This is a genomic window from Variovorax sp. Root411, assembly GCF_001425205.1.
Lineage (GTDB): Bacteria > Pseudomonadota > Gammaproteobacteria > Burkholderiales > Burkholderiaceae_C > Variovorax.
Genome location: NZ_LMDW01000018.1, coordinates 55558 through 111314 on the forward strand (window position 1 = coordinate 55558; position 55757 = coordinate 111314).

Consider the following 55757-nt stretch of genomic DNA (forward strand, 5'->3'; position numbering starts at 1 on the left):
ACAGGGCGTCGGGTGCTCCCCGCAGCGAAATAAAGGAGGAGCGAAGCGGGGGACATTCGCGGAGGGGAGTACCCGGCGGCCTGTGCACGCACCCCGAATGCACTCGAAGCGAACGCAAGCGCCCTGAAACACAACACGCGATGGATCACTGAGATGGAAGCGCTCCTGAACCCTTCTTCAAGCCAGGCGCCAGACAAGAGCCTGCTGCGCACCTGGGGCCCGCTCGCACTGATCCTGGTGCTGATCGCGCTGCCGTTCCTGCCGCTGCCCGACTTCTGGATCATCCAGCTCAACTACATCGGCATCTACACGCTGCCCGTGCTCGGCCTCGTGCTGCTCACCGGCGTCGGCGGCCTCACCTCCTTCGGGCAGGCGGCCTTCGTGGGCATCGGCGCGTACACCACCGCCTACCTCACGGTGAACACCGGCCTGTCGCCATGGGTCACGCTGTTCATCGGCCTGGCGCTCACCGGCCTCAGCGCCGCGTTCATCGGCGCGATCACGCTGCGCATGTCGGGCCACTACCTGCCGCTGGCGACCATCGCGTGGGCGCTGTCGCTGTACTACCTCATGGGCAACCTCGATGCGCTCGGCAAGTACGACGGCATCCTGGGCGTGAAGGGGCTGTCGCTGTTCGGTTTCGAGTTCGGCCAGCAGCGGCTGTTCTACGGCGTCGTCTGGGCTTTCGCGATCCTCGCTGCGTTCGCGGTGATCCGCCTGCTCGATTCGCGCAGCGGCCGCGCCATCCGTTCGCTGGCCGGCGGCTCGCAGATGGCCGAGGCCATGGGCGTGAACACGCTGCGCTTCAAGATCGGCATCTTCGTGCTGGCGGCCATGCTCGCATCGATCTCGGGCTGGCTGTTCGCGCACTTCCAGCGCACGGTGAACCCCTCGCCCTTCGGCCTGAAAATGGGCATCGAATACCTGTTCATGGCGGTGCTCGGCGGCGCGGCCCACGTGTGGGGCGCCATCGCAGGTGCCGGCGTGGTCAAGCTGCTCGAAGACCAATTGCAGGTGCTGCTGCCCAAGCTCATCGGCACGGCCGGCAGCTACGAGTTGATCGTGTTCGGCATCATGATCGTGCTGGTGCTCAAGTACCTGCCCAGCGGGCTGTGGGCCTTCGTCGACCGGCGCCTGCCGCGTCCGCGCCGCAGCGTCGACTGGCAGGATGCGAAGGACCTGCCCGCGCGCGCCAAGCCGGCTGCCGGCGAGGTGGTGCTCGACGTGCAGGCCATCCGCAAGACCTTCGGCGGGCTGGTGGCGGTGAACGACATCAGCTTCCAGACGCGTGCCGGCCAGATCGTCGGCCTCATCGGGCCGAACGGCGCGGGCAAGTCGACCACCTTCAACCTCGTGACCGGCGTGCTCGGGCTTTCGGGCGGCGCGGTGCGCTTCCGTGGCGAGGCTATCGGCGGGCTGGGCGCGCGACAGATCGCGCAGCGCGGCGTGTCGCGCACCTTCCAGCACGTGAAGATGGTGGCCGACATGACGGTGCTCGAGAACGTGGCGCTGGGCGCCCACCTGCGCGGCCACAAAGGTGCCGTCGCCGCCATGCTGCGCATCGACCGCACGGAAGAGCGCGCGCTGTTCCGCGAGGCCGAGCGCCAGCTGCAGCGCGTAGGCATGGGCGACTACCTGCACGAGATCGCAGGCAACCTCGCCATGGGCCAGCAGCGCCTGCTGGAGATTGCGCGCGCACTGTGCGCCGACCCGGCCCTGCTGCTGCTCGACGAGCCCGCGGCCGGCCTGCGCCACAAGGAAAAGGAAGCGCTGGGCAAGGTGCTGCGGCAGCTGCGCAGCGAAGGCATGAGCATCCTGCTGGTCGAGCACGACATGGGGCTGGTGATGGACATCTGCGACCACATCGTGGTGATGGAATTCGGCACGCACCTGATGGAGGGCACGCCCGCCGAAGTGCAGAACAGCGACAAGGTGCGCGCGGCTTACCTCGGAACGGAGCATTGAGATGACCACAACCCCCCTGCTCCACATCCGCGACCTGCACGCCGGCTACGGCCGTGCCGAAGTGCTGCACGGCATCGACCTGAAAGCCGGCCAGGGCAGCGTCGTCACCGTGATCGGCCCGAACGGGGCCGGCAAATCCACGCTGCTCAATGCGCTGATGGGCGTGCTGCCTTCGAAGGGCATCATCGAGTTCAAGGGCCAGCCCATCTCCACGATGACGCTCGAAGAGCGCGTGATGCTCGGCATCGCACTCGTGCCCGAGAAGCGCGAGCTGTTCGGCACCATGCCGGTGGAAGACAACCTCGTGCTCGGCGGTTTTCGCCAGGTGCGGCTGCGCAACAAGCAGTGGCGCGACCGCATCGACGAGGTCTACACGCTGTTCCCGCGCCTGAAGGAGCGCCGCGCGCAGCTGGCCGGCACGCTGTCGGGCGGCGAGCGGCAGATGCTGGCGGTGGGCCGCGCGCTGATGTCGCGCCCCACGCTGCTGATGCTCGACGAACCCAGCCTGGGCCTTGCGCCGCTGGTCGTGCAGGAGATCTTCCGCACGGTCGATGCGCTGCGCGCCACGGGCGTCACCATCCTGCTGGTCGAGCAGAACGCGCGCGCCGCGCTCGAAGTGGCCGACCACGGCTATGTGCTCGAGATGGGCAGCGTGAGCCTCGAAGGCGAAGCGAAGAAGCTGGCGGTCGATTCGCGCGTGATCGACACCTACCTGGGCGCGGCAAAAAAAGCCGCCTGAAGACAGCGTCGCGGCCTGCGCGGCAAGGAGAAGACATGAACCGACAGCGCCACATCCCCCTCGGCCTGTGCGCGACCGCGCTCGGGGTTGCTGCATTGCTTGCGGCCTGCGCGGGGCAATCCCGTGCACCGCATGCGCCGCTGGCCGCCGCGCGTCCTGGCACGCTGCAGGCCTGCACCGACCTCGCCGCGCGCGCTGCGCTGCCGGGCACGGTCTACAGCTCGGCCACCGAAGTGCCTGCGGGCACCGTCACGATCGGCGGCGTGGCAATGGCCGCACCCGCGCACTGCCTCGTGCAGGGCCGCATGAACGAACGCACCAGCCCCGTCGACAACCAGCGCTACGCCGTCGGCTTCGAGATGCGGCTGCCGGTGGCATGGAACGGCCGCTTCTTCTACCAGGCCAACGGCGGGCTCGACGGCGTGGTGGTGCCCGCGCTCGGTGGCATCGGCGGTGGCGCTCCGCGCAGCAGCGCGCTGCAGATGGGCTTCGCCGTCATCAGTTCCGATGCCGGCCATGCCGGTTCGATGGGCCCGCGCTTCGGGCTCGACCCGCAGGCACGGCTCGACTACGGCTACAACGCCGTCGCGCAGCTCACGCCGATGGCGAAGAACCTGATCGCCAAGGCCTACGGCCGCGGGCCCGACCGCTCCTACTTCGGCGGCTGCTCCAACGGCGGCCGGCATGCGATGGTGGCCGCGGTGCGTTCGGCGCAGCAGTACGACGGCATCCTCGCGGGCGACCCTGGCTTCAACCTGCCGAAGGCGGCGGTGGCACAGCTCTACGGTGCGCAGCAATACGCAGCCGTGGCCAGCGCGAAGACGCCGGCTGGCCAGCCCGACCTGCAGAGTGCCTTCACACCGGCCGAGATGAAGCTGGTGGCCGACAAGGTGCTGCAGCGCTGCGATGCACTCGATGGATTGGCGGACGGCATCGTGTCGAACGTGCGGGCCTGCCAGGCGCGCTTCGACATCCAGGCGGCCGTGCCCACCTGCGCCGCGGGCACGCGTGACGGCATGTGCCTCAGCGCGCCGCAGAAGAACGCACTCGCCAACGTGTTCGTCAAGGGTGCGCGCAACAGCGCAGGCCAGTCGCTCTACAGCAGCTTCCCGTTCGATGCGGGCGTGAGCGGCAGCAACTGGCGCGAGTGGAAGTTCGCAAGTCCGCCGACGCGCGACGCAGGTGCCGTGGGCTTCATCTTCACCACGCCGCCGCTGGCCGACCGGCCGCAGGGCCTGCCCTTCGCGCTGGGCTTCGACATGGACCGCGACGCTCCGCGCATCACGGCCACCGACGGCGTGTTCCACGAGTCGGCGCTCTCGTTCATGACGCCGCCGGACGCGGCCAACCTGGGCGCGCTGCGCGACAAGGGCGGCCGCATGATCGTCTACCACGGCACCAGCGACCCGGTGTTCTCGTCCGACGACACCGCCGCCTGGTACGAGCGCGTGCAGGCCGCGAACGGCGGCGATGCATCTGCGTTCGCGCGCTACTTCCCCGTGCCCGGCATGAACCACTGCGCAGGCGGCCCTGCGACCGACCAGTTCGACATGCTGAGCGCGCTGGTCGATTGGGTTGAGCAGGGCAAGGCGCCCGCGTCGGTCACCGCCGCCGCCCGCGGTGCGGGCACGCCGGTGCCCAACGCCGAAGTGCCGGCCAACTGGTCGGCGCAGCGCACGCGGCCGCTGTGCCCCTATCCACAGGTCGCCACCTACACCGGTGGCGACACGGAGCGCGCGAGCAGTTTCGCCTGCAAGCCCCCTGCCCCATAGATTTCCGCTCCCCGATGGACTATCAACCCCGCCCCGAAGACGTCCGTTTTCTGCTCAATGCCGTGCTCGATGCGCCCGCGCGCCTGGCCGCGCTCGCGCCCTTTGCAGAAATCGACGAGGCGCTGCAGTCGCAGGTGCTCGAAGAAGCGGGCCGCTTCGTCGGCGAAGTGGTCGCGCCCATCAACCGTGGCGGCGACGAAATCGGATGCCGCTTTGCCGATGGCGAAGTGACCTGCCCGCCCGGTTTTCGCGAGGCGTACCAGGCCTTCGTCGACGGTGGCTGGCCTGCCCTCTCGGCCGCGACGGAAGATGGCGGCCAGGGCCTGCCGGCGGTGCTCGAAGCCGTGCTCTACGAATGGCTGGCCGCCGCCAACCACGGCCTGACGATGGCGCCCGGCCTGCTGCACGGCGCGTATGCCTGCCTCAAGCACCATGGCAGCGACGAACTGAAGCAACGCTACCTGCAGAAGATCGCCACCGGCGAATGGCTCGCCACGATGTGCCTCACCGAGGCGCACGCAGGCAGCGACCTGGGCCAGGTGCGCACGCGCGCCCTGCCGCAGGCCGACGGCAGTCTGCGGGTGAATGGCGGCAAGATCTTCATCTCCGGCGGCGAACACGACCTGACGCCGAACATCGTGCACCTTGTGCTGTGCCGCTTGCCCGATGCGCCGGCCGGCCCCAAGGGCCTATCGCTGGTGCTCGTGCCCAAGCTGTTGCCCGATGGCTCACGCAATGCGGTGCACTGCGAGCGCATCGAGGAAAAGATGGGTCTGCATGGCAGCCCCACCTGCACGATGCGCTTCGACGATGCCGCCGGTTGGCTGGTCGGTGAGCCCGGCCATGGTTTGGCCGCGATGTTCGTGATGATGAATTCCGCGCGCCTGCACGTCGCGCTGCAGGGCATCGGCCTGCTCGATGCCGCGTGGCAGAAGGCCGATGCCTATGCCGCCGAACGCCGCCAGATGCGCGCGCCCGGCCCCGTGCCCGCCAGCCGCGGCGCCGAGCCGGCCGACCTGATTGCCGAGCACCCCGCCGTGCGCCGCATCCTCGACACGCAGCGCGCCTGGATCGACGGCGCGCGCACCCTCGCCTACCGCAGCGCGCTGATGCTCGACGTGGCCGCGCACGACGCCGATCCCAAGGCCCGCGAACAAGCGCAGCGCTGGTGCTCGCTCGTCACGCCGGTGCTCAAGGCCGCGTGCACGCAGCAAGCCTTCCACGGCGCAAGCGAATGCCTGCAGGTGTTCGGCGGCCACGGCTACGTGCGCGAATGGGGCATCGAGCAGGTGGTGCGCGATGCGCGCGTGACCATGATCTACGAGGGCACCAACGAGATCCAGGCCATCGACCTGCTGGTGCGCAAGGTGCTGCCCGACGGCGGCACCGGCATGTCGGCCGTGCTGCTCGAACTTCGCGACACGCTCGACGCTTCGCGCGAGGCCGATGCCGACGCGCAGCGCCGGCTGGTGCAGCTGCGCTACCTGTGCACCACGGTGGCGATTGCAGCGCAAGCCAACGCCGTGCTGCCGTACGAAATAGCCGACGACTACCTGCGCGTGACGATGCTCGCGTTGATGGCGTGGGCCTGGGCCCGCATCGAGGCCGCCGCCCCGCAGGACGCCGCACGGGCGCGCACGGCCGACGCCTTCCGCCGCTGGGTGCTGCCCGAGTTCGAGATGCGGCTGGGCATCGTCAAGCGGGCCTGCGAGACGGTCGCACTGGCCCATGCCGCGCAGCCGCCTGGTGTCGCACGGTAGGCATCCTGGATTCGCGCAGGCAGTTACGCTCTTGTCCATGGCTTCCTCCTCGAAATCCGTTTCCGCGAAAGGCGAGCAGGCCGCGGCGCGGCAAGTCAAGTCGGATCGGCTCGATGCCCGCATGCTCGAAACGCTGGTCGGCTACAACGCACGCCGGGCGTGGCTGATCGTGAGCGCCTTCTTCGCGGAGCGCATGGCGCCCTATGGCCTCAAGCAGATCGACTTCTCGGTGCTCTCGCTGCTGGCGCACAACCCGGGCGCCACGTCGCGGCAGCTGTGCAACACGCTGGACATCCTGCCGCCGAACCTCGTGAGCCTGGTGGCCACGCTGGACAGCCGGGGCCTCATCGAACGCCGTCCCCACCCGCACGACGGCCGCGCCGTCGGCCTGCACCTCACAGCCGCCGGCGAAACGCTGATCCGCGAGGCCGAACAGACCGTGGTGCAACTGGAAGCCGACGCCAGCGCCAGGCTCACCGCCCGCGAGCGCGAGACGCTGATCAGGCTGCTGCAGAAGATCTATCTCTAGGCTTCAGGGGGCTCGGGGGCTTCAGAGACCTCGCCCGACCATATCGATCACTTGCTGGCCGAGCGCATGGGCCGCCTCGGCATCCATGCCGCGCAGCGGCCCGTCGATGAGGAGCAGCGCCAGCCCGTGCACGGCGCTCCACGCGAGGTACTCGGCATTCGGGCGCCGCGCCGGGTCGAGCACGCCCGCGTCCGCCAGCCGGTCGATGGCCTTGCCCAGGAGCTGGAATGGGTCCAGCCCGCTCGCGCCGGCTTTTCCGGCGCCGAGTTCGCCGTTGCCCTCGTCGGAAATCACGAAGGCCGTGCGGAACAAGCCGGGCTCGGCCAGCGCAAAGCGCAGATAGGCGGTGCCGATGGCGCGCAGCTGCGCGCGCGCGAAATCGGCAGGAGCCTGGTCGCAAGGCAGCACTGCTAGTTCTTTCTCCATCGCGCCCGCCGCCGCGGCCAGGGCGGCTTCGCGCACCGCCAGCAAAAGCTCCTGCCGGCTGCCGAAGTGCCGGTACGCCGCGTTCGGCACGACCCCCACACGCCGCGTGGCTTCGCGCAGCACCACCGCATCCGGGCCGCCGTCACGCGCCAGTTCAATGCCCGCGTCGACCAGCGCCCGCCGCAGATCGCCGTGCCGGTACGTGCTGCGGGCGGGCGGCAGGCTGTCGGGGACGTTGTTGAGCTTCATTTCATTTCCATGTGGACACTGTCCATTATCCCTGCTATTCTTTGTGGACGGTGTACACAAAGTAATCCGATTGTTTGCGACCCATGACACCGGGGGCTTCGCGAATTACCTCTTCAGTTCAAAGGAACCGCCATGAAAGTCCAGTCTTACCTCTCGTTCGAAGGCCGCTGCGACGAAGCGCTCGGCTTCTACAAGAAGGCGCTCGGCGCCGAGGTCGTGCAGCTCATGCGCTACAGCGAAGCGCCTGCCGGAGCCCCATCGGACAACGCGGACGCCAGCTGCGGCGGCGCAATGCCCGATGCCAGCAAGGTGATGCACGCGGTGTTCCGCATCGGCGACACCGAGCTGATGGCCTCGGACGGCCGCTGCTCGGGCCAGACGAAGTTCGAGGGCATCATGCTCGCGCTCACCGCGAAGACCGACACCGAAGTCGTCAAGTGGTTCAACGCATTGGCCGAGGGCGGGCAGGTCACGCAGCCGCTGATCCCGACCTTCTTCACCTCGAACTTCGGCATGCTGACCGACCGCTTAGGCGTAGGCTGGCTGCTGGTGGTCGAGCAGGCGGGCTGACCCCGCGCCTGCATCCGTCTTGGAGGAAGCACCGCGCCATGCCCAAGACGGCCACCGAAAAGTAACCGAGGACGCTTCATGTCTCCCAACAACCAACTCGACAACCGCAAGCGCTGGCTCGCATTGATGGTGCTGTGCCTCGGCGTTCTGATGATCGTGCTCGACACCACCATCGTGAACGTGGCGCTGCCCTCGATCCGCACCGACCTGGGCTTCACCGAGACCTCGCTGGTCTGGGTGGTGAACGCCTACATGCTGACCTTCGGCGGTTTCCTGCTGCTGGGCGGCCGGCTCGGCGACCTGTACGGCCACCGCCGCGTGTTCCTCGCGGGCCTGGTGCTGTTCACGCTGGCCTCGCTGGCCTGCGGCATCTCGACCTCGCAGGGCCTGCTGGTAGCAGCGCGCGCGGTGCAGGGCCTGGGCGGCGCGGTGGTGTCGGCCGTGTCGCTCTCGCTGATCATGAATCTCTTCACCGAGCCGGCCGACCGCGCCAAGGCCATGGGCGTGTACGGCTTCGTCTGCGCGGGCGGCGGCAGCATCGGCGTGCTGCTGGGCGGCCTGCTCACGAGCACGCTGAGCTGGCACTGGATCTTTCTGGTGAACCTGCCGATCGGCGTGGCGGTGTATGCGCTGTGCGTGGCGCTGCTGCCGGGCGCGCTCGGCCATGCGCATGGTGAGAAGCTCGACGTGGCCGGCGCCGTCACCGTCACGCTGTCGCTGATGCTCGCGGTGTACGGCGTGGTCAACGGCAACGAGGCGGGCTGGGACTCCACGCAAACGGTTGGCCTGCTCGGCGCGGCCGTGGTGCTGCTGGCCATCTTCATCGCCATCGAGGCGCGCGTGCGGCATCCGCTGATGCCGCTCAGCCTGTTCAGGCTGCGCAGCGTGTCGGTGGCCAACGTGGTCGGCGTGCTGTGGGCCGCGGCGATGTTCGCGTGGTTCTTCATCTCGGCGCTCTACATGCAGCTGGTGCTGAACTACACGCCGATGCAGATCGGGCTGGCCTTCCTGCCGGCCAACGTGATCATGGCGGTGTTCTCGCTCGGCCTCTCCGCGAAGATCGTGATGCGCTTCGGCATCCGCAAGCCGCTGGCGGCCGGGCTCTGGCTCGCGGCCATCGGGCTGGCGCTGTTCGCGCGCGCGCCGGTCAACGGCAGCTTCGTGGTCGACGTGCTGCCCGGCATGATGCTGCTGGGCCTCGGCGCGGGCATGGCCTTCAACCCGGTGCTGCTGGCGGCCATGAGCGAGGTGAGCCCGGCCGATTCGGGCCTGGCCTCGGGCGTGGTCAACACCTCGTTCATGATGGGCGGCGCGCTGGGGCTGGCCGTGCTGGCCAGCGCCGCAGCCGCGCGCTCCGCGTCGATGGAAGCGGCCGGCGCGCAGATGCCGCTGGCGCTCACCGGCGGCTACAACCTTGCGTTTCTCGTCGGTGCCGTGTTCGCGGCGGCGGCGGGTTTGATCGGGGCCTTGCTGCTTCGCACCGCCATGCCGGGGCAGGCGCAGAACAACGAAGAAGCAGCACCCCGTGGCACGGCGGGCGGCACGGCGTCGTGAACAACAGCACGCCATGCCGCAACCGCCGGTTTTCTTTCTCCAACGCTTCCACTCTTTGTTCAGGAGAACACCCATGGCTCGTTATGTAGACGGCTTCATCGTCGCCGTTCCCACCGCGAACGTAGAGGCCTACCGCAAGCTCGCGCACAAGGCCGGCAAGATCTGGATGGAATACGGCGCACTCGAATACGTGGAATGCATCGCCGACGACGTGAAACCCGGCAAGCTGACCTCGTTTCCGCAAAGCGTGAAGCAGAAGCCCGACGAGATGGTGGCCTTCTCGTGGATCACCTACAAATCGCGCAAGCACCGCGACACGGTGAACGCGAAGGTGATGGCCGACCCGCGCATCGCGGCGATGGACCCGAAGACGATGCCCTTCGATGCGAAGCGGATGATTTTCGGCGGCTTCAAAAGCATCGTAGAGCTCTGAGTCTGCCCGGTGGCTCAGGCAACGAATCCGTCGTAGACGAGCTTGAGCCCCGTCAGCAGCATCCCCAGGTACACGAAGCGATAGAACCACGTCGCATCGATGCGCCGCGCAATGCGGATGCCGACCCACACGCCCAGCGGCGCGATCGGCATCAGCACCAGCGACGTGGCCAGCGTGCGGAAGTCGAGCAGGCCGAGCCACGCGTAGGGAATCCACTTGCTGAGGTTCACCACGAAGAAAAAATACGCCATGGTGGCCGTGAAGATCACCGGAGAGAGCCGCAGCGGGATGACGTAAGCGTTGATCGGCGGCCCGCCCGCATGCGCGATGAAGCTGGTGAAGCCCGACACCGTGGTCAGCACTGCGCCCACGCCGCGCGAAGGCAGCGGGTCGTCGGCCTTCGGCGGAAACAGCAGCCGCTGCGCCAGGAACAGCAGCGTGAACACGCCCACGATGCCCGCCACCGTGTGCGCCGGCAGCGCGCGAAACAGCAGCGTGCCGATCACCGTGCCCAGCAGCCCGAACGGAATCAGGAACTTGAGCAGCGAACGGTCGAAGTCGCGCCGGAACGCGGCAATGCCCAGCAGGTCCATCAGCAGCAACAGCGGCATCAGGATGGCCGCCGCCTGCGGCACCGTGACGGCCAGCGCCATCATCGGCACCGCGAGCGAGCCGAAGCCCGCGCCGAAGCCGCTCTTGCTGATGCCGAGCAGCAGCACGGCGGGAATGGCGACCGCGTAGAAATGCGGGTCGGTGATCAGGGGAAAGGCCATGGGAAGGAGCAGCGCGAAAAAAAGCCCGCCGGGTGGCAGGCTTCGCGAGCGTAGCAGGACGGGGCGCAGCTCGATCAGGCGGGCTGCTTCAGCGGGTTGAGCACGAAGTCGAAATCGAGCCGCCAGCGGCCGTTGGCCTGCTTCGTCCACGGCGCCACCAGCGACTGGCGCACCGCGAACACCGCGTCGGAGTCGAGCCACTCGTCGCCGTCGCGGAACACATGGGTGATGAGCCGCTCGTAGCCGGGCGCCTCGATCTTGAAATGCAGGTGCGCGGGCCGCCACGGGTGGCGCCTGGTAGCGCGCAGCAAGTCGCCCACGGGGCCGTCGACCGGGATCGGATACGCCACCGCCACCACGCTGCGGAAATGCAGCGAGCCGTCGGGCCCGGTGCGCAGCGTGCCGCGGTTCTCGGCATGGTCGAGTCCGGGGTGCTGCACGTCGTAATGGCCGCCCGCGTCGGCCTGCCACACATCGACGACCGCATTCGCCACCGGTTCGCCATCGAGCCCGCGCACCGTGGCGAACACATCGCAGGGCTCGCCCTCGGCGCCGTTGGCCACGTCGTCGCCATGCTCGTACCCGGGGGCGCCGTCGAAGTAGAAGGGGCCGAACACGGTGGCCTCTGTGCAGCCGGCCGGCTTGTCGTTGTTCATCGCGATGGTGAGCATCGAAAGGCCCAGCACATCCGACAGCAGGATGAACTCCTGCCGCTTGTCATCGCACTTCTGGCCCGTGGCCGTGAGGTACTGGATGCCCTGGAACCACTCGGCCTCGGTGAGCTTCACCTCGCGCGCGAAGGCGTGCAGGTGCTGCACGAGGCTGGTCATGATCTCGTGCAGGCGCGGGTCGGGCGTGTCGGCGAAGCGCGCGAGCACGGCCTGCGTGATGTTGTCCTGGTCGAGGTTGCGCATCGTGGTTGTCTCCATGGGATCTGGTCGTCGGATACGACGCACTGTAGGCCGCGCACCGCTGCCCCGAAAGCACCTGGGCGCAAATGATTTTTCCGGCCAGCGGAACGGTCGCGCCCGCCCTGCGCCAAAATCGCCCGGCCCGACCAAAGACAAGCCCCGAAAACAACGCCCCATGGACCGCTGGACCGAAATCGCCCTACTCGTGCAGATCGCCGATGCCGGCAGCCTGAGCCGCGCGGCCGAGGCGCTGGGCCTGTCGAACGCCGCCGCGAGCCGCCACCTGGGCGCGCTCGAGGCCCGGCTGGGCGCGCGGCTGGTCGAGCGCAACACGCGCCGCCTGTACCTGACCGACACCGGCCGCGAGTTCTGCGGCCGCGCCCGGACCATCCTGGCCGACCTGTCGGATGCCGAATCGACGGTGAACGCCACCGCGCTCAACCCGACGGGCACGCTGCGCATCACGGCCTCGCTCTCTTTCTCGGTCCACCACATCGCGCCGCTGCTGCGCGAGTACACCCAGCGCTACCCGGGCGTGACGGTGCACGTGGAAGCAGCCAACCGCTACTTCGACCTGATCGACAACAACATCGACGTGGCGATCCGCACGCGCGAGTACGAGCCCGACTCCAACGTGACGATCCGCCGGCTCGGCGAGACGCGGCGCATCCTCGCGGCCTCGCCGCGCTACTTCGCGCAGCATGGCTTTCCGAAGACGCTGGACGAACTGAAGCAGCACAAGCTGCTGATCTACACCCACGCCAACAACCCGAACGAACTGCGCTTCAGCCGGGACGGGGAAACGCACACGGTGTCGGTCACGGGGCTGCTCGAATCGAATGACGGCCAGGTGCTGCGCGCCGCCGCGCTCGACGGCATGGGCATCCTCGTGCAGCCGACCTACATCGTGTACGAAGACATCGTGGCCGGCCGGCTGGTACCCACGCTGGACGACTGGGACCTGCCGCACCTGGCGATCAACCTCGCGTATCCCAGCCGCAAGCACCTGTCGGCGAAGGTGCGCAGCTTCATCGACTTCATGGCCGCGCACTTCGCAAAGATGGAGTACGAGCGGAAATGGACCGGGCACTTCGGCATGCGCTGACGGGCCTTTTCGCGAAAACATGTGCGTAAACGCACATCCGGGTTTTCGGCAGCTCCGCACACTGGAACCGCAACCGTCGCATTCCGCGGCGGCCTTCCATTTCCAAGGATCCGCCATGAACACCCAGGCCGCCAACACCGCGCGAGCGCCGATCGCATCGCCGCTGTCCGCCCTCTCCCCCACCACGCTGGACGATTCCGGCAAGCTGCTGATCCGCGTGACGGTCGGCTTCCTGGTGCTGCTGCACGGCATCTTCAAGCTGTCGGCCGGCGTGGGCTTCATCGGCGGCATGCTGGCCAAGGCCGGGCTGCCGGGCGGGCTGGCCTACCTCGTGTACGTGGGCGAGATCGTCGCGCCGCTGCTGATGATTGCCGGCGTCTTCACCCGCGCCGCGGCCGCCGTGGTGGTGATCAACATGCTGGTGGCCTTCGGCCTCGTGCACATGGCCGACCTGTTCGCAATGACCAAGCAGGGCGGCTGGGCGCTGGAACTGCAGGGCCTGTACCTGTTCGGCGCGCTGACGGTGGTGCTGCTGGGCGCCGGCCGCTTCTCCGTCGGCGGCGTCAAGGGCCGCTGGAACTGATCGCTTTCCGGCTCAGCCGGCGTCGCCCCTGACCTGCGAGACCATAGCTTCGAGGCGGGCGGCATCGGCCACCAGCAGGGCCTTGTCGTCCTTGCGCAGCACGCCGCTGCGCACCAGCACATTGAGCTCGCGCGTCACCTGCTCGCGGTTGGTGCTGATCTGGCTGGCCAGCGCCGCGTGCTTGGGCGCCGGGTCAAGCCGGGCCTGGTTGCCCTCGACACCGGCGGCGCGGGCCAGGCGCAGCAGTTCGGCATGCAGCCGGTTCTGCACGCCGAGGGTGCTCAGGTCGATGACGCGCTCCGACAGCTGGCGCACCAATGACGCCAGCCGCAGCATCACCCGCTCGGCCACCAGCGGCTCGTCGCGCAGCAGGGCCATGAAGGCGGCGCGGTCGAGGCTGGCCACCACGCTGGGCTCCAGCGTGACCACGTCGGCGGAGCGCGGGCCGCCGTCGATGGCGGCGATATCGCCGAAGTGCTCGCCGGCTTCGGAATCGCGGAAGGTGACCTGCCGGCCGTTGGCCGAATAGGTCGTCACCCGCACCCGGCCCGACACCAGCAGGAACACCTCGCCCTGCTGCTCGGCGCGCAGCAGCAAGGGCTTGCCGGCCTCCACGCTGTGCCACAGGCATTGCTGGGCCAGCAGGTCCAGGCGCTGGTCGGACAGGCCTTCGAGCAGCGCGATCTGGCGCAGCGCAAGGCTGGAACGGGGAGAGGAAGGTTCAGGTTTGTCCATGCCGGGGGTCGGTGGGGGCGCGCGCATTATGCTCGGGTGCCGCTTCGAACCCGTTCATGGACAGACGTTCCCCCCAAGCCCCTTTTCCTTCGCTGAGACCGCCGACACGGCGCAATCTCCGCTGGGCGAGCGGGCTGGTGCTGATGGCCTACATCACGGCGCACCTGCTGAACCATTCGCTGGGCATCTATTCCTTTGCCGCTGCCGAGAGCGTGCTGCGCGGCGTACAGAAGTTCTGGCACAGCCTGCCGGGCACGGTGTTGCTGTATGGCGCGGCGGCCGTGCACCTGGCGCTGGCCGTGGTCGCCCTGTGGGAGCGCCGCACGCTGCGCATGCCGCCGCTCGAAGGCCTGCGCGTGCTGCTCGGCTTCGCGCTGCCGCTGCTGCTGGCCACGCACCTCACGGCCATGCGCGGCGCCTACCTGGCGTATGGCATCGAGGGCTCGTACGTGCGCGTGGTCTGGGGGTTGTGGGACTGGCCGGGCGCGGCCGCACAGCTCGTGATGATGCTCGCGGCCTGGGCCCACGGCTGCCTGGGCCTGCACTTCGCGCTGCGGGTGAAGCCGGCCTGGCGGCGCTTCTCCCATCTGCTGCTGGCCATCGCGGTGGCGCTGCCGCTGATGGCGGCGATGGGCTTCCTGTCGATGGGGCGCGAGTTCCAGTGGACCGGCGTGCCGCCCGTCACGCTGCCGACGCCCGAGCAGGGCAAGGCGCTCAATGCGGCCGAAGGCGGCATCAAGTGGTTCTACGGCCTGGCGTTGATCGCACTGCTCGCGGCGCGCTGGGGGCGCAACGGCTTGGCGCGCTGGTCGCGGCAACCGTCCGTGGCGCTGCGCTATCCCGGTCGCACGGTGCAGGTGCCGCGCGGCTGGAGCGTGCTGGAGGCGAGCCGCTCGCACGGCATCGCGCATGTCTCGATCTGCGGCGGACGTGCGCGCTGCTCGACCTGCCGCGTGCGCGTGGCCGGTGCGGCCGAGCACATCGGCGAGCCCGGCCGCGACGAGCAGCGCACGCTTGAGCGCGTGCGAGCGCCGGCCGACGTGCGCTTGGCCTGCCAGCTGCGCCCGCACGGCGACATCGAAGTCACGCCGCTGTTCGCACCGCTGCCAAACGAAGGCCGGCCCGCGCCGGTCGGCAGCTTCGGGCGCGAGCGCGACGTGGCGATTTTGTTCGTCGACCTGCGGCGCTGGTCGGGCCTGTCGGAGCGCCAGTGGCCCTTCGACCTGGCCTACGTGCTCGACCGCTACTTCGCCACCGTGGGTGCGGCCGTGCGCGAAAGCGGCGGCGTGCCAAACCAATTCATCGGCGACAGCGTGATGGCGATCTTCGGGCTCGAGTGCGACCTTCCCACCGCCTGCAGGCAGGCGCTGCGCGCCACCGAGCTGATCGGCCAGCGCATGGACGCATGGAGCGAAGGCTTCGAGGCGCAGTTCGGCCAGCGGCTGGAGTTCGGCATGGGGCTGCATGCGGGGCGCGCCGCGGTGGGTGAAGTGGGCTACCTGGAGACCACGACCTTCACCGCCATCGGCGAAGTGGTCAACACCGCGAGCCGGCTGCAGGACCACTCGAAGACCGCGGCATCGCGCCTCGTGGTGTCGCTGTTCGCGGCCGAGCAGGCCGGCGTCGCGGATGCGATGGGCGCAGTCGAAACGCTCACCGTGCGCGGCCGCTCCGAACCCCTTGCGGTGCTCTACGCGCCACACGCAGCAGCCCCTTTGTAATCGCCGAAAGCGGTGCGCAAACGCACAGCGCGATCCACGATGCGGTTTCACACTGCATCTTGTGGCAACGACGAATGTCCGCCGCCCACGCAGTCAATCAAAGGGACTCTCATCATGAACACCAAGCAACTCATCGCCGTTTCCGCAGCCGCACTCGCCATGCTGGGCGCCGCTGGCGCACACGCCGAAACCTACGAAGGCGTGCATGCCGCCACCTCGGTCGCGAGCCGCGCCGACGTGAAGGCCGAAGCCGCTGCCGCCGCACGCGACGGCAACGCCTACTCGGACAGCGCCGCCGAAGGCACCGTGGCCGTCAACTCCACGCTCGACCGCAGCGCCGTGCGCGACCAGGCCGTGGCCGCCGCGCACAACCCGCTGCAAAGCCTGGACCGCCGCGCCTTCTACCGCGACGAAGTGCCCTCGGCCTACAAGAAGCCGACGGTGTCGTTCACGCGCCAGGCCGGCCTGTAAACAGCGGCGCGGCCCTGCCCCGCCGGTTCAGGGCCGCGCACCTTCCCAGGCGTCCTGCAGCAAGGCGCGGATCGCAGCGCGCTCCAGCGGGCGCGGATTGGGATACTGGTTCTTGAGCGCGTGCTCGCAGGCCAGGTCGAGATCCGATTCCTTCATGCCGATGTCGCGCAGCGCGACCGGCGCGCCGTTGTCGCGTGCGAGGTCGTACACGGCCTGCGCGGCGCTGCTCCCCCCCAGTGCCTTCGCGATGCGCGCCATGGCCTGCGGCGCCGCCCCGGCGTTGTAGGCAAGTGCGTGCGGCAGCACGATGGTGTGGGTCTCGGCGTGCGGCAGGTTGAAGCTGCCGCCCAGCGTGTGGCACAGCTTGTGGTGCAGCGCCATGCCGACGTTGCCGAGCACCGTGCCGCAGAGCCATGCGCCGTAGAGCGCATCGCTGCGCGCGCCCGGATCGTGCGGTGAGGCGCAGATGGCGGGCAACGCGCGGCCCAGCGCAGCAATGCCTTCCTGCGCCATCAGGTCCATGATCGGATTCGAATCGACCGCGTAGAGCCCTTCGGCCGCATGCGCGATGGCGTTGATGCCGCTGGTCACGCTGATGCCCACGGGCAGGCTCAATGACAGCTCGGGGTCGTAGATCACCGTGCGCGGCAGCACCCTGAAGTCCTTGCCCGTCTTCTTCATGCCGGCTTCCGTGATGCCGTAGATCGGCGTCATCTCGGAGCCCGCGTAGGTGGTCGGGATGGCGAGGATCGGCAGGCCCGAATCAAGCGCAATGGCCTTGCCCAGCCCGGTGGTCGAACCGCCGCCGATGGCCACGGCGCAATCCGCGCCCAGCCGGGCCACCACCTCGCGCGCCTCGCGCGCGGTCTCGATGGGCACGTGCATCACGGCGCGGTCGAACACGCCGGCCGCGTGGCTGCCGAGCATGTCGGCCACGCGCTCGGCCTGCGGGCGCTGCTCGGGCGTGGACAGCACGAGCGCCCGGCGCGCGCCGAGCGCATCGATCTCGCGCGCCAGGTGCTGCAGCGAACCGGCGCCGAACACCACGCGCTGCGGCACGCTGTTGTAGACGAACGAGGGGATGGTCATGGCTTTGCTGTCTCTCGAATGTTCATGAGGCGGCCGGTGCCGGCCGCCCATCGCGCGAGTATCCCGCCGGGCCGCGCCTGATTCAACAACAGGAGTGGAAAGGAGTTTTCCGCTCGCCCGATCGAGCAGCTCCTCCTCAGGCCGGCGAGACCCGCACCGTGCAGATCTGGCGGCTCTCGACGATCGCGAAGCGCACCGGCAGAAAGCGCTCGATCACCGCGCAGTTGGTGCGGGTGTGCTGCGTCACATCGCTGCAGGTGAAGGCGCAGGCCTTCTTGCCCTGCCAGGCGGCGAGCGCCAGCAGCAGCGCCAGCTGGTCCGCGAGATGCGGGCCGACCGCAGCCTCGCTTTTCTGGAATTCGCGCAGCTCCTTCACGAGGCCATGCGCCACCTGCTCGGCGCTCAGCGACTTCTCGCCGAAGGCCGTGAACACCTCGGTGACGTGCTCGTACGCCAGCGTGGCCAGCAACGCGTTGCCGGGGCCTTCGTTCTGGCGCGCCGTGCCGAAACGCAGCTGTTCGCCGGACCAGCCCATCGCGCCGCCCAGCGTGTCGAGCTCGCGCGTCGGCACGTGGCGCGGCAGCCCGGGCGCCAGGCATTCGGCATGGCTCGACCGATGTTCGCCGCGCGCCATCAAGTCGAAGGGCTGCAGCGCGCCGGCCGCTGGAACGATCGTCGCCTCTACCTCGCCACCACCGGCCGGATAGAAGCCGCAGCGGCGCAGCGTCAGCTGCAGGTCGGCGCCCAGCCGGCGCACCAATGGCGCGAAGGCACGCTCCAGGAAATGGAACGGCGGCGCCATCGGGTTGTGCGTGCCACCGCTCAGGTGCACTCGGCTGGCCGCACCGGCAAGCAGCAGCGGCGGCAGCACGGTCTGCAGCACCAGCATGCAGCTGCCCGCGCTGGAGATCGAAAAGCGGTACTCGCCCGCGCGCACCGGGCCGGGCGCGAAGCTCAGCGACTGCGAGCCGAGCTCCGCGCCCTCCACCTTTGCGCCGCTAATTTCAGCGGCCGCGTTCACGCACGCGAGGTGCTGGCGCATCAGGCCCGGCTTGGCGCGGCCCGCGCGGATCTTCTCGATGGCCAGAGGCTGGCCCGTGGCCACCGACAGCGCGAGGCTGGTGCGCAGGATCTGGCCGCCGCCCTCGCCTTGCGAACCGTCGAGTTCAACCATGCGCAGGCTCCTGTTCCGCCTTCTTGGAGCGCAGCAATTCTTCGGTGCTCACGGGCATCTTCTTTTCCTTCTCTCTCTTCATTCAATCTTCCCGGTGACGGTCAGCTTGCCGGCGCTGTCGAGCTCGTACACGTCCAGGTCGTTGGCCAGGAACGCATGGCCGCGGTATTGCGCCTGTGTCTCGGCCATCAGCGCCGCCAAGCCTTCCTTGTTCTGGTGGCGTGCGCTGAAATGCGTGAGGACCAGGTTGGGCACTTCGACGGCTTGCGCGAACTCGGCCAGCATGCGCGCGGAACTGTGCATCGGCCCGGGGCCGACCTTGTCGAGCGCGTCCTGCGTGAAGGTGGCCTCGTGCACCAGCAGCTGCGCACCCTGGCAGGCATCGCGCAGCAGCGCGGGCTCGGCGTTGTCGCCGCCCAGCACGGCGGCGGCCGTGTCGACCTGCGTTTCCGTGTAGTCGGCACTGCGCAGCACATCGCCGTTGAAGGGCACGTCCTCGCCGGTCTGCAGCGCGCGCCATGCGGGGCCGGACGGAAGGCCGACGGCCCTCAGCGCATCGGCCTTCAGCCGCACGCGCCGCGTCTCGACCTGCACGCGATAGGCGTGGCTCGGTACGCGATGCCGCAGCAGGTGTCGCTCGATGCGCACGCCGGGTGCTTCGTACACCAGCGCCTGGTTCTCCAAATCGACGTGCTCCACCTCGTAGGGCAGGTGCAGGTCGGTCAGGTGGCGCGTGGCTTCGAACCACTCCCACACCGGCAGCGGCGCGATCAGCCTCAACGGCTTCGTGCGCTTGTTCATGCCCGCGCTCGCAAGCAACCCCGGCAGGCCATAGCAGTGGTCGCCGTGCACGTGCGTGATGCAGACGGCAGCCAGGTCGTTCAGCGACAGCGGCGTTTGCAGCACACGGTGCTGCGTGCCCTCGCCGCAGTCGACCAGGAACCAGTCGGCGCCGAGCACCGTCTGCACCGCGAGGCCGGAGACGTTGCGGTGGCGCGTGGGGGTGCCGGAGGAGGTCCCCAGGAAAGTCAGTTTCATCATCATCTCAATCACTCCCTGCGCATCAATGCGCTCTTCGCGGCGTCCGCGGCGAGGCGCTCCCAACTGAAGTATCGGCGCCCGCCTTCCGAACGGGCCGCCATGAATGCGTTGAGCCTTTCGAGATTCTCCGCACCACCCCAGCGGCCCATCGTCTGGATCGCCACGACGCGCAGGCTCCACCATTTGCTTTCAAGCGCGGCATCGACTTCAGCCACGGCTCGCGCATTCGGTTTCACCGCGCCCAACGCGCGAAGACGACCCGTCTGCTCGCGCAGGAGGTTTGCACCCGGTGCCGCATTCAACAGGCGCTCGCGTCGCGCGCGGCGGCATGCCAGGCATCGCACGGCGCGGCTGTCGATATGTCCGTGCACCACTTCGTACCACCACTTCTGCTGCTTCGCCGTCCACAGTTCTTCAGCCCCGCAATCGCGGCAGGTGAAGGGACGCCCAACATAAAAGTCCGGCAGCAATCCGTAGGTGTTGTTGTACTGCTGCAGGACGAGCCGATCCGCCGGCTCGCAGCCGATCGCAAATGCGAAGGCTGGCTGCGGCAGGCGGACATCCGGCAAACGCAGACGTGCAGCCGACGCAGCAGTGCGTTCGACGCGACGCGCCTTGATTTCGGCGCGGCGTTGCTTGTTGCTTTTCTTCATCTTCCAACCCTTCGCAATACGTACGGTGTTGCGAAAGCGGGCCGAAACCCTTCCTCCTACAACACCGCACCCATGGGGCCGCGGATCGGCCTCGTTTTCACCCCTTCACGCATACGACCTGCTTGAGCGTGTAGACCACCTCCACCAGGTCCTTCTGCGCATCCATTACCGCGTCGATGTCCTTGTAGGCCATCGGGATCTCGTCGATCACGTCGGCATCCTTTCGGCATTCCACGCCTTCGGTCGCGGCGATCTGGTCGGCGATGGTGAAGAGCTTCTTCGCCTTGGTACGGCTCATCTTTCGACCGGCGCCGTGGCTGCAGCTCATGAAGCTCTCGGGGTTGCCCTTTCCGCGCACGATGAAGCTCTTGGCGCCCATGCTGCCGGGGATGATCCCCAGCTCGCCGGCTTTCGCGCTCACCGCGCCCTTGCGGGTCACGAGCACGTCTTCACCGAAGTGCGTCTCGCGGCTCACGTAGTTGTGGTGGCAGTTCACCGCTTCCACGTGTGCCTCGAAAGGCTTGGTGATGACCTTGCGCACGGCCGCGACCACGCGCTGCATCATCACTTCGCGGTTCGCTCGCGCGAACTTCTGGGCCCAGCCCACTGCGCGCACGTAGTCGCCGAAGTACTGGGCGCCTTCCTCGAAGTACGCCAGGTCCTGATCGGGCAGGTTGCGCTGATGCAGCTCGGCATCCTTCTTCGCAAGCTCGATGAAGTGCGTGCCGATGGCATTGCCCACGCCGCGCGAACCCGAGTGCAGCATGAACCACACGGAACCCGCCTCGTCCAGGCACACCTCGATGAAGTGGTTGCCCGTACCCAGCGTTCCCAGGTGCTTGTGGTTGTTGGTGTTCTTCAGGCGCGGGTAGTCCTCGCAGATCGCATCGAACTCGTCCACCAGCCCGGCCCAGGCCACGTCGGTTTCGTTGGGAGGCGTCTCCCACGAGCCCTTGTCGCGGCCCATGCGCTTGGGGTTCGAGCCGTGCGGCACGGCCTTCTCGATCGCGGAGCGCAGCGGGCCCAGGTTATCGGGCAGGTCGTTGGCGTGCAGCGTGGTCTTGCACGCCATCATTCCGCAACCGATGTCCACGCCCACCGCGGCCGGGATGATGGCCTTGAAGGTCGGGATCACCGAGCCCACGGTCGCACCGATGCCGTAGTGCACGTCGGGCATGGCCGCGATGTGCCTGAACACGATGGGCAGGCGCGCAGCGTTCTCGAGCTGCTTCTGCGCTTCGGCTTCCACGGGCACGCCGCGGGTCCACATCTTCACGGGCACGCCGTTCTCGACTTCGTGCAGGTTGTAGTTCTTTTCCATTTCCATCTCTCTTTCTCTCTCTGTACTTTCTCACCAATGGTGGACACGGCGGGATTCGAACCCGCATCAATACGGCGACCGTGGTGTTTCAATCCAGCGGCCCAGTCGGCGATTGGAAACGCGCGCCAGTGACAGACCCGTCATCGGAGCCAGCACCTGCATCCTCAACCTTGCTCGTCGACCGACTTTCCCGCCGCATCCGGTGCTACCCGGACTGCCGGCAACATCAACATTTTTGGCAGTGGCGCTCCCTTCTGTGCCTGCGTGCCCAAAAACCAAAAAAAAAGAGGTGACCAGGAGCGGCGGGTTCTGAACTGAGCTATCTGCCGAAACAGACCGGGACTCGGACCCGGGACCTTCATGGCCAAGACCATGACGCTCTTACCTGTAAACCCACCTGCATTCACCTCGAAACAAAAAAAGCAGCGACAAGAATCGGCGAAACGTCGTGCTCTAACCACTGAGCTACGGTCTTTCGACCGGCGGGATTCGAACCCGCGACCACGAGATTAAGACTCTGTAGTTCCACCAGCATTCGCTGCAAAAAAACAGTGCGACAAGGATGACAAGACATAGGCCACGCCAGCACGCTGGCGCTGGGATTCGAACCCCGGCCGTGCCGGATGTAGTCCTGCCTGCATTCGCACTTCAACTTCGCGTCCCCGTCCGGCGACTAACGATCGATGTGAGGAGAACATGGTTGGATGTACTCACATCTGCATTCGCCGGACGACGACATCAATTCGATCGGCGGGGAGCGCCGCGAGCAAGGCCCGCGACGCCCTCGCACTCTCAGACCGAGGTTTCCTCGATCACACCCACCCAATGGTCGGCGCCCGGGCCACCCGCGGCATACACCGCCAGCAGCTTGAACACTTCGTCGCTGAAGCCGCCGATGTTCAGCACATCGCCACGCTCTTGCGCCTGAGTGGTCGCATAAGGCTGGATGTCGATGCACACCATCCGCGCCTTCGGGTTGCGCTTCTTGAATGCTGCCCATTCCTGCATGGTTGCGGTACCGCGGCCACGTGCAGGGTCGGCCCACGACTCGTTGTCCGACACCAGCACCACCAGATCGGCATGCGCTTTCTCGCGGTTCAGCAACGCCAGCGGCGCGCTGCACGAGGTACCGCCGCCGCCCACCGCCGCCAGCTTGGCCGCGTTGGTCATCACTGAATCGCGAGGATTCAGTTGCAGCGAAACCACCTTCGTCTCGAAAGGCAGCACACGCGCATCCGCATTGCGGCGCAGCACAGCAGCAGCCACCAGCGCGGCCACGTCGATGCATCGCACCGTCGTGGTAGCCGAACCGCGGTGACCCGTCACCGGCGAGCTCATCGAGCCCGACACGTCCGGACACACCACCACGCGGCCCTCGAACTGCGGCACATTGGCCAGCGCAAGTTCCATCGCGTCTTGCAGCGCCTCCTTCACCACATGCGGCACATCGGCACCGGCGGCCTTCCAGGCGGCCATCAGCTGGTACGGCAGCACGCGAGCCTTGGCAACCGCCAGCGGATCGCGCAGCTTGGCGGCCACCGCTTCGGCGAGGCCGGGCAATGCGAACACGCCGTGACGAGCGAAGGTGTTCAGGTTCTGACGCACCATCTGCCACGAACCACGCTGCGCGATCTGCGCCCAGGCCTGCGTATTCAGTTCCAGCGCGGTCAGCATCTGGAAGGGCACGTCGGGCACATCCTGCGTACGATCGCGCTTGAAGCGTTCGAAGGCCTGCGTGACCGGAGGCAGCGCCTCCAATGCATACGGACGATCGATCAGCCATGCGAACCACGCGGCACGCCAGGCTTCGGCGGGCTTCGGGTGAACCATCTTCACCACGTCGGCCAGCGACGGCGTGTTGCCCACGGCAGCATTCAGCAGTTGCGCTTCGGTCGCTTCGAGCAGCCATTGCTGCACCAGCTTCTTCGGACGCGTACCGAGCGACTTCCGGCCCGCCGCGCCGGAACGCAGCATCTGCACGAAGTTGCGCAGCATCTTGCCGTTATCGATCACGCGGCCAAACACCTTGGCCAGCAGCGACACGTCGCGCACGGCCAGCGTGGCGGCCAACAGTGCCGGCATGTCCTTCATGCGGCCTGCGCGGCGGGCGTACACGGCCGTCTTGGCCACGAACAGCGGATCGACTTCTCGGGCCAGGGCCAGCACGGCGTCGAGCTGATCCTGAGCCTGCGCGTAGAACGTGTTGTTCAGGCAACCGGTGGCCGCGAACTGCGCCAGACGGTGCTTGGGCGACAGCGCATAGGCGGCGCCGCCGGCTTCGTTGCGGATATCGGCAGCGGGTTGCAGGGCACCGCGCAGCGTCTGGAAGAGTTGAAGGTTGGCCATGTGACTTCTCCTTGTTCGGTTCTTTTTTTCGGTTGTCTTCTTGAGTTGTGATCCTTATTGCAACGGGTGTGCCAGCGCACTCGCCCTCGACGATTCAATCTTTCAAGCTGTTGATTTGATTGAAGTTTTTCCACTTTCGAGCATCCGAGCGCGGCAAACCTGCCTCTGACTCACATTCATTTCTTATAATTTTGGATAGCTATTTATCCAATTAATGAAGAAACCCATCGTCGTCATCGGCTTCCTCGGCACCCAACTCGACGCCGGCCAGGGCGCGGGCCGCTGGAACAAGTGGCGCCCCACCGTCTCGCTCGCGCAGCACGAGGACATGGTCGTCTCGCGCCTGGAGTTGCTCTACACGCTGCGGCACAGGGCTCTGGCCGAGGTGGTGAAGGCCGACATCGCCGCCGTGTCGCCCGAGACCACGGTCAACCTCGTGCCGATCGATCTCGCGGACCCATGGGATTTCGGCGAGGTCTATACGCGCCTGTACGACTGGGCGCGCGGCTATCCCTTCGACACCGAACGCGAGCAGTACTGGACGCACATCACCACCGGCACGCACGTCGCGCAGATCTGCATGTTCCTGCTGTCGGAATCGCGCGTGGTGCCCGGCGTACTGGCGCAGACCTCGCCACCGAAGAAGCAGCGCGAAGGCGAGGCCGGCAAGTGCACGCTGATCGACCTCGACCTGTCGCGCTACGACGTGATCGCGCGGCGCTTCGATGCGGAGCAGCGCGATGCCGTCGCATTCCTGAAGAGCGGGATCGCCACGCGCAACGCGCGCTTCAATGCACTGATCGACGAGATCGAGCGCGTGGCGGTGCGTTCGCGCGCGCCGATCCTGCTGGTCGGGCCCACCGGTGCGGGCAAGTCGTTCCTGGCGCGGCGCATGTTCGAGCTGAAGCAGGCACGGCACCAGATGACGGGGCCGTTCGTGGAGGTGAACTGCGCGACGCTGCGCGGCGACGGTGCGGCCTCGACACTGTTCGGTCACAAGAAGGGCTCATTCACCGGCGCCGCGGCCGACCGCGCGGGCCTGCTGCGCACGGCGCACCAGGGCGTCCTCTTCCTCGACGAGATCGGCGAGCTCGGGCCCGACGAGCAGGCAATGCTGCTGAAAGCGATCGAGGAGAAGCGCTTTTTCCCCGTGGGTGCCGACAAGGAGGTGGAAAGCGACTTCCAGCTGATCGCCGGCACCAACCGCGACCTGCGCAGCGACGTGGCTGAGGGGCGCTTCCGCGAAGACCTGTTCGCGCGCATCAACCTCTGGACCTACGACCTGCCGGGCCTCGCGCAGCGGCCCGAGGACATCGAGCCCAACGTCGACCACCTGCTGGCCATTCACGCGGCGGAGAACCATCGCGTGGTGCGCTTCAACGCCGAGGCGCGCGCGGCCTACCTGCGCTTTGCGCAAAGCGGCGAGGCGATCTGGAGCGGCAACTTCCGCGATCTCTCCGCGAGCGTGACGCGGCTGGCAACACTGGCCGATGGCGGACGCATTCCGGTGGCGCTGGTCGAGGCGGAGATTGCTCGGCTGCGGTGGCTGTGGAAGCATGCGGGCGCGTTGCCGGCCACCAGCGAAGGCGTGGACCTGGATGCGCTGCTCGGCGAGAACCGCGCGGCGGCGCTCGACCTGTTCGATCGGCTCCAGCTCGAGGCGGTGATGCGCGTGTGCCGGCAGTCGCGCAGCCTGTCGGATGCGGGCCGCCAGCTGTTCCAGGCCTCACGCGCGCAGCGCAGCGTGGTGAACGACGCGGACAGGCTGCGCAAGTACCTCGCCAAGCATGGGCTCGAGTGGGGCCGGATCGCCGACGCCTGAGCTATCCTCCGCCGCGATGGCCATCTCCGCATTCGTCGTGAAAGTCCCCGCCGCCGAGCCTCTCGTCGGGGACTTGCGCTGCCGCTACGACGCGACCGTCGCACTGGGTGTGCCGGCGCACGTCACGGTGCTCGTTCCTTTCATGGACCCTGCGCTGATCACACCCGAAGTGCTGGAGCACGCGCGGCAGGCTCTGAATCGGACGCCTTCGTTTGTCTTCTCCCTGGGCAAGGTCGGGCGCTTTCCCGAGACCGCATACCTCGCACCGGAACCGGCTGCGCCCTTCATCGAAATGACACTGGCGCTCGCGGACGCATTTCCCGATTTCCCACCGTATGGCGGCGAGCACGAAGGTGTCATTCCGCATCTGTCGGTGGCGCACGGCAAAGCGCTCGATGCGGACGCGGCGGTTGCCGAATTGGAGGCACACCTTCTCGCATCGGGTGCCGTGCATGCGAACTGCACCGAAGTCACGCTGATCGAAAACTCGTCGGGGCGCTGGCAGGACATGCACGTCTTCCGGCTGCCTCCGGCCACTCAAGCATGACGAACCACTCAGTCCGCCGATGGTGCAAGAGGCTGGCGCTGTGCGCGCTGCCGCTCATGCTGGCGGGCTGCGTCCAGTCGATGTTCTACTACCCCGACAGCGTGCGCTACGAAACGCCCGACGTGCTGGGCCTGCGCTACGAGAGCGTGCAGTTCGCCAGCGCCGACGGCACGCGCCTGAGCGGCTGGTTCCTGCCCGCGGAGAACCGCCAGAACCCGAAGGAAGCGAAGGGCACGGTGGTGCACTTCCATGGCAACGCGCAGAACATGAGCACGCACTGGCGCTTCGTGGCCTGGCTGCCGAAGCAGGACTACAACGTGTTCGTGTTCGACTACCGCGGCTACGGCCAGTCCGAAGGCAAGCCGGAGCCCAAGGGCGTGTTCGAGGACTCCCATGCCGCGCTGAACTATGTGCGCTCGCGCGGCGACCTCGACCCCGAGCGGCTGTTTTTGTTCGGGCAGAGCCTGGGCGGCACCAACGCCATCGCGGTGACGGGATCGGGCAACAGGGCGGGCGTGAAAGCGGTGGCCGTCGAATCGACCTTCTATTCCTATTCGTCGATTGCCAACGAAAAGCTCTGGGGCGCCGGCTTGCTCGTGAGCGACGAGTACGCGGCGTCGAAGTACGTGGCGGCGGTGTCGCCCATTCCGCTGCTGCTGATCCACGGCACGGCCGACCAGGTGATTCCGTTCGCGCATTCGAGGCGCCTGCTGGCCGATGCGCGCGAGCCCCGCCGGCTGATCGAAGTACCGGGCGCCGGCCACCTCGAACCGATGACGGCCCTGCGCTACGGCGCCGCCTACCGGAAGGCGCTGACCGCATTCTTCGAGGCCGCTCAACATCCGCTGCAGCAATGACAACCGCCATGAAGCACTTCGACGAAGCCGCCACCCGCGCACCCCTGAGCTTCGAGCGGCTGGTGCCCGCGCTGCACGCGGCCTTCGTTGCCGGGGCGCAGGTGCCGCCGCGCCATGTGCACGGCATCGAGACCGCATCGGACGGCGAAAACAAGGGCACCGTGCTCATCATGCCGGCATGGAGCGATGCGGGCTTCCTGGGCATCAAGACCATCAACATCTTTCCGGGCAACAGCGCGCGCGGCCTGCCCGGGCTGCATGCGACCTATGTGCTGTACGACGCGCGCACCGGCGTGCCGTTGGCGATGATGGACGGCAACGAGATCACCGCGCGCCGCACGGCTGCCGCCTCGGCACTGGGTGCGTCGTTTCTGGCACGCAACGACGCGCGCCGGTTGCTGGTGCTGGGCACAGGCCGCATCGCGCGCATGCTGCCGGCGGCGCATGCGAGCGTGCGGCCCATCGACGAGGTGTGGGTGTGGAACCACCGGGCCGAAGGCGCCGAGACGCTGGCCGCGCAGTGGCGCGCCGAGGGCTGGAACGCGCGAGCTGTCACCGACCTGGAAGCGGCCGTGCGCCAGGCCGACATCGTGAGCTGCGCCACGCTGGCCACCGCGCCATTGGTGCGCGGCGAATGGCTGGCACCGGGCTCGCACCTGGACCTGATCGGCAGTTTCACGCCAGCCATGCGCGAGGCCGATGCGCAGTGCTTTGCGGGGGCCCGCACCTTCGTCGACACCGACGAGGCGCTGCAGAAATCCGGCGACCTGCTCGATGCGATGGCGGCCGGCACGCTGCGGGTGGAAGACGTCGGGGGCACGCTCGCCGCACTGTGCCGCGCCGAGCGCCCGGGTCGCTCGACCGACGAAGAGCGCACGGTGTTCAAGGCCGTCGGCAGCGCGCTGGAAGACTTGGCTGCTGCCACTCTGGTGTGGCAATCGAGAGACACGATCTAATCCTTTTGGCCTAGTTCAAGCCAGGAAAACCGCTGTCACGGCTGGTTTTTCCAACATCCGGATACGCCTTGTAGCCAATAGTAAACATTGCGCTTTGCGGCTATCGTGCTCCTGAACTACCGACGGGGGCCACATGCTCAGCACCCAACACAAAGCCAACATCCTCCGCAAGGCCGGATACGCCGTGCCGGCCGAGCCGGGGAGTGCCAACTGCATCCACCAGACGGCCCAATGCTGGGAGAAGGCGATCGACACGCTCTACGTGTCGTACTCCGCCAGGCGCGCCGCCAAGAGCCTGCGGGACGCGGAGGAGGCGCGAATGCTGGCCTTGCTGCAGTTGCGCTCGGCCAAGGCCTGCGCCTGAGGCCTGTCGCCGCGGCGGGGCCCGCGCGGCTGTCAGCCTGTGCGCTGGCGGTCGCGCAGATAGGCGAGGATTAACCTGACGAGTTCGCTTCGCAGCGCAGGCAATGCCATGTCGCCGCGATGCGCCGCGGCATGGACGACGCCTTCGACGGCGGAGGAAAGTACGCGGGCTGCCATGTCCTCCTCGTCGTCGCCGTGCTCCGTGTTCGCGCTCGCGGCGACCAGGGCCCGGTAGCGCCGCTGGTATTGCGCCTCGAACTCCGCATGGCTCGAACGGGGTGCGAGCGGCACCTCGTCGAGCAGGATCCGGTGCAGCGCCTGATCGACCGAGTGGGCGGCAATGACACCGTCGACGAATCGCGCGACGCGCTGCTCCAGCGCGATGGGTTCGCCGTCTCCGCCAGCGCCGGACAACGCCGCGAGCACTTCGTCGAGATGGCGCTCGCGGATCGCCTCGGCAATGGCGAGCTTGTCCGGGAAGTACTGGTAGAGCGAGCCGACACTGACGCCCGCAACCGCCGCGATCTCGTTGGTGGTGAAACGCGCCCATCCGCGGCGCGCCAGAACGCGAGTCGCGGCCTCGACGATTACGTCCACCGTGACGCGCGAACGCTGCTGGCGCGGTGCTTTGCGCATGGTCCGGCGCTGTGGGGGAATGCGAGTACCCAAGTTCGAGGCTCCACTCAAGAATAGGACCGCACGCAACGCGTGCATTCAACCGTTCAAGGGGAGATTGTGATGAGTACGCAGACGCTTCTGGCTTCGCTGTTCCGGTACAAGGCCTGGGCCGACGAAGGGCTCCTGGCAGGTCTCGCAGGCCTGGCCGCGAAGGGCCCGGCCGACGAGTACCGCTGCGCGATGCGCGTGTTCAACCACGCCTGCATCGTCGACCGCATCTTCGTTGCGAATCTCCAGCGCAAGGCGCACGCATACACGGCGACGGGCTCGCGCGAGCCGCCAGTCCTGGAAGCGCTGGCCGAATCGGTCAGGGAAACGGACCGCTGGTACGTCGACTACGTCGCGCGCCTGGGTCCAGAGGAGCTTGCGGAAAGCATCGAGTTCACGTTCACCGACGGCAGCCCGGGCCGCATGTCGCGCGAGGAGATGCTGGGCCACGTGGTGGCCCATGGCGGCTATCACCGGGGCGAGGTCGGCCAGATCATGACCCGGCTCACGGGAGCGTCGCCGCCCGATACCTTCACCGGCTATCTGCACCAGGCCGAGCCCGCGCGCCGCGAGCGGAATGCGTAGCGGCGCGGGATCGGGGCATTGCGTCCGCGGTGGGGTTGCCAGTCAGACGCGTTCGAGAATCACCGCAATGCCCTGCCCCACGCCGATGCACATCGTGCACAGCGCATAGCGGCCGCCGCCCCTGTGCAGCTGGTTGACTGCGGTGGTGGCCAGGCGCGCACCGCTGGCGCCCAGCGGGTGGCCCAGCGCAATGGCGCCGCCGTTGATGTTCACGCGGGCGTCGTCGTCCTTCAGGCCGAGCAGGCGCAGCACGGCAAGGCCTTGTGCAGCAAAAGCTTCGTTGAGTTCGATGACGTCGATCTGGTCGATGGTGAGGCCGGTCAGCGCCAGCACCTTCTGCGTGGCTGGCGCAGGGCCGATGCCCATGACGCGCGGCGCAACGCCGGCGGTGGCCATGCCGACCACGCGGGCGCGCGGCGTCAGGCCGTGCCTGGCGGCGCTGGCTTCGTCGGCCAGCAGCAGCGCGCAGGCGCCGTCGTTCACACCGCTGGCGTTGCCGGCGGTGACGGTGCCGTCGGGGCGCACCACGCCCTTGAGCTTGGCGAGCGATTCGAGGCTGGTCTCGCGCGGATGCTCGTCCTTGTTGACGATGATGGCGTCGCCCTTTTTCTGCGGCACGCTCACGGGCACGATCTCGGCGTCGAAGAAGCCCGACTTCTGCGAGGCCACGGCGCGCAGCTGTGAGTTGAGCGCCATCAGGTCCTGCGCCTCGCGCTCGATCTTGTAGTCGGTGGCCACGTTCTCGGCCGTCTCGGGCATCGAGTCGACGCCGTACTGCGCCTTCATGAGCTTGTTGACGAAGCGCCAGCCGATGGTGGTGTCGTACACCGCGTTGTTGCGGCTGAAGGCGCTCTCGGCCTTGGGCATGACGAAGGGCGCGCGGCTCATGCTTTCCACGCCACCGGCGATCATCAGGCCGGCTTCACCGGCGCGAATGGCGCGTGCCGCGGTGCCCACGGCATCGAGGCCGGAGCCGCACAGGCGGTTGATGGTGCCGCCGCCGATTTCGAGCGGCAAGCCCGCCAGCAGCGCCGACATGCGCGCGACGTTGCGGTTGTCTTCGCCGGCCTGGTTGGCGCAGCCGTAGAGCACGTCGCTCACGGCTTGCCAATCGACGTTCTTGTTGCGTTCCATCAGCGCACGCAGGGGCACCGCGCCGAGGTCGTCGGCACGCACGCTGCTGAGCGAGCCGCCGTAGCGGCCGAAGGGGGTGCGGACTGCGTCGCAGATGAAGGCTTGGTTGGTCATGGTCTGTCTCTTTGGAAGGATGTTGATTCGAGTACCGGATGTCCGCCTCAGGCGGCGATCGGCAAGCCCACGAGCTTCTCGAGCTCTTCGCGGCTCAGGCCCTCGACCAGGTCGACGAGCTTCAGGCCCTCCGACGTGCATTCGAGCGTGGCGAGGTCGGAATACACGCGCTTGACGCAGCCGATGCCGGTCAGCGGATAGGTGCATTCCTTGACCAGCTTGCTCGCGCCCTGCTTGGTCAGCAGGTCCATCATGACCCAGGTCTGCTTCGCGCCGATGGCGAGGTCCATTGCGCCGCCGACCGCGGGAATGGCGTCTTTCTCGCCGGTGTGCCAGTTGGCGAGGTCGCCGGTGGCCGACACCTGGAACGCGCCGAGCACGCAGATGTCGAGGTGGCCGCCGCGCATCATCGCGAAGCTGTCGGAGTGGTGGAAGAACGAGCCGCCCGGCAGCAGGGTGACGGGCTGCTTGCCGGCGTTGATGAGGTCGTAGTCTTCCTCGCCGGCCTCGGGCGCGGGGCCCATGCCGAGGATGCCGTTCTCGCTCTGCAGGATGACCTCGCGGCCCTCGGGCAGGTGATTGGCCACCAGCGTGGGCTGGCCGATGCCGAGGTTGACGACGGCGCCGTCGAAGATGTCTTGTGCCACTCGCGCTGCGAGCTGGTCCTTGGTGCGACGTGTGTAGCTCATGGTCATGCTGCCTTCTTGAAGCCGCCGGCCTGCGTGGCCACGCGTTCGATGCGCACCACTTGGTGCACGAAGATGCCCGGGGTCACGATGGTCTCCGGGTCGAGGGTGCCGAGTTCGGCGATGTCGTGCACAGTGGCGATGGTCTTCGTCGAGGCCATGGCCATCACCGGGCCGAAGTTGCGCGCGGCCTTGCGGTAGACCAGGTTGCCCCAGCGGTCGCCGCGCTCGGCCTTGATGAGCGCCACGTCGCCGTGGATGGGGTACTCGAGCACGTATTGCACGCCGTCGATCTCGCGGGTTTCGCGGTTGCCTGCCAGTTGCGTGCCGTAGCCGGTGGGGCAGAAGAAGGCGCCGATGCCGGCACCCGCGGCGCGGATGCGCTCGGCGAGGTTGCCCTGGGGCACGAGCTCGAGCTCGAGCTTGCCGCTGCGGTAGAGCCCGTCGAACACCTGGCTGTCGGCCTGGCGCGGGAAGCTGCAGATGATCTTGCGCACGCGCCCGGCCTTGAGCAGCGCCGCGAGGCCGGTCTCGCCGTTGCCGGCGTTGTTGTTGACGACGGTGAGGTCCTTGGCGCCCTGTTCGACGAGGCCCTCGATGAGTTCGTTGGGAATGCCGGCGGTGCCGAAACCGCCGATGAGAACCGTGGCGCCGTCTTGGATGCCTGCCAGGGCATCGGCGACCGAACGCGCGATCTTGTTGATCATGAAGCCTGTCTCCGGGAGTGAGGAAAGAAACCGAACCACCTGAACACGCCGATCGATTCTGCGAACCGCCGATTTGTTCGTCTAAAGAACATTTGTTCGTATAATGAATTCTAAAGAGGATCGACCACCATGGCAACCCACCCCGCACAAACCGATACACCCGCGCCCGGCGACAGCTACGTGCAGTCTTTTGCGCGGGGGCTGCAGGTGATCCGTTCGTTCAGCGCGAATGCGCCGCATCAGACACTCAGCGAGGTGGCGGCCGGCAGCGGTCTCACGCGCGCGGGGGCGCGGCGCATCCTGCTCACGCTGCAGACGCTGGGCTACGTGGTGACGGACGGCAAGCTCTTCACGCTCACGCCGCGCATCCTCGACCTCGGCTTCGCGTACCTGTCGTCGATGCCGATCTGGAACCGCGCCGAGCCGGTGATGGAAGCGCTGGTTCAGCAGGTGCAGGAGTCATGCTCGGCCGCCGTGCTCGATGCGACCGACATCGTCTACGTGATGCGCGTGCCCACGCAGAAGATCATGCGCATCAGCCTGGGCGTGGGCTCGCGCCTGCCGGCCTACTGCACGTCGCTGGGCCGGCTGCTGCTGGCCGACCTGGAAGACGACGAGGTGCGCGCACGGCTCGAAGCCTCCGACATCCAGGCGCTGACCAAGCACACCGTGACCGACATCGACGTGCTCATGGCCAAGGTGGCGCAGGCGCGCAAGCAGCAGTGGTGCCTGGTGAACCAGGAACTGGAAGAAGGCCTGATCTCGGTGGCCGCCCCCATCGTCGACCGGCACGGCCGCATGGTGGCCGCGCTGAACATCAGCGGGCAGGCGAACCGCACCAGCGCGAAGGTGATGCAGGAGACGATGCTGCCGGCCCTGGTCGATGCCGCGAAGAAAGTCTCGCAGCTTCTTTAGGCAACCGCACGCAGCCGTTGGCCCTTTGCAGGAACACCGCGGAACCGGCTTCGCCGGGCCGCTGGTGTTGCCCCGGTAGGGGGTAGGAGAAGCGACACGAAGTGCGCGAAGCCTGGGGGCGAACTCAGCCCTCCGAGTGAATGCCCTTCATGATGATCACGCCGCCCAGGCGCGTGGTGTCGGCGCGCATGCGCTTGGCCAGCGTGTCGGGCGAACCGGGCTGCGCCTGCCAGCCGGTCTTGAGCAGGGCCTGGCTCACATCGGGCGAGCTGATCACCTCGACCAGCGCCGCGTTGAGCTTGGCGACGGCCGCGGGCTTCATGCCGGCGGGCGCGGCCAGCGCGGTCCAGATCTCGAGGTCGGCGCCGCGCACGTCGGCGTCGCGGATGCTGGGCAGTTCGCCGGCCAGCGGACTGCGCTCGGGCGAGGTCACGCCGATGGCCTTCACCTTGCCCGACTTGATGTGCGGCAAGGCCAGGCCCGGCGGCAGCAGCGCCAGCTGGATCTCGTTGGCCAGCAGGCCCGCAATCACCTGCGGGTTGCCGGTGTAGGGCTTGTGCTGCGCCGTGATGGCGGCGCGGCTCTTCAGCAGCTCCATGCCCAGGTGGCCCACCGTGCCCACGCCCGGTGTGCCGTACCTGGCGCCACTGCCGAGGTTGCGCACCCACAGCAGTTGCTCGGCCGCGGTCTTGCCCGGGGCGCTGCCCGACACCACGAGCACCAGCGGCGCGGTGCCGATGAGGCCGATCGGCGCAAAGTCTTTCTCGGGGTCGAAAGGCAGCGACGGATTGAGCAGCTTCGCGATGGTGAGGTTGCCGTTGATCAGCGCGCCGACGGTGTGGTCGTCGGTGGCCTTGGCCACCAGGTCGGCCACGGTGTTGCCGCTGGCGCCGGGCTTGTTCTCGACCACCACCGGCTGGCGCAGGATCTTCGACAAGGGTTCGGCGATGGCGCGGGCCGCGAGGTCGGGCGACGCGCCGGCGGGAAAGCCCACGAGGATGTGCACGGGCTTGGTCGGCCAGGCGGCTTCGCCGGCGGGAGCGGTGCGTTGGGCCCACGAAGCTTTCGCGAAGAGCGAGGCGGCAACGGCTGCCGCGCCGCCTTCGAGCAAGCGGCGTTTTGTGATTGTCAAGGTGACTCCAGGGAGAGTGAAAAACCAGGAAATGCGGAACGCTGGCTGAACGCCAACTGACCATCGCACTTACAACACGTTACAGGACGGAGCTGTGTTGCGCAAGTCCGAACGGACATGACACTGGGGTTTTCACATCAGATGGCGTCTATCGATCGGGCTTGGCAGGCGCGTGCAGCAGCTTGCGCTGCGTGGGAAACAGCGACCAGCCCCAGCGCTGCTGCGCGTAGCCCCAGAGCCCCTGCTTGAAGAACAGGGTCACGAGAATGGCCATCAGGCCGAGTCCGAGCAGATACCAGGTGCCGTAGTCGCTCAGGAACTTGTTGAGCGCCCAGAAGATGAGCGCTCCCACCAGCGGCCCTTCGATGCGGCCGATGCCGCCGATGACCACCATGAAGATGGCGAAGGCCGTCCAGTTGACGCTGAAGGCTGCGTCGGGGCTGATGCGCAGGTTGCCCACGAAGTACAGCGCCCCCGCGAGCCCCGCGCCGAAGGCCGCGACCACGTACACCGCGAGCTTCATGCGCGCGACCGGAATGCCCTGCGACTCGGCCGCCACTTCGTTGTCTCTTATCGCCAGCAACGCCAGGCCGCGCTTGCTGCGCAGGAACAGATACACCAGCGCGACCGCCGCGACCACGCAGGCCAGCGCCATCCAGTAGGTGGTGCTTTCGCGTGTCGCCTTGTCGATGCCGCGCAGCGCGGTGAGCGTGGTGCCCGAGCCGCCGCCCACCGCCGACACGTTGGCGAAGCTCAACCGGAACACTTCCGCGATGACCCAGGTGCCGATGGCGAAGTAGCCGCCCGAAAGCCGGAAGGCGACGAAGGACACCGGCATCGCCACAAGCCCCGCCGCCAGCGCCCCCAGCGGTATCGCCACGAAGGGATTGACGTCCGCGAAGTTGCCGAGCATCAGCATCACGTAGCCGCCGAAGCCGAAGAAGGCCTGCTGCCCGATGCTCACCATGCCGCCGTAGCCCGCGAGCAGGTTCCACATCATCGCGAAGATGAAGTAGCAGGCGATCTCGACGAACTCGCGCATCCAGCTCGACTCGCCCCACCACGGCAGGCTGGCGGCGACGAGCACGAGGGCGATGCCGGCGAAGAGTGCGGCGCGGCTCGCAGCGGTGGCGCGCTCGACGGCAATGAGGGGTGGGGGCATGTTTGTCATCCGCTTCATCCACGTGTCTTGGGGAAAAGGCCTTGCGGCCGCAGCACCAGCACGATCAGGAACACGATGTGCCCGAACCAGATGCCCCAGCCCGGATCGAGCCGGAAGCCGATCTGCTGCGTGACGCCGAGGATCATCGCGCCCGCCAGCGTGCCCCAGAAGGAGCCCATGCCGCCGATGATCACGGCCTCGAAGGCGAAGAGCAGCAGCAGCGGGCCATCGGAAGGAGAGACGGTGGTGCGCATGCCCTGCAGCGCACCTGCGACGGCGATGAGCACGAAGGCAATCGCCGTTGCCAGCGCATAGACCTTCTTCGCGTTGAGCCCCATGAGCTCCGCGATCTCGCGGTCGTCGGACACGGCGCGGAACGAACGCCCCAGCGCCGTGCACGCGAACAGCCACTGCAGCGCCCCCGTTGCACCAACCGCGATGGCCAGCACGATCAGCGGCAGCACGCCCAGCGACATTGCATCGCCCAGCGCAATGCCCTGCGTATTGAGCCCACCGGTTTCGATGGCGCGCGGATCGGCCGAGAACAGTTCGAGCAGCAGGTTCTGGATGACGATCGACAAACCGAAGGTGACGACCAGCGAAGGCAGCGGGTCTTTGCCGAGTGTGCCGTTGAGCACGTAGCGCTGCAGCGCGTAGCCGAAGCCGAAGGCCACCGGCAGCACCGCGAGCGCAACCAGCCACGGCGCTGCATCCCCCGTCAACGACACGCCCGCGATGACCGCGAACGCACCGAGGATGATGAAGTCGCCCTGCGCCGTGTTGGTGAGCCGCATCACGCCGAACATCAGCGACTGGCCCAGCGCGAACAGCGTGTAGAGGCCGCCGAGCAGCACGCCCTGAACGAGGGTCTCAAGCATGGGCAGCCTCCATGCCGAAGTAAGCCTGCGAGATCTGCTCGCGCGTGAGGTCGCAGGAATTGCCTTCGAGCGACACGCGGCCTTCCTGGAAGCAGTAGATGCGCCGCGAGACCTGGCGCGCCATGGTCACGTCCTGCTCGACGATGACGACGGTCATGCCTTCGCCTGTGATGGCGGGCATGGCGGCGTAGATCTCGCGGATGACGATGGGCGCGAGGCCGAGTGACAGCTCGTCGCACAGCAGCACCTCGGGGTTGCTCATGAGCGCGCGGCCGAGCGCGACCATCTGCTGCTGGCCACCCGACAGCGAGGTGCCCGGCTGGTGGCGCTTCTCGGCGAGGATGGGGAACAGGGCGTACAGGCGCTGCAGGTTCCACGGGCCCGTGCGCGCGGCGGTAGCGCCCATGAGCAGGTTCTCCTCGACGCTGAGACTGGGAAACAAGCGGCGGCCTTCGGGGACCATGGCAAGGCCGCGACGCACGATGTCGCCCGGAGGGAGGCCGCCGATGGGCTCGCCCTTGAAGCGGATCGCTTCGCGGGGGGCGCGCACGAGGCCCGTCAGGCTCTTGAGGAAGGTCGACTTGCCGGCGCCGTTGGCGCCGATGATGGCGACGAGCTCGCCCTGGGTCAGCGAGAAGTCAATGCCGAACAGGGCCTGGGCGTCGCCGTAGAAGGCCTTGAGTGCGTGGGTGGAGAGCAGGGTGGTCATGGTCTTTGCTCCCTCGGGCGTTGCCCCCTCTCCCGCTTGCGGGAGAGGGTTGGGGTGAGGGCCGGTGGCCATGGCAAGGCACGCGGCAACTCGAACGCCGCCGCCCTCACCCTGACCCTCTCCCAGAGGGAGAGGGAACAAACCCGAAGACAGGCGAGCGTGCTCATGCTTCCATCCCCATGTACACCCGCCGCACCTCAGGATCGTTCATCACCGCGCGCGGCTCGCCTTCCGCCAGCTTCTGCCCGAAGTTGATGACGAACAACCGGTCCGCCAGTGACAGCAGTGCATGCACCACGTGCTCGATCCAGATCATCGTCACGCCCCGTGCCTTGATGCGTTTCAACTCGCCAACCAGCACCGCGGCCTCGGGCTCCGTCAGCCCACCCGCGATCTCGTCGAGCAGCAGCAACTGCGGCCGCGTCGCCAGCGCGCGCGCCAGCTCCAGCCGCTTGCGGTCGAGCAGGGTCAGTCCGCCTGCCGGCTTGTTCGCATGCGCCATCAGGCCCGTCTGCTCCAGCACCTCGTGCGCCGTGTGCCAGGCCTCGCGCTCGGTCTGCTGCCCGCCGAAGCAGGCGGCCGTGACGAGGTTCTCGAACACGCTCATGTTGCCGAAGGGCTGCGGCACCTGGTAGCTGCGTCCGATGCCTGCGTGGCAGCGCTGGTGCGGCTTCAGCCGCGTCACGTCGCGGCCCGCGTACTCCACGCGCCCGGCGTCGACGCGCACATCGCCCGAGATCAGGTTGAACAGCGTGGTCTTGCCCGCGCCATTCGGCCCGAGGATGCCCAGCGTCTCGCCCTCGGTCACCGACAGCGTGATGTCGTCGGTGACCTTGAGCGCGCCGTAGGACTTGCTCACGGCATGCAGTGCCAGCAGCGTCATTGCGTTCGTTCTTCAGAGCAGCCGCAGCTTGCCACCGGTGGGAATGTTCGTCGCCGCCTCGTTGTTCACGATGGTCAGCTCCACCTTGTACTTGCTGCCCTTGCCCCACTGGCCGAGCACCAGCGGCGTCTTGCTGACGTTCTTGAACGGGCCTTGCCCGCCCCACTTCACCGGGCCGACCACCGAGTTGATCGAGGTCGATGCCACGGCGTCGCGCACATCCGATGCCTTCAGCGACTTCGCCCGCCCGAGCGCATTCGCCGCCACCTCGAACAGCGCGTGCGCGAAGCCGATGGGCTGTGTCCATTGCTTCTTCGCACCGGCCTCGTAGGCATCGGCCAGCGCCTTCGCGCTCTGCTGCGTAAGGCTCGACGTGAACGGATGCGAGGGGCTCCACCACACCTCGGTCGAGAGGCCGTCGCCCAGGTCGCCCAACGCCTCGATCGCGCCCGGGAACAGCAGCGCCTTGCCCAGCGTGATGACCTTCGGCTTGAAGCCCTGTTGCCGCGCCTGCGTGAGGAAGGTCTTGGCGTCGGGTGGAATCACCACGCCGGTGACGATCTCGACACCCTCCTTCTTGAAGGCCGCGATCTGCGCGCTGAAGTCCTGCGTGCCGTTCTGGAAGCGGCCCGGGTCGGTGAGCGTGAAGCCCATCTGCGCGAGCGGCTTGGGAAACCCGAGCTCCTTGTCGCCCCAGGCGTTGCCGTCGCCGTCGTTCGGGAACAGGCCGCCGACCTTCTTGTTGGTGGCGAGCGTCTTCCAGCCGTTGGTGAAGTTGGCGATGACGTCCTCCAGCCCCCAGAACATGTGGTACGTCCAGTTGAAGCCCTTGGCCGGATCGCCCTTGCGGCCGAAGAACCACGGCTGCCACGGCACCACGCTGGAAATGCAGGGCACCTCGTTGAGTTCGCAGGCATCGCTCACCGGGTTGGCGGTTTCGGGCGTGCCTGCCGTGAGCACCAGCGCCACCTTGTCCTTCAGGATCAGGTCGTTGGCCACCTCGCCCGCGCGGTTGGGGTTCGATTGGCTGTCCTTCAGCACGATCTGCACGGCGTACTTCTTTCCGCCAACGCTGATGCCGTCCTTGAACGCGCTCTTCATCTGCTCGATCACCCATTTGTCGGCCTCGCCGAAAGGCGCGAGCGGGCCGGTCTGCGGCGAGACGTAGCCGATCTTGAGCGTGTCGGCCGCGAACACCAGCGGGCTTGCGCCCGAGGCGACCAGCGCGGCCGTGGCCTGCGTGAACTGTCTGCGATTGAATGTCATGCTTGTCTCCTGCTCTTGTGTTGGTCTGCCTGCCTGTCTGTCTGCGAATTCGGGGTCAGCGCGCGAAGTGCGGCGGTATCTGCGCGTCGACGTTCACCCACACGCTCTTGACCTGCGTGTACTCGCGCATCGCGTCGAACCCCATCTCGCGGCCGTAGCCGCTCTGGCCAACGCCGCCGAAGGGCGAGCCGGGGTTCACGCGCTTGTAGCTGTTGATCCACACCATGCCGGCGTGCAGGTCGCGCGCCACCTTGTGGGCGCGCTGCAGGTTGTTGGTCCACAGGCCGCTGCCCAGGCCGTAGTCGGTGCCGTTGGCGATCTGCATCGCTTCTTCGTCGCTCTTGAAGGTGAGCACGGTGACGAAGGGGCCGAAGACTTCTTCCTGCGCGACGCGGTCCTTATACGACTTCGCACGCATCACGGTCGGCTCGACGTAGCAGCCCTTCGCGAGATCGCCGCCGGGCGATTTGCCGCCAGCCAGCAGCTCGCCGCCCTCGCCTTGCGCCACATCGACGTAGCTCAGCACGCGCTCGCGATGCTGTGCGCTGGTGAGCGGGCCCATCTCCGTCGCGTCGTCGAGCGGGTTGCCGAGGCGGATGGACTTGGCGAGCGGAATGAACTGCTCGAGGAAGGCATCGGCGATCTTCTCGTGCAGCATCAGCCGCGAGCCCGCGATGCAGGCCTGCCCCTGGTTGTGGAAGATGGCCCATGCGCTGCCATTGACGGCGGCCTGCAGGTTCGCATCCTCGAACACGATGTTGGGCCCCTTGCCGCCGAGTTCGAGCTGCACCTTCTTCAGGTTTCCCGCGCTGGCCTGCACGATGCGCCGGCCCGTGGCGGTGCTGCCGGTGAAAGCGATCTTCGCGATCTCCGGGTGCTCGGCGATGTACTGGCCCGCCACGCTGCCCAGGCCCGGCAGCATGTTGACGACACCGGGCGGCAGGCCCGCCTCGGCCATCAGCTCGGCGATGCGCAGCGAACTCAGCGGCGTGATCTCCGCCGGCTTCATCACGATGCAGTTGCCGGCCGCGAGCGCGGGCGCCATCTTCCAGCTCGTGAACATCAGCGGGAAGTTCCACGGCACCACCTGGCCGACGATGCCGACCGGCTCGCGCAGCGTGTAGTTGAGGAAGCCTTCTTCGACCGGAATGGTTTCGCCCTGGAACTTGTCGGCCATGCCGCCGAAGTAGCGAAAGCACGCGGCCGTGCGCGGCACGTCGAGCCGGCGCGAATCGCGGATCGGGTGGCCGGTGTCGAGCGACTCGAGGCGCGCGAGTTCTTCGCCGTTGGCCTCGATGAGGTCGGCGAGTTTCAGCAGGATGCGGCCGCGGTCTGCGGCGGCCATGCGGCTCCATTTGGGGAAGGCGCGCTTCGCGGCGGCAACCGCTTTGTCGACGTCGGCCTTGCCGGCGAGCGCGACGTTGGCGATGGGCGTGTTGTCGTGCGGGTTGAGCGTGGCGAGGGTCTCGCCCGATTCGGCGTCGACGAAGCGGCCGTCGATGAAGAGCTGGTGGCGGATGGGCGTGCGCAAACCTGCCGCGGCGGCGATGTCATTGGGCTTCATGTCTTTTGCGTTCCTCCCTCTCCCCTTGGGGAGAGGGCTGGGGTGAGGGGGCATTCAGGGCGCAGCGGCGACCCTCACCCCAGCCCTCTCCCGCACGCGGGAGAGGGGGCAATTCAGAACTGCACCGGAATCTCGGGCGACTCGCCCTTCTGGATCTCGAACACCAGGCTCGGCGACCCGTTCTCCCACACCAGCAGCATCGAGCGCTTCGGGCTGAACCCCTGGTGGCGGCAGTACGCAGGCATGGCCGCCATGTCGCCGGCCTTCATGATCACGCGGGCCATCGGCCGGCCGGTGTTCTTGTCGCCGCAGTCCCAGTGGATCTCGTCGGTCATCTGGAAGAACCACTCGACACGGTCGTTGCCGTGGATGATCGGCAGGATGTGCTCCTCGGTCGTCGGGCACATGTAGCTGTGCTTCACCACCGAAGTGAAGCTCGGGTTCCACGTGACCTGCGACCGGCTCAGGAAGCCGAAGAGATTGAAGGCGTGCACCTCGTTCTCGAAACCGGGCTCCGGGTGCAGCTCGGGCTCGCCCTGCGGCACATCGGCGAAGGCGCGGTTGATGGGCGCGCCGCGTTCGTCGCTGCGCAGGTCGAGGTCGCCCTTCAGGCCCACGCAGCGCTTGGCCAGTTCGCGCGCCCTCGTGATCCTGGCGGTGTTGTTGCCCTTCTTGCGGCCGTAGGGCGAGCCGGTTTCCTGCGGCGCGGCGAAGGGGTCGAAGCTCTCGTTGGTCCAGTCGTCGAGCATGGCCTCGAAGGTGGCGCGGATCTGCGCCGTGGGGAAGTTCTCGAGCATGTCGATGCCCGCGTCCTTCATGGTGCCGTTGAAGCTGCCGGCGTACAGGTCGACCGACTCGTAGTGGTTGACGGTGCCGAACACGTCGTCGAAGTTGACCCAACCGTAGAAGAAGCCCCAAGCCACGTCGCGCATCAGCGCGCGCAGGTAGCTGCCGGCGTCCATGGTGTGGCTCATCGGGCGGCCGTCGCGGGTCTTCCAGCCGATGTGCACGAAGTATTCATCACGGCGAAAGCTGAAGCTGCCGAGCGAAAAGTCCTTGTAGCCGAGCGTGGAGTCGGGTTGCGACGCGATCACGTTGGCGAGTTCTGCGGGTGCGTTCATGGTGTGGCTCCTTGGGTTCGGTGCGTTCAGTGGGACTGGCAGATGTCGGCCCACTTCTCGACCGAGAGGTCGCCCTTGCAGCTCTGCAGCACGATCACGCCCGGCTCGCCGGCGCTGCGGAACTGGTAGGCGGTGTTCTTGGGCAGCAGGCCCTGATGGCCGCGCGAGAGCTTCATCCAGCCCATCTTCTTGCCCTGCGGTTCGCCCTTCACGAGCACGGCGCCGTTCTTGTCCTTGTCGGCCACCGTCTGCGCGGCATCGAGCTGCACAAGATGCACCTCGACGTTGCCGTCCATCACGAGCGCGAACTCGTCGTGCGCGCAGGTGTACCAGGGCGAGGTGCCCTCGGCGCGCAGCGTTTCCAGCACGTAGATCTGGTTCTGGCCGAACACGACCTTCTCGTAGGGCTGGCTGATGCTCGCGATCTCGAAGCAGTTGGAAAACGCGTAGTGGCGCACGTCGTCGGCTATCGGTTCGACGTGGCCCTTCTCGAAGTGCTTGAGCGACCCGAAGCGGGTCTGGTAGGCGGTTGCGGTCATGGCGGGGTGTCTCCTGTGATGAGCGAACTCTAGGAGTCAACCGGTGCCGCCGGTAGGGATCAGTTTGGAAGAGGATTATTCGGCGCTTCCGAATAATCGCTGGGGTTTACCCCCGTTCGGGCGCCAGCAAGTCCTAACCGCTGGTCCGGCTGAACTCAATGAGTTCCGCCGGGATGAGCCCGCGCTCGATCAGCGCCGCGTCCCATGGCGGCACGCGCGTGAAGCGGGTGGCGATGTGCTCGATGAACAGGCGCAGTTTCAGCGCATTGCGCGAGGTGCCCGCATACACCGCGCTGAGCGAGAACGACGACAGCTGGTGCTCGGCCAGCACCACGCACAACTCGCCGCGCGCAATGGCATCGGCCGCCACCAGCGTCGGCAGGCAGACGATGCCCGCGTGCTCCAGTGCGTATTCGCGCAGCAGATGCACGCTGTTGGTCAGCAGCGCGGCGGCGAGGTAGATGGTGGTCTGCTCGCCCTGGTGGTGAAACGTCCAGCGGTCGCGCGTGGGGTAGCCCGAATACAGGCCCAGCTTGTGGCGATGCAGCTCACGCGGCGTGGCGGGCATGCCGTGCGCCTCGAGGTACGCCGGCGTGGCGCAAAGCACCCGCCGCACCGGAAACAGCGGCCGCGACACCAGCTCCTGCGAGGCCGCGGGAAAAATCTGCAGCGCGCAGTCGACGCCGGCTTTTACCGGGTCGGCCACCGCATCGCTCACGATCAGTTCGAGGTGGATGTCGGGGTAGGTCGTCTGGAACTCGCGCAGCAGCGAGGCGAAACGGCCCAGCACCATGCCCGTCAGCGCATGCACACGCAGCGTGCCCGAGGGCGTGCCGCGCGCTTCGCGCATCTGGTCGACGATGTTGTCGGCACGCACGACCAGCTCCGTGCAGTCGCGCAGAAAAGCCTGGCCCATGTCGCTGAGCCGCACCACGCGCGTGCTGCGGTGGAACAGCGGCGCACCCAGGAACTCTTCCAGCTGCTTGACCCGCGTGGTGACGACCGAGTTGGCCACGCGCAGTTGCCGAGCGGCTTCCGCAAAGCTCTGGGTCTGCGCGACGCGAACGAAGGTTTCAATACTTTGGAGACGGTCCACGGCCGCACTGTACTGCGCGAGCCCGGTGTTGCGGTCAGGTCGAAAGACCGTCATCACTGTGTCTGAAGGTTAACCACCCATTTACAATGCCTGCCGCATCCCCCACCCCCCTTACGAGGTCTTGTCCGCAATGCCCAAGAGCCCCCGGCCACGCGCCCGTTTCAGCTTCTCTCCCGCCGTTCGCGCCCTGTTCCTGGCCGCGGCAACCTGCGGCGCCGTGCTTCCGGCACTGGCCGCCGCCGAGCATGAGGAAGTCGACAAGCTCATGCAGGCCGGCAAGCTCGACGAGGCCATGACAAAGGCCGACGCCTTCCTCAAGGACAAGCCGCGCGACCCGCAGATGCGCTTCCTCAAGGGCGTGATCCAGCTCGACACCGGCAAGCGCGCAGAGGCCATCGCCGCCTTCACGCAGCTCACGCAAGATGCGCCCGAGCTGCCCGAGCCGTACAACAACCTCGCGGTGATCTACGCGAGCCAGAACCAGTTCGACAAGGCACGCGGCGCGCTCGAAAGCGCGATCCGTACCAACCCCAGCTACGCCACCGCTCAGGAAAACCTCGGCGACGTGTATGCGCGGCTGGCGAGCCAGGCCTACAGCAAGGCGCTGCAGCTCGACCAGAACAACACCGCCGTGCAGCCCAAGCTTGCGGTGATTCGCACGCTCTTCACGCCGACGCCAGTGGGTGGCAAGCCGACGGCCGTGGTCGCTTCGGCGGCGCCTGCGCCAGCACCGGCACCGGCACCCGTGGCCAAGGCGCCTGCCCCCGCGCCGGCCCCTGCCGCTCCAGCCCCTGCCGCGCCGCCGCCGGCCAAGGTCGCGGCCGCCCCCGCACCGGTGGCCGCCGCGCCCAAGGCGCCCGAGGCAACACCGGCGCCTGCGGCCAGCACCGCGTCCAATGCCGAGGTCGAATCGGCCGTGCGCGCCTGGGCTTCGGCCTGGGCCGGCCAGGACATGGAGCGCTACCTCGCGGCCTACGGCCCCGACTTCGCGCCCGCAGGCGGCCAGAGCCGCAAGAGCTGGGAAGAAGACCGCCGCGCCCGCATCGTCGGAAAGACGAGCATCAGCGTGAACATCGAGAACCTCGCGATCAAGGTCGACGGACAGACCGCGACCGCCAAGTTCCGCCAGATCTATCGCGCGGACAACCTCAACGTCTCGAGCCGCAAGACGCTGGACATGCAGCGCTCCGGCAATCATTGGCATATTCGCAAGGAAAGCGTCGGCGGCTAGTGGCAGACATCGTCCGGCACGGCCGGCTTCAGAATCCCCCGTTCCGCCTGCGCAGCGGACAGCTGCTCGCAGCCCTGACGACCGCTTCCGCGCTGATGCTCGTGGCGCCCGGTGCGGCACTGGCATCGAACAACATCAAGACAGGCAGCAGCGCCAAGGCCAAGGCCGCAATGGGCAGCCACGCAGGCAGCCGCTCCGCCAAGGCCCAGCCCAAGAGCAGGAAAGGCGCGGTTGCCGCAGAGACCCGAACGGCTGGCGCAACAACGGCAAGGCCCGCACGAAAGCCCGCCTCCAACGCGGCGCCCATCCAGGAAGCCGGCAACGCCGAAGCCCGCCTGATCGCGGTCTACGAAATGTTCGGCCGCGGCCAGGCCCGCCCCGCGCTCGCCAAGGCCCGCGACCTGGTGCGCGACTACCCGAACTTCCAGCTCGCGCAGCTCGTCTACGGCGACCTGCTCGCGGCGCAGGTGCCCCCGTCGAACGCACTGCCCGACACCGCCAGCATCGCGAAGATGCGCGGCAACCCGGCCATGGCCGAGCTGCACGAGGAATCGAAACGCCGCCTGCAGGCCCTGCGCGAGCGGCCGCCGGCCAACACCGTGCCGTCGCAGTTCCTGGCGCTCTCCACCCGCAGCCGCTATGCCATTGCCGTCGACGCCTCGCGCTCGCGGCTGTACCTGTTCGAGAACTCGGACAAGGGCCTGAAGCTCACGGCCGACTACTACATCTCGGTCGGCAAGTCGGGCACCGACAAGGCCACCGAAGGCGATGCGCGCACGCCGCTGGGCGTGTACTACATCACCAGCAGCCTCGACCCGAAGTCGCTGAAGGACTTCTACGGCGCGGGCGCCCTGCCCATCAACTACCCCAACCCCTACGACCTGCGGCGCGGCAAGACCGGCGGCGGCATCTGGCTGCACGGCACCCCGCCCCAGCAGTTCGCCCGGGCGCCGCTGGCGAGCGACGGCTGCGTGGTCATGGCCAATCCCGACCTGAAGCAGCTTTTGCGAAAAGTGCAGATCGGCGCCACCCCGGTGGTGACCGCGCGCAGTCTGCAATGGATTTCGCAACCGCAGGCGGAAAAAGAGTCGCAATCGATTACCGGCGCAATCAATGGCTGGAAAGATGCGCGGGCCAATGGAAATGAAGCGCAATTGAAGAAATTCTATTTGCCCGATTTCCAGCGCAGCAGCAAGAAATCCACCGAAGGAATTTCAGCTGTCGACGACGAAGTGAAATACGCGCAGGGCAAGCGCGTGCAGCTCAAGGACATGTCCTACCTCCACTGGCGGGACGGTGACGACACCATGATTGTTACCTTCGGCGAAGTGTTCGAAGGCGAAAAGAGTGGCCGCTCACGACGCCAGTACTGGCTACGCCAGGGTACCGACTGGAAGCTTTTCCACGAAGAAATCCTGGGCTGAGGCCCGGCCGAAGCCCTCTCATCGACGAGGCCACCCCTCAATCTCGTGACTTTTTGCTCACGAGATTGGCCTTTTTTCAATGTTACATCTGGCCCGCCGGGGCCCCGCGCTACGTAACACGTAACGCGTTTGTTCCCGTAACGTTTCCTATTCGCGCGTTCCTGGCGACGTAACGACACATCCCATCTTTATGGGAGCTGACATGTGTCTTACAGAGGGAAATATTCGTTTCCAAAATGTGAACCAGCTGAACAGGCCGTTTCTGATTCCGGCCGGCAGGAGGCTGGCCGCCATCCTGCTTTATCTCCTTCGCTCAGTGTGCATTAAACAAAAGTACTACTTGTTTTCCTGTTGATACACAGCGTTACGCTGTATAACATTCACCTGCAAGTCTTTGTTAACACTCCTGGAAAGGGAAATCATGCTTGGATCTATTGCTCGTTTTCTGCGCGATGAAGAGGGTGCTACTGCAATTGAATATGGAATTATTGCGGGGCTTATTTCTGTTGCCATCGTGACTGTTCTGGCCGGAAATGATGGTTTGGGTGCTCGACTGGCGAAAGTCTTTCAAGACATTACCGACAAGCTGACGACGACCGGCAAATAGAAGCAAGTGTCGGCATTGACCTGCTTGCTCTGGCTGATCTGTGTTGCTGTCTATGACTTCCGGAAGCGGCGTGTGCCCAACTGGCTGGTTCTGTCCGGAGCCATTCTGGCCCTGGCAGCCATCGGCTTTGGGGCACAGCCTTTCGGCGTCAGTTGGACAGCGGCACTCGCAGGCGCCGCATCAGGCTTTGTTTTCCTTCTGCTCTTCTATGCAACGGGTCTCATGGGAGCAGGCGACGTGAAATTCGCTGGCGCTCTCGGACTTTGGGTCGGCCTGTCGGCGTTGGCGCCGATCTGGATCGCTGCCAGCCTACTGGCCGGAGCGCACGGTGCACTCTGGTTCGCCTTGCAGCGTTGGGCACTCTCTCCTCGGCTTGCCCTGGTCCTGTCGGGCCCGCCTTCTGAAGCCACTGGTGGCATCGCGCCGAGCCGGGCTCGCTTCATTCCTTACGCGGCCTACCTCGCTCTGGCCGCGGCGGCCTGGATGGCTTGGGGGCGACAGAGTTAGCAGTCCACTGCCTCTGTCCCTGCAGGCCATTCATCTCTCACTTTTCATGATCGCTTGCCCTCACTCCTTAGTCCGCTGCTCATGATCAATCTCACCAAAATCCTCGCAGCCATCCTGGTGCTCCTGGCCATCGCACTGGGCGGCTATGCCTGGATGCTGAGCCGGCAGGCGCCCACAACGGTAGCAGCAGCAACCAGTCCCACGACCGCTCCCGCCAAGGCTCAACAAGCGCTCGTCTACCCGGTCGTGGTGGCAGCCAAGCCGCTGCCTGCAGGCCAGGCGATTCCTGCCGACGCGCTGCGCGTGGAGCGGCTGACGATCAATCCGGCCGGCGCCTTCCGGGACGTGACGATCGCCACGGGCCGCGTGCCGGTGCTCGACCTGGCCGAAGGCGCGCCAGTGATGGAGAACCAGCTCGTCTCCGGCCTCGCGTTACGCATCGGCGAAGGCGAGCGCGCCGTGGCGATCAAGGCCGACGAAATCATGGGCGTGGGCAACAAGATTCAGCCCGGCGATTTCGTCGATGTCTTCATCACGCTTAAGTCGGACGGCAAGGACGTGGACCGCAGCCAGGCCCGTCTGCTGCTCTCGCGAAAGCGCGTACTGGCCTTCGGCAACGCCTCCGTGGACGGCCTGCCTTCCAAGACCGGGGACAAGACCGCACAACAGGCCCAGCGCGCGGAAGCAGCCCGCACCGCCGTGCTCGCCGTGCCTGTCGACGAGGTCAATCGCCTGACGATCGGCGACGCCAGCGGCCGACTGATGCTTGCGCTGCGCAACCCGACCGACATGTTGGAGCCCGATCCGAAACTCTTCTCGGAACTGCCCACGGCCCTGCAACCCGCCCAGCCCAAGGCAGGCGAGCCGCGCCGCGCACCGCTCGAAGGCCTCGACCGCGCCCAGGCCGGCCTGACCGCGGCCGACCTCGTCACCGGAGGCAAGGGCCCCGGTCTCCGCCCGCAAACCGCCGAAATCCGCACCGCCACCGGCGCGCCGCGCGCCGCCGGTCCCGCGCGCAGCGGACTTCAGGTCGAAGTCATTCGCGGCGAACGCAGCGAAACCGTGAACTACTGAGCACGCAGCCAACCGACACCCGTCATCCAGGAAAAACACATGCACCACACGCCTTGCGAGCAGTCGACCCGTGCCGCTCGCAGCCACATAAATGCCTCATCGCGGCTGCTGCGCCCGGCCCTGATCGCCCTGTGCGCGATGACACAAGCCGTCTGGGCGGTGACATCGACGGCCGCGGACGCACAGTCGGTGCGCCCGCAACTGCAACGCCCACTGGTGCTGAGCGCCGGCACGCAGCAAGAACTGCTGATCGACAAGGGCATCGACCGGATGGCCATCGGCGATGAGGCGGTGGCCGGCGTCACCATCACGCGAAAGACACAGAATTCGCCGGCAGCACGGCTGATCGTGACCGGCAAGACCGCTGGCCGCACCTCGCTAATGGTCTGGGAGAAAGGCAACGCCGCAGCCACCGCCTACACGATCGAAGTGCGGCGCCGTACGTCCACCCTTACGGGATCGATGGACAGCATGACCGCCCATCAGCAGGCACGCGACACCGCGCTGGCCAGCACCGCCGACAAAGCCGAGCTGGTCGACCGCTCGGTGGTGAGCGTACGCAGCAACACCGTGCAGGTCGAAGTGAAGGTGGTGGAGTTCAACCGCAGCGTGCTCAAGCAGGCTGGCCTGAACATCTTCAGCACCCGCCCCAATTCGAACGGCTTCAGCTTCGGCGTGTTCTCGCCCTCCTCGCTCGCATCCGCAAGCTTTGCGGCCAACGGGCAACTCAGCGGCGAATACAACAACCCCCTGGCACAAGCCTTCAGCCTCCTCTTTAACTTCAGCAAGGCCGGCATCGGCCTGAACGTGGGCTTCCTCGAAGGCAACGGCATGGCGCGTGTGCTCGCCGAACCCACGCTGGTGGCGCTGTCGGGCCAGAGCGCGAGCTTCCTGGCCGGAGGCGAACTGCCGATCCCCGTGCCCCAGGGGCTGGGTACCACCAGTATCGAATTCAAGCCTTTCGGTATCGGACTGACGCTGACGCCTACGGTGCTTTCGAATGAACGCATCGTGCTCAAGGTCGCGCCCGAGGCCAGCGACCTCGACTACACCAACTCCCTGAGCCTCAACGGTGTCGCCGTGCCGGCGATCAGCACGCGCCGTGCCGACACCACCGTCGAGTTGGGCGACGGCGAGAGTTTCATCATTGGAGGGCTTGTGAGCCGCACCACCACATCGAACGCCGACAAGGTGCCGTTGCTTGGCGACCTGCCAATCCTGGGCGCATTCTTCAGCAAGACCAACTACAAGATGAACGAGAAGGAACTGGTGATCCTGGTCACGCCGCACCTGGTCAAGCCCATTGCGCGCGGCACCGACCTGACGCCGTACCTCCCCGGCACCGCCGAACAGCGCGACGGCGCGGTGTGGCGCTCGTATTTCCTGGGCGGTGCAGCAGACGCGGCAGTACCCGGCTTCTCCCGCTGACAAAAAGGCAACGATGACCCGGACCATGCATCGCAGGCAGTCCCCATGAACGCACCACGCGACAGCATCCCCGAAACGGGCAGTGAAACCTACCTGTTCGCCTCGAGCAGCGGCAGCCACATCACCTGGTTGACCGACGCGCTCGGCACCCTTGGCTCCGTGGTGGTCCTGTCCCCGGATGCGAAGTCGATCGACGAGCGCATCGCCCTGCTGGGGCCGGTGGCAGTCTTCATCGACTTCTCGCCCGACCAGAGCACCGCCGCCAACCAGCTCCATCAACGCCTCAAGCGCGACTGGCCGACGCTGCCCGTGCTGGCCACCGGCAAGTCGGCCGAGCCCGCGGCCATGCTCTCGGCCCTGCGCGCGGGCGTAGACGACTTCATCGACATGGCCGGGCCGCCCGCCGAGGCGGTGACCACGCTGCGTACGCTGCTCGAACGGCGCAGCACCTTGCAGGGCGGCACGCGCGGCAGCACGCTGGCGCTGCTGGGCGCGCGCGCCGGCCTCGGCGTGACCACGCTGGCCACCAGCCTCGCCCTGTCGCTGAACGACCAGCTCGCGCAGGCGCCCGCGCGCCCACCGGGTCGCAGCACGCGGCACGGCGTGGCGCTGCTCGACCTGGGCTTGCCCGCGCGTGACGGCCTGCTCTACCTCGACACGCAAAGCGGCTTCAGCTTTGTCGATGGCGTGCGCAACCTGCGCCGGCTCGACCAGACACTGCTGCACACCGCGCTGGCTCATCACACCAGCGGCGTGGCCGTGCTGCCGCTGCCTGCGAGCCTGGCGCAGGTGCGCGAGATCTCGCATGCCGACTCCGTCGCGCTGATCAAGCGCCTGGCCGACTTTTTCGATTTCCAGATCGCCGACCTCGGCGGCTTCTCGACCATCGACTTCATGGCGCAGACGGTGCGCGAAGCCCAGCAGACGTGGGTCGTGTGCGACCAGAGCATCGGCGGCATCGTGTCCACGGCCAACATGCTCAAGGAGCTGCGTGCGCGCGGTGTCGAGATAGAACGCCTTTCGTTGGTGGTGAACAAGTTCGACGGCCACGTGGGCCTGTCGGCCAGAGACATTGCCGAGCGCCTTGAACTACCGCTGCGCCATGTGCTGCCCGCGCGCAGCGCGCAACTGCTCACCGCGGCCAGCCGCGGCGAGATGCTGGTGCGCACCGCGCGCAGCGACCCCTACGCGCAGGCCGTGACGGGACTCGCCCGCAGCCTGCACCAGGAATACATGTCTGCCACGGGCCAACCCCCGGCCAAGGATCCACGCTGGGTTGCGCTCATGGCGCAAGTCACCGGCCTCTGGAAGAGTTCACACGAAGGTTGAGCCCATGTCCACCGATATCGAATTCGCCGACGACGACCAGGCGTTCATCAACTCCCAGCAGTTCCAGGACATCAAGAGCTGGACGCATGACCACCTGCTGAGCCGCATCGAGGAGCTGGGCGCGGAGTTCGGCCGCTGGTCGCGCGCCTCGATCCAGCAGTTCGTCGAGCTGGAGGTCGACAGCTTCGTGCGCCTGCGCCGCGTGCCGATCAACGACCGCGAAATGCAGCTCATCGCCGATGCGCTGACCAAGGAGCTCGCGGGTTTCGGCCCGCTGGAAGACCTGCTCAACGACCCGGCCGTCGAGGACATCCTGATCAACGGCTACCAGAACGTGTACGTCTCGCGCCACGGCCTGCTGGAGCGCGAGACCGTGCGCTTTGCCGATGCCGAGCACGTGATGCGCATCGTGCGCCGCATCCTCGCGCCGCTGGGCCGCCGGCTCGACGAGTCGAACCCGATGGTCGATGCGCGCCTGCCCGACGGCGGGCGCATCAACGTGATCATCGAGCCGCTGGCCATCGACGGCCTGTCGGTGTCGATCCGCAAGTTCCGCAAGGAGCCGCTCACGCCGGCTGACATGGTGAAGCTCGGCACCTTCGACGCGGGCATGGCGCAACTGCTGGAGATCGCGGTGCGCGCGCGCTGCAACATCCTCGTGAGCGGGGGCACCAGCTCGGGCAAGACCTCGCTGCTCAATGCGCTCGCCAGCTTCATCCCGGCGCGCGAGCGCGTCATCACCATCGAGGACACGGCGGAACTGTCCCTCGGTACCAGTCACGTGGTGCGGCTCGAAAGCCGTCCAGGCGGTTTCGACGGTACGGGCGTGGTGTCGATCCGCGACCTGCTGCGCAACAGCCTGCGCATGCGGCCCGACCGCATCATCGTGGGCGAAGTGCGCGGCGCCGAGGTGATCGAGATGATGCAGGCCATGAACACGGGCCACGAGGGCTCGATGGGCACCATCCACGCCAGCTCGCCGCGCGAGTGCCTGTACCGCCTCGAAATGCTCGCGGGCTTCGCCGGCTACCAAGGCAGCGAGGTGAGCCTGCGCAGGCAGATCGCCAACGCCATTGATTTCATCGTGCAGATCGGGCGGTTGTCGAACGGCCAGCGCCGCATCATCTCTCTGAGCGAAGTCACCGGGGTCAACGACAACGTGGTGGCGATGCAGGAGCTGTACCGATACGAACCGATCGCCTCGCCCGACGGCGAAGAGCGCGACCGCTGGGTGTCTCTGGGTATCGCGCCGCACTCGCCGAAGATCACGCGCTTTCGACAGTCGCTAGCGCGTTCGCAGCATGGAGGAGACGGCCGTGCATGAAGTCCTGTTCGCGGTAGCCTGCGTTGCGCTGCTGCTGGCGGCGGCGGGGCTACTGCTTTGGCAATGGGCGAAGCACAGGCAGGTGCGGCAGGCGACGGAGCGGCATCTGAACCAGCAGATCCTGGCCACCGCCGCCGACGCCACGCCAATACCGATGCCCTTGCGGGACCTGCCGACCGACGGTCTCGTGTCGGGCCTGACCACGGACCCATGGCTGAACGGCGATGCAGGCGCTGCAACCGCTGCAACCGCTGCCCCCCAAAGCCTGCTGGAACGGACCCTGCCCGACTGGCTGGTGGGCGTGATCGATCCGCGCGCGGCCGCTCTGGTGCTGGCCAGCATCGTGGCGCTTTGCGCACTGACCGGCGCCTTCGTCAGCTGGACCGCGGCTCTGGGCGTGCTGCTCCTTCTTGCGCTCATCGCCGTCTTCACGGTCTGGCTGCGGCTGCAGAAATTCCGGCGCAAGCTGGTCAGCCAACTGCCCGCCTACATCGACGCGATGGTGCGCCTAATCACCATCGGCAACTCCACGCAGGCTGCATTCCAGCTGGCGATCGCGACCACGCACACGCCGCTGCGCGGCCATCTTGAACGCTCGGCCTCGCTGGTACGCGCGGGCATGGACCTGGACCGCGCACTGCACCAGACCGCCACCAACGTCCGTGTGGAAGAGATGTACCTCCTGGCCTCCATCCTCGGCCTGGGCGTGCGCTACGGCGGCCGCGCCGATCTGCTGCTGGAACGCGTGGGCAACTTCATGCGCGACCGCGAACAGGCCGAGCATGAACTGATCGCAATGTCTTCGGAGACGCGGCTCTCCGCCTGGATCCTCGGCCTGCTGCCGGTGGGGGTGGGCGCTTTCCTCATCTTCACCAATCCCGGCTACTTCATGAGCATGTGGAACGACGGCACCGGCCGCATCCTGATCTTCTCCGCGGTGAGCCTCCAGCTCGTGGGCGCGGCGCTTCTCTACCGATTGGCAAGACTGGCATGACATTCACGTCGAATCAACTGGCCATCGTCAGCCTGGTTCTGCTCGCGGTGGGCCTGATGGTCGGCGCCAGCGCGCTGATCGCCGCTGATCTGCGGCGTGCACGCAGCGGGCAGGTGATCGGCCGTGCGATCCGCCAGGGCGCAATGGCAGCCGACGCATCGAAGTCCACGGTAGACGACGTGGTGCAGACAGATGGGCCCGCACCATCAGATGTCGAGCTGCCGTTCCACTGGCTCGATTCGCGTCTGGGCCGGGCGCTGGTGGCGGATGAAGACAGAAGCCTCATCGACCAATGCGGCCTGTCTTCGAAGCGCGCACAGCTGATCTTTTTGGTCACCCGCGTGCTGTTCGCACTGCTGCTTCCGCTGACGGCCTATGTGGTGTGGAGCGACGGGCATGCGCAGCGCACGGTCGTCATCGTGCTGGCCTCCGCGTTCGTCATCGGCTTCATGGCGCCCAAGTGGGTGCTCGGCAGCTTCGCCGCTACCCGACGCGAACGCGCGGCACAGGAACTGCCGCTCTTCATCGACCTGCTGCGGTTGTTGCAGGGAGTGGGGCTGAGCCTGGACCAGAGCCTTCAGATCATGGCCACCGATTTCTCGCACGTTCTGCGCGTGCTCGGCTACGAACTGACATTGGCCAACAACCAATACAGCCGCGGCCGCACCCGCGAACATTCGCTGCAGCGCCTCGCGACGCTGCACAAGAACGAAAACCTCCGGGGTCTGGTCTCGCTGCTGGTGCAGGTCGATCGGCACGGTGGCGCAGTGCAGGAGCCGCTGCGCATCTTCAGCGACCGGCTGCGCGAGCACCGCCGCTCCGAGATGAAGGAACGCATCGGCAAGATCACCGTGAAGATGACCGGCGTCATGGTCACCACGCTGCTGCCGGCGCTGGTCATCGTCACCGCCGGACCGGGCTTCATCGCGATATTCCGTTCTTTGGGAGCGATCAGCAAATGAAAACCCTCGACTTTTGCGTGTGCTCGCATCGCGTTGTCCGCCTGCTGGCCTGTAGCGCTGCCGTACTGGCCTTCACCGGGTGCGGCACCCTCAAGGACCAATACGCCGCGAGTGCCGACGCCCAGCAGCGCGCGGCCGCAGAGGCCGCGGCGGACACCAAGGCTGGAGCCGCGGTCGACACCAAGGCCACCTACCTCAAGCTCGTCGAGCAAATGCAGAAAGAAGGCCTGTGGTTCGCCTCGCTGGCGCATATCGACGCGCTCGAACAGCGCTGGGGCGTGTCACCCGATTCCACGCGCATGCGCGCCGATGCGTTGCGCCAGACCGGCCAGGCCGTGTTGAGCGAAGCAGCCTACAAGCGCCTGCGGGGCACGCCACTCGAAAGCGCAGGCTATCGCGGCCTCGGCCTGCTGGCGGGAGCGCGCGGCAGCTACGCCGAAGCGGTGCAGTTGCTGCAACAGGCCCAGCGCCTGACACCAACCGACGCCTTGCTGCTCAGCGACCTGGGCTATGCAAACCTGCGTGCCGGCCAGATCGCCGAAGCCCGGCTGCCATTGATGCAGGCACTGCAGCTGCGACCGGACAGCACCCAGGCCCAGTCCAATCTGGCGCTTTACCTCGAAGTCACCGACCAGGGCGAACAGGCGAACAGGTTGATGGAAGCCAACCGCATGTCCGCCGCCGCGCGCGCAGCGGTTCGGGACGCCGCGCAGCAATTGCGCGCGGGCGGCACGGTATCGCCGCCCGCCGCCGTGAGGCCGTTCCCGAACGCCAGGGAACTGGCGCGCGAAGACGTGACACCGCCGCCCCTAATGCTCAAGGCCTCGCGCTGGTCCGGCACGGGCGGAATACGCACCGCCAGCCAGCTCAACCCGCCCGCCGCAGATGCCGCGGTCTCCATGTCGCCGAATTCGACTTCACGAGGCACACAATGAGAAAAGAAACCGACATCCATCTCGCCGCCCTGTGCGCAATCAGCCTCGCAGTTGCGTTGATGGTCGCCGCACCCGCGGCAGCGCAGCAGCCGGCCTCTGCCAAGGCGCAGGATCCGGCAGCCACGGCGAACGCCCAAACGCCTAGACCTACACCCGTGCCGCCGCAGGGCCGGGAAGAAATAGCGAGAACGGCAGACGCCGAGGAATTCGTTCACGGGACGCTGCAGGTAGGCGATGCCACGCAGGGGTTGCTCGCATGGCAGCGCAGCGGCGAGATCGCGTCGGCCACCTCGCGGCCGATTGCGGGGGCCATAGCCAAC

General features: G+C 67.1%; 55 protein-coding genes (1 of these 55 running past the window's edge). 31 read left to right on the top strand and 24 right to left on the bottom strand.

The window, feature by feature from the left end:
* Nucleotides 1-153 precede the first annotated feature (153 nt).
* Genes ASC92_RS22195 through ASC92_RS22215 form a run of 5 tightly spaced genes read left to right on the top strand, consistent with a single transcriptional unit; the run spans nt 154 to nt 6765 of the window.
* A complete protein-coding gene (locus tag ASC92_RS22195; RefSeq protein WP_056520104.1) occupies nt 154-1965 on the top strand; it encodes an ABC transporter permease subunit in 1812 nt (603 codons plus the stop codon).
* Nucleotide 1966: 1 nt separating this feature from the next.
* Entirely contained in the window at nt 1967-2704 is a 738-nt protein-coding gene (locus ASC92_RS22200) for an ABC transporter ATP-binding protein (RefSeq protein ID WP_056520106.1), read from the top strand.
* 35 nt (nt 2705-2739) lie between these two features.
* Nucleotides 2740-4476 carry a tannase/feruloyl esterase family alpha/beta hydrolase gene (locus ASC92_RS22205; protein WP_056520108.1) on the top strand — a complete coding sequence of 579 codons (1737 nt, stop codon included), beginning with the start codon at nt 2740-2742 and terminating at the stop codon, nt 4474-4476.
* 14 nt (nt 4477-4490) lie between these two features.
* A complete protein-coding gene (locus tag ASC92_RS22210; protein ID WP_056520110.1) occupies nt 4491-6236 on the top strand; it encodes an acyl-CoA dehydrogenase family protein in 1746 nt (581 codons plus the stop codon).
* Between the two features lie 37 nt (nt 6237-6273).
* Nucleotides 6274-6765: a MarR family winged helix-turn-helix transcriptional regulator gene (locus ASC92_RS22215; RefSeq protein ID WP_056520112.1), complete on the top strand. Its 492-nt coding sequence runs from the start codon at nt 6274-6276 to the stop codon at nt 6763-6765.
* A 21-nt stretch (nt 6766-6786) separates the two neighbouring features.
* Here the strand turns inward: ASC92_RS22215 and ASC92_RS22220 are convergent, their stop codons facing one another.
* The gene (locus tag ASC92_RS22220) at nt 6787-7440 is read right to left on the bottom strand and encodes a TetR/AcrR family transcriptional regulator (protein ID WP_056520114.1); all 654 of its coding nucleotides are present in this window, start codon (nt 7438-7440) and stop codon (nt 6787-6789) included.
* Between the two features lie 132 nt (nt 7441-7572).
* Between ASC92_RS22220 and ASC92_RS22225 the strand changes: the two genes are divergently transcribed.
* From ASC92_RS22225 to ASC92_RS22235, 3 genes are all read left to right on the top strand, one after another.
* Nucleotides 7573-8010 carry a VOC family protein gene (locus tag ASC92_RS22225; protein WP_056520116.1) on the top strand — a complete coding sequence of 146 codons (438 nt, stop codon included), beginning with the start codon at nt 7573-7575 and terminating at the stop codon, nt 8008-8010.
* Between the two features lie 78 nt (nt 8011-8088).
* The gene (locus ASC92_RS22230; RefSeq protein WP_056520117.1) at nt 8089-9564 is read left to right on the top strand and encodes a DHA2 family efflux MFS transporter permease subunit; all 1476 of its coding nucleotides are present in this window, start codon (nt 8089-8091) and stop codon (nt 9562-9564) included.
* A 73-nt stretch (nt 9565-9637) separates the two neighbouring features.
* The gene (locus ASC92_RS22235; RefSeq protein WP_056520119.1) at nt 9638-9997 is read left to right on the top strand and encodes a DUF1428 domain-containing protein; all 360 of its coding nucleotides are present in this window, start codon (nt 9638-9640) and stop codon (nt 9995-9997) included.
* A gap of 14 nt (nt 9998-10011) precedes the next feature.
* Here the strand turns inward: ASC92_RS22235 and ASC92_RS22240 are convergent, their stop codons facing one another.
* Nucleotides 10012-10770, bottom strand: coding sequence for a sulfite exporter TauE/SafE family protein (locus ASC92_RS22240; protein ID WP_056520121.1), 759 nt, complete (start codon nt 10768-10770; stop codon nt 10012-10014).
* Between the two features lie 74 nt (nt 10771-10844).
* The gene (locus tag ASC92_RS22245) at nt 10845-11684 is read right to left on the bottom strand and encodes an intradiol ring-cleavage dioxygenase (protein WP_056520123.1); all 840 of its coding nucleotides are present in this window, start codon (nt 11682-11684) and stop codon (nt 10845-10847) included.
* A gap of 172 nt (nt 11685-11856) precedes the next feature.
* On the opposite strand from ASC92_RS22245, the gene ASC92_RS22250 reads away from it, so the two are divergent.
* Nucleotides 11857-12786: a LysR family transcriptional regulator gene (locus tag ASC92_RS22250; RefSeq protein ID WP_056520125.1), complete on the top strand. Its 930-nt coding sequence runs from the start codon at nt 11857-11859 to the stop codon at nt 12784-12786.
* A gap of 115 nt (nt 12787-12901) precedes the next feature.
* Nucleotides 12902-13369 (top strand): DoxX family protein, encoded by a 468-nt coding sequence (locus ASC92_RS22255; RefSeq protein ID WP_056520127.1) that lies wholly within the window; start codon nt 12902-12904, stop codon nt 13367-13369.
* A 12-nt stretch (nt 13370-13381) separates the two neighbouring features.
* Here the strand turns inward: ASC92_RS22255 and ASC92_RS22260 are convergent, their stop codons facing one another.
* Nucleotides 13382-14131: a Crp/Fnr family transcriptional regulator gene (locus ASC92_RS22260; protein WP_157609106.1), complete on the bottom strand. Its 750-nt coding sequence runs from the start codon at nt 14129-14131 to the stop codon at nt 13382-13384.
* Between the two features lie 29 nt (nt 14132-14160).
* Between ASC92_RS22260 and ASC92_RS22265 the strand changes: the two genes are divergently transcribed.
* Together ASC92_RS22265 and ASC92_RS22270 are read left to right on the top strand one after the other, a co-directional pair.
* Nucleotides 14161-15825, top strand: coding sequence for an adenylate/guanylate cyclase domain-containing protein (locus ASC92_RS22265; protein WP_056520133.1), 1665 nt, complete (start codon nt 14161-14163; stop codon nt 15823-15825).
* 114 nt (nt 15826-15939) lie between these two features.
* Nucleotides 15940-16296, top strand: coding sequence for a hypothetical protein (locus tag ASC92_RS22270; protein ID WP_056520134.1), 357 nt, complete (start codon nt 15940-15942; stop codon nt 16294-16296).
* A 27-nt stretch (nt 16297-16323) separates the two neighbouring features.
* Here ASC92_RS22270 and ASC92_RS22275 read toward each other — a convergent pair whose 3' ends face one another.
* From ASC92_RS22275 to ASC92_RS22300, 6 genes are all read right to left on the bottom strand, one after another.
* Nucleotides 16324-17385, bottom strand: a complete 1062-nt coding sequence (locus tag ASC92_RS22275; protein ID WP_056520136.1) for a maleylacetate reductase — start codon at nt 17383-17385, stop codon at nt 16324-16326.
* Nucleotides 17386-17521: 136 nt separating this feature from the next.
* Complete coding sequence (rtcA, locus tag ASC92_RS22280) at nt 17522-18559, bottom strand: RNA 3'-terminal phosphate cyclase (protein ID WP_082519673.1); 1038 nt, start codon at nt 18557-18559, stop codon at nt 17522-17524.
* A 78-nt stretch (nt 18560-18637) separates the two neighbouring features.
* A complete protein-coding gene (locus ASC92_RS22285; RefSeq protein WP_235505948.1) occupies nt 18638-19597 on the bottom strand; it encodes a ribonuclease Z in 960 nt (319 codons plus the stop codon).
* 11 nt (nt 19598-19608) lie between these two features.
* Nucleotides 19609-20253, bottom strand: coding sequence for a zinc-ribbon domain containing protein (locus tag ASC92_RS22290; RefSeq protein WP_056520142.1), 645 nt, complete (start codon nt 20251-20253; stop codon nt 19609-19611).
* A 97-nt stretch (nt 20254-20350) separates the two neighbouring features.
* Complete coding sequence (locus ASC92_RS22295; RefSeq protein WP_056520144.1) at nt 20351-21574, bottom strand: RtcB family protein; 1224 nt, start codon at nt 21572-21574, stop codon at nt 20351-20353.
* Nucleotides 21575-22366: 792 nt separating this feature from the next.
* The gene (locus ASC92_RS22300; protein ID WP_056520146.1) at nt 22367-23920 is read right to left on the bottom strand and encodes a vWA domain-containing protein; all 1554 of its coding nucleotides are present in this window, start codon (nt 23918-23920) and stop codon (nt 22367-22369) included.
* Nucleotides 23921-24134: 214 nt separating this feature from the next.
* On the opposite strand from ASC92_RS22300, the gene rtcR reads away from it, so the two are divergent.
* The 5 genes from rtcR to ASC92_RS22325 all read left to right on the top strand — a co-directional run bounded on the left by rtcR (nt 24135) and on the right by ASC92_RS22325 (nt 28466).
* Entirely contained in the window at nt 24135-25742 is a 1608-nt protein-coding gene (gene rtcR, locus ASC92_RS22305) for an RNA repair transcriptional activator RtcR (RefSeq protein ID WP_056520148.1), read from the top strand.
* A gap of 16 nt (nt 25743-25758) precedes the next feature.
* Complete coding sequence (locus ASC92_RS22310; protein ID WP_056520150.1) at nt 25759-26289, top strand: 2'-5' RNA ligase family protein; 531 nt, start codon at nt 25759-25761, stop codon at nt 26287-26289.
* On the top strand, nt 26286-27146 hold the full coding sequence (locus tag ASC92_RS22315; RefSeq protein WP_056520152.1) for an alpha/beta hydrolase: 861 nt from the start codon (nt 26286-26288) through the stop codon (nt 27144-27146). Before ASC92_RS22310 ends, ASC92_RS22315 begins: the two co-directional genes overlap by 4 nt.
* A gap of 8 nt (nt 27147-27154) precedes the next feature.
* Nucleotides 27155-28102, top strand: a complete 948-nt coding sequence (locus tag ASC92_RS22320) for an ornithine cyclodeaminase family protein (RefSeq protein ID WP_056520154.1) — start codon at nt 27155-27157, stop codon at nt 28100-28102.
* A 133-nt stretch (nt 28103-28235) separates the two neighbouring features.
* Nucleotides 28236-28466, top strand: coding sequence for a hypothetical protein (locus ASC92_RS22325; protein WP_056520155.1), 231 nt, complete (start codon nt 28236-28238; stop codon nt 28464-28466).
* A 32-nt stretch (nt 28467-28498) separates the two neighbouring features.
* Here ASC92_RS22325 and ASC92_RS22330 read toward each other — a convergent pair whose 3' ends face one another.
* Nucleotides 28499-29101 carry a TetR/AcrR family transcriptional regulator gene (locus tag ASC92_RS22330; protein ID WP_056520158.1) on the bottom strand — a complete coding sequence of 201 codons (603 nt, stop codon included), beginning with the start codon at nt 29099-29101 and terminating at the stop codon, nt 28499-28501.
* Nucleotides 29102-29203: 102 nt separating this feature from the next.
* Here ASC92_RS22330 and ASC92_RS22335 point away from each other — a divergent pair, with 102 nt between their 5' ends.
* A complete protein-coding gene (locus tag ASC92_RS22335) occupies nt 29204-29716 on the top strand; it encodes a DinB family protein (protein WP_056520160.1) in 513 nt (170 codons plus the stop codon).
* A gap of 42 nt (nt 29717-29758) precedes the next feature.
* Here the strand turns inward: ASC92_RS22335 and pcaF are convergent, their stop codons facing one another.
* From pcaF to ASC92_RS22350, 3 genes are read right to left on the bottom strand one after another with little or no spacing between them, the layout of a single operon-like run.
* Nucleotides 29759-30964, bottom strand: a complete 1206-nt coding sequence (pcaF, locus tag ASC92_RS22340) for a 3-oxoadipyl-CoA thiolase (RefSeq protein ID WP_056520162.1) — start codon at nt 30962-30964, stop codon at nt 29759-29761.
* A gap of 47 nt (nt 30965-31011) precedes the next feature.
* A complete protein-coding gene (locus ASC92_RS22345; protein ID WP_056520165.1) occupies nt 31012-31659 on the bottom strand; it encodes a 3-oxoacid CoA-transferase subunit B in 648 nt (215 codons plus the stop codon).
* Entirely contained in the window at nt 31656-32357 is a 702-nt protein-coding gene (locus tag ASC92_RS22350; RefSeq protein WP_056520167.1) for a 3-oxoacid CoA-transferase subunit A, read from the bottom strand. The genes ASC92_RS22345 and ASC92_RS22350 overlap by 4 nt, the downstream gene beginning before the upstream one ends.
* A 129-nt stretch (nt 32358-32486) precedes the next feature.
* On the opposite strand from ASC92_RS22350, the gene ASC92_RS22355 reads away from it, so the two are divergent.
* Entirely contained in the window at nt 32487-33272 is a 786-nt protein-coding gene (locus ASC92_RS22355) for an IclR family transcriptional regulator domain-containing protein (protein WP_056520169.1), read from the top strand.
* 124 nt (nt 33273-33396) lie between these two features.
* Here the strand turns inward: ASC92_RS22355 and ASC92_RS22360 are convergent, their stop codons facing one another.
* From ASC92_RS22360 to ASC92_RS22405, 10 genes are all read right to left on the bottom strand, one after another.
* Entirely contained in the window at nt 33397-34404 is a 1008-nt protein-coding gene (locus ASC92_RS22360; protein WP_056520173.1) for a Bug family tripartite tricarboxylate transporter substrate binding protein, read from the bottom strand.
* 148 nt (nt 34405-34552) lie between these two features.
* Nucleotides 34553-35566, bottom strand: coding sequence for a branched-chain amino acid ABC transporter permease (locus tag ASC92_RS22365; protein ID WP_235505949.1), 1014 nt, complete (start codon nt 35564-35566; stop codon nt 34553-34555).
* Nucleotides 35567-35580: 14 nt separating this feature from the next.
* Nucleotides 35581-36444 (bottom strand): branched-chain amino acid ABC transporter permease, encoded by an 864-nt coding sequence (locus ASC92_RS22370; protein ID WP_056520175.1) that lies wholly within the window; start codon nt 36442-36444, stop codon nt 35581-35583.
* Nucleotides 36437-37153 carry an ABC transporter ATP-binding protein gene (locus tag ASC92_RS22375; RefSeq protein ID WP_056520177.1) on the bottom strand — a complete coding sequence of 239 codons (717 nt, stop codon included), beginning with the start codon at nt 37151-37153 and terminating at the stop codon, nt 36437-36439. Before ASC92_RS22375 ends, ASC92_RS22370 begins: the two co-directional genes overlap by 8 nt.
* Nucleotides 37154-37316: 163 nt before the next feature.
* Entirely contained in the window at nt 37317-38036 is a 720-nt protein-coding gene (locus ASC92_RS22380; RefSeq protein ID WP_056520180.1) for an ABC transporter ATP-binding protein, read from the bottom strand.
* 12 nt (nt 38037-38048) lie between these two features.
* Nucleotides 38049-39302 (bottom strand): ABC transporter substrate-binding protein, encoded by a 1254-nt coding sequence (locus ASC92_RS22385; protein WP_056520181.1) that lies wholly within the window; start codon nt 39300-39302, stop codon nt 38049-38051.
* 55 nt (nt 39303-39357) lie between these two features.
* A complete protein-coding gene (locus ASC92_RS22390; protein WP_056520374.1) occupies nt 39358-40821 on the bottom strand; it encodes an aldehyde dehydrogenase family protein in 1464 nt (487 codons plus the stop codon).
* 158 nt (nt 40822-40979) lie between these two features.
* Nucleotides 40980-41987, bottom strand: coding sequence for a hypothetical protein (locus ASC92_RS22395; protein ID WP_056520183.1), 1008 nt, complete (start codon nt 41985-41987; stop codon nt 40980-40982).
* A 26-nt stretch (nt 41988-42013) separates the two neighbouring features.
* Nucleotides 42014-42526 carry a hypothetical protein gene (locus ASC92_RS22400; protein ID WP_056520185.1) on the bottom strand — a complete coding sequence of 171 codons (513 nt, stop codon included), beginning with the start codon at nt 42524-42526 and terminating at the stop codon, nt 42014-42016.
* A 133-nt stretch (nt 42527-42659) separates the two neighbouring features.
* Nucleotides 42660-43622: a LysR family transcriptional regulator gene (locus ASC92_RS22405; protein WP_056520375.1), complete on the bottom strand. Its 963-nt coding sequence runs from the start codon at nt 43620-43622 to the stop codon at nt 42660-42662.
* Between the two features lie 130 nt (nt 43623-43752).
* Here ASC92_RS22405 and ASC92_RS22410 point away from each other — a divergent pair, with 130 nt between their 5' ends.
* From ASC92_RS22410 to ASC92_RS22460, 12 genes are all read left to right on the top strand, one after another.
* Nucleotides 43753-44853, top strand: coding sequence for a nuclear transport factor 2 family protein (locus tag ASC92_RS22410; protein ID WP_056520187.1), 1101 nt, complete (start codon nt 43753-43755; stop codon nt 44851-44853).
* Nucleotides 44853-46277 (top strand): L,D-transpeptidase family protein, encoded by a 1425-nt coding sequence (locus tag ASC92_RS22415; protein WP_235505951.1) that lies wholly within the window; start codon nt 44853-44855, stop codon nt 46275-46277. The genes ASC92_RS22410 and ASC92_RS22415 overlap by 1 nt, the downstream gene beginning before the upstream one ends.
* 421 nt (nt 46278-46698) lie before the next feature.
* Nucleotides 46699-46884 (top strand): Flp family type IVb pilin, encoded by a 186-nt coding sequence (locus ASC92_RS28205; RefSeq protein WP_082519674.1) that lies wholly within the window; start codon nt 46699-46701, stop codon nt 46882-46884.
* Nucleotides 46885-46890: 6 nt separating this feature from the next.
* Nucleotides 46891-47391, top strand: a complete 501-nt coding sequence (locus tag ASC92_RS22420; RefSeq protein ID WP_235505953.1) for a prepilin peptidase — start codon at nt 46891-46893, stop codon at nt 47389-47391.
* Between the two features lie 81 nt (nt 47392-47472).
* Entirely contained in the window at nt 47473-48465 is a 993-nt protein-coding gene (cpaB, locus tag ASC92_RS22425; RefSeq protein ID WP_056520193.1) for a Flp pilus assembly protein CpaB, read from the top strand.
* Nucleotides 48466-48504: 39 nt separating this feature from the next.
* Nucleotides 48505-49893 carry a type II and III secretion system protein family protein gene (locus ASC92_RS22430; RefSeq protein ID WP_056520196.1) on the top strand — a complete coding sequence of 463 codons (1389 nt, stop codon included), beginning with the start codon at nt 48505-48507 and terminating at the stop codon, nt 49891-49893.
* A gap of 45 nt (nt 49894-49938) precedes the next feature.
* Complete coding sequence (locus ASC92_RS22435) at nt 49939-51222, top strand: histidine kinase (RefSeq protein WP_056520198.1); 1284 nt, start codon at nt 49939-49941, stop codon at nt 51220-51222.
* A 4-nt stretch (nt 51223-51226) separates the two neighbouring features.
* Complete coding sequence (locus ASC92_RS22440; RefSeq protein ID WP_007836253.1) at nt 51227-52546, top strand: CpaF family protein; 1320 nt, start codon at nt 51227-51229, stop codon at nt 52544-52546.
* Nucleotides 52539-53540 (top strand): type II secretion system F family protein, encoded by a 1002-nt coding sequence (locus ASC92_RS22445; protein ID WP_235505955.1) that lies wholly within the window; start codon nt 52539-52541, stop codon nt 53538-53540. The genes ASC92_RS22440 and ASC92_RS22445 overlap by 8 nt, the downstream gene beginning before the upstream one ends.
* Nucleotides 53537-54502 carry a type II secretion system F family protein gene (locus tag ASC92_RS22450; RefSeq protein ID WP_056520202.1) on the top strand — a complete coding sequence of 322 codons (966 nt, stop codon included), beginning with the start codon at nt 53537-53539 and terminating at the stop codon, nt 54500-54502. Before ASC92_RS22445 ends, ASC92_RS22450 begins: the two co-directional genes overlap by 4 nt.
* Nucleotides 54499-55437, top strand: coding sequence for a hypothetical protein (locus ASC92_RS22455; RefSeq protein ID WP_056520204.1), 939 nt, complete (start codon nt 54499-54501; stop codon nt 55435-55437). The genes ASC92_RS22450 and ASC92_RS22455 overlap by 4 nt, the downstream gene beginning before the upstream one ends.
* Nucleotides 55434-55757 carry the 5' portion of a DUF3613 domain-containing protein gene (locus tag ASC92_RS22460; RefSeq protein WP_056520206.1) on the top strand. Its footprint extends 111 nt past the window's final position, so only the first 324 of its 435 coding nucleotides appear in the window; it begins with the start codon at nt 55434-55436; its stop codon lies beyond the right edge, outside the window. The genes ASC92_RS22455 and ASC92_RS22460 overlap by 4 nt, the downstream gene beginning before the upstream one ends.

What these genes read in the sequence shown, in the direction of transcription:
- ASC92_RS22195 (WP_056520104.1), top strand. Translation starts at nt 154, where the DNA reads ATGGAAGCGCTCCTGAACCCTTCTTCAAGCCAGGCGCCAGACAAGAGC.
- ASC92_RS22200 (WP_056520106.1), top strand. Translation starts at nt 1,967, where the DNA reads ATGACCACAACCCCCCTGCTCCACATCCGCGACCTGCACGCCGGCTAC.
- ASC92_RS22205 (WP_056520108.1), top strand. Translation starts at nt 2,740, where the DNA reads ATGAACCGACAGCGCCACATCCCCCTCGGCCTGTGCGCGACCGCGCTC.
- ASC92_RS22210 (WP_056520110.1), top strand. Translation starts at nt 4,491, where the DNA reads ATGGACTATCAACCCCGCCCCGAAGACGTCCGTTTTCTGCTCAATGCC.
- ASC92_RS22215 (WP_056520112.1), top strand. Translation starts at nt 6,274, where the DNA reads ATGGCTTCCTCCTCGAAATCCGTTTCCGCGAAAGGCGAGCAGGCCGCG.
- ASC92_RS22220 (WP_056520114.1), bottom strand. Translation starts at nt 7,440, where the DNA reads ATGAAGCTCAACAACGTCCCCGACAGCCTGCCGCCCGCCCGCAGCACG.
- ASC92_RS22225 (WP_056520116.1), top strand. Translation starts at nt 7,573, where the DNA reads ATGAAAGTCCAGTCTTACCTCTCGTTCGAAGGCCGCTGCGACGAAGCG.
- ASC92_RS22230 (WP_056520117.1), top strand. Translation starts at nt 8,089, where the DNA reads ATGTCTCCCAACAACCAACTCGACAACCGCAAGCGCTGGCTCGCATTG.
- ASC92_RS22235 (WP_056520119.1), top strand. Translation starts at nt 9,638, where the DNA reads ATGGCTCGTTATGTAGACGGCTTCATCGTCGCCGTTCCCACCGCGAAC.
- ASC92_RS22240 (WP_056520121.1), bottom strand. Translation starts at nt 10,770, where the DNA reads ATGGCCTTTCCCCTGATCACCGACCCGCATTTCTACGCGGTCGCCATT.
- ASC92_RS22245 (WP_056520123.1), bottom strand. Translation starts at nt 11,684, where the DNA reads ATGCGCAACCTCGACCAGGACAACATCACGCAGGCCGTGCTCGCGCGC.
- ASC92_RS22250 (WP_056520125.1), top strand. Translation starts at nt 11,857, where the DNA reads ATGGACCGCTGGACCGAAATCGCCCTACTCGTGCAGATCGCCGATGCC.
- ASC92_RS22255 (WP_056520127.1), top strand. Translation starts at nt 12,902, where the DNA reads ATGAACACCCAGGCCGCCAACACCGCGCGAGCGCCGATCGCATCGCCG.
- ASC92_RS22260 (WP_157609106.1), bottom strand. Translation starts at nt 14,131, where the DNA reads ATGCGCGCGCCCCCACCGACCCCCGGCATGGACAAACCTGAACCTTCC.
- ASC92_RS22265 (WP_056520133.1), top strand. Translation starts at nt 14,161, where the DNA reads ATGGACAGACGTTCCCCCCAAGCCCCTTTTCCTTCGCTGAGACCGCCG.
- ASC92_RS22270 (WP_056520134.1), top strand. Translation starts at nt 15,940, where the DNA reads ATGAACACCAAGCAACTCATCGCCGTTTCCGCAGCCGCACTCGCCATG.
- ASC92_RS22275 (WP_056520136.1), bottom strand. Translation starts at nt 17,385, where the DNA reads ATGACCATCCCCTCGTTCGTCTACAACAGCGTGCCGCAGCGCGTGGTG.
- rtcA (WP_082519673.1), bottom strand. Translation starts at nt 18,559, where the DNA reads ATGGTTGAACTCGACGGTTCGCAAGGCGAGGGCGGCGGCCAGATCCTG.
- ASC92_RS22285 (WP_235505948.1), bottom strand. Translation starts at nt 19,597, where the DNA reads ATGAAACTGACTTTCCTGGGGACCTCCTCCGGCACCCCCACGCGCCAC.
- ASC92_RS22290 (WP_056520142.1), bottom strand. Translation starts at nt 20,253, where the DNA reads ATGAAGAAAAGCAACAAGCAACGCCGCGCCGAAATCAAGGCGCGTCGC.
- ASC92_RS22295 (WP_056520144.1), bottom strand. Translation starts at nt 21,574, where the DNA reads ATGGAAAAGAACTACAACCTGCACGAAGTCGAGAACGGCGTGCCCGTG.
- ASC92_RS22300 (WP_056520146.1), bottom strand. Translation starts at nt 23,920, where the DNA reads ATGGCCAACCTTCAACTCTTCCAGACGCTGCGCGGTGCCCTGCAACCC.
- rtcR (WP_056520148.1), top strand. Translation starts at nt 24,135, where the DNA reads ATGAAGAAACCCATCGTCGTCATCGGCTTCCTCGGCACCCAACTCGAC.
- ASC92_RS22310 (WP_056520150.1), top strand. Translation starts at nt 25,759, where the DNA reads ATGGCCATCTCCGCATTCGTCGTGAAAGTCCCCGCCGCCGAGCCTCTC.
- ASC92_RS22315 (WP_056520152.1), top strand. Translation starts at nt 26,286, where the DNA reads ATGACGAACCACTCAGTCCGCCGATGGTGCAAGAGGCTGGCGCTGTGC.
- ASC92_RS22320 (WP_056520154.1), top strand. Translation starts at nt 27,155, where the DNA reads ATGAAGCACTTCGACGAAGCCGCCACCCGCGCACCCCTGAGCTTCGAG.
- ASC92_RS22325 (WP_056520155.1), top strand. Translation starts at nt 28,236, where the DNA reads ATGCTCAGCACCCAACACAAAGCCAACATCCTCCGCAAGGCCGGATAC.
- ASC92_RS22330 (WP_056520158.1), bottom strand. Translation starts at nt 29,101, where the DNA reads ATGCGCAAAGCACCGCGCCAGCAGCGTTCGCGCGTCACGGTGGACGTA.
- ASC92_RS22335 (WP_056520160.1), top strand. Translation starts at nt 29,204, where the DNA reads ATGAGTACGCAGACGCTTCTGGCTTCGCTGTTCCGGTACAAGGCCTGG.
- pcaF (WP_056520162.1), bottom strand. Translation starts at nt 30,964, where the DNA reads ATGACCAACCAAGCCTTCATCTGCGACGCAGTCCGCACCCCCTTCGGC.
- ASC92_RS22345 (WP_056520165.1), bottom strand. Translation starts at nt 31,659, where the DNA reads ATGACCATGAGCTACACACGTCGCACCAAGGACCAGCTCGCAGCGCGA.
- ASC92_RS22350 (WP_056520167.1), bottom strand. Translation starts at nt 32,357, where the DNA reads ATGATCAACAAGATCGCGCGTTCGGTCGCCGATGCCCTGGCAGGCATC.
- ASC92_RS22355 (WP_056520169.1), top strand. Translation starts at nt 32,487, where the DNA reads ATGGCAACCCACCCCGCACAAACCGATACACCCGCGCCCGGCGACAGC.
- ASC92_RS22365 (WP_235505949.1), bottom strand. Translation starts at nt 35,566, where the DNA reads ATGCCCCCACCCCTCATTGCCGTCGAGCGCGCCACCGCTGCGAGCCGC.
- ASC92_RS22370 (WP_056520175.1), bottom strand. Translation starts at nt 36,444, where the DNA reads ATGCTTGAGACCCTCGTTCAGGGCGTGCTGCTCGGCGGCCTCTACACG.
- ASC92_RS22375 (WP_056520177.1), bottom strand. Translation starts at nt 37,153, where the DNA reads ATGACCACCCTGCTCTCCACCCACGCACTCAAGGCCTTCTACGGCGAC.
- ASC92_RS22380 (WP_056520180.1), bottom strand. Translation starts at nt 38,036, where the DNA reads ATGACGCTGCTGGCACTGCATGCCGTGAGCAAGTCCTACGGCGCGCTC.
- ASC92_RS22385 (WP_056520181.1), bottom strand. Translation starts at nt 39,302, where the DNA reads ATGACATTCAATCGCAGACAGTTCACGCAGGCCACGGCCGCGCTGGTC.
- ASC92_RS22395 (WP_056520183.1), bottom strand. Translation starts at nt 41,987, where the DNA reads ATGAACGCACCCGCAGAACTCGCCAACGTGATCGCGTCGCAACCCGAC.
- ASC92_RS22400 (WP_056520185.1), bottom strand. Translation starts at nt 42,526, where the DNA reads ATGACCGCAACCGCCTACCAGACCCGCTTCGGGTCGCTCAAGCACTTC.
- ASC92_RS22410 (WP_056520187.1), top strand. Translation starts at nt 43,753, where the DNA reads ATGCCCAAGAGCCCCCGGCCACGCGCCCGTTTCAGCTTCTCTCCCGCC.
- ASC92_RS28205 (WP_082519674.1), top strand. Translation starts at nt 46,699, where the DNA reads ATGCTTGGATCTATTGCTCGTTTTCTGCGCGATGAAGAGGGTGCTACT.
- cpaB (WP_056520193.1), top strand. Translation starts at nt 47,473, where the DNA reads ATGATCAATCTCACCAAAATCCTCGCAGCCATCCTGGTGCTCCTGGCC.
- ASC92_RS22430 (WP_056520196.1), top strand. Translation starts at nt 48,505, where the DNA reads ATGCACCACACGCCTTGCGAGCAGTCGACCCGTGCCGCTCGCAGCCAC.
- ASC92_RS22435 (WP_056520198.1), top strand. Translation starts at nt 49,939, where the DNA reads ATGAACGCACCACGCGACAGCATCCCCGAAACGGGCAGTGAAACCTAC.
- ASC92_RS22440 (WP_007836253.1), top strand. Translation starts at nt 51,227, where the DNA reads ATGTCCACCGATATCGAATTCGCCGACGACGACCAGGCGTTCATCAAC.
- ASC92_RS22450 (WP_056520202.1), top strand. Translation starts at nt 53,537, where the DNA reads ATGACATTCACGTCGAATCAACTGGCCATCGTCAGCCTGGTTCTGCTC.
- ASC92_RS22455 (WP_056520204.1), top strand. Translation starts at nt 54,499, where the DNA reads ATGAAAACCCTCGACTTTTGCGTGTGCTCGCATCGCGTTGTCCGCCTG.